Source organism: Staphylococcus sp. GDY8P85P, assembly GCF_017892405.1.
GTDB lineage: Bacteria > Bacillota > Bacilli > Staphylococcales > Staphylococcaceae > Staphylococcus > Staphylococcus borealis.
Window position 1 is genome coordinate 57672 of the sequence record NZ_JAESLA010000001.1, and the last position, 48233, is coordinate 105904.

The 48233-nt window shown below is 33.2% G+C and carries 56 protein-coding genes (1 of these 56 only partly in view); 51 read left to right on the forward strand and 5 right to left on the reverse strand.

Annotated elements, in window-relative coordinates; all coding sequences use genetic code 11:
* The 23 genes from rplX to rpsI all read left to right on the forward strand — a co-directional run.
* Window positions 1–118 carry the end of a 50S ribosomal protein L24 gene (rplX, locus tag KA828_RS00330; RefSeq protein WP_002448459.1) on the forward strand. 200 nt of this gene lie to the left of the window's left edge, so the window shows 118 of its 318 coding nt (coding positions 201–318); its start codon lies beyond the left edge, outside the window; it ends in the stop codon at window positions 116–118.
* Window positions 119–143: 25 nt separating this feature from the next.
* A complete protein-coding gene (gene rplE / locus KA828_RS00335; RefSeq protein WP_011275133.1) occupies window positions 144–683 on the forward strand; it encodes a 50S ribosomal protein L5 in 540 nt (179 codons plus the stop codon).
* A gap of 23 nt (window positions 684–706) precedes the next feature.
* The gene (locus tag KA828_RS00340; RefSeq protein WP_001140799.1) at window positions 707–892 is read left to right on the forward strand and encodes a type Z 30S ribosomal protein S14; all 186 of its coding nucleotides are present in this window, start codon (window positions 707–709) and stop codon (window positions 890–892) included.
* A gap of 31 nt (window positions 893–923) precedes the next feature.
* Window positions 924–1322 (forward strand): 30S ribosomal protein S8, encoded by a 399-nt coding sequence (gene rpsH / locus KA828_RS00345; RefSeq protein WP_011275134.1) that lies wholly within the window; start codon window positions 924–926, stop codon window positions 1320–1322.
* Window positions 1323–1346: 24 nt separating this feature from the next.
* A complete protein-coding gene (gene rplF, locus KA828_RS00350) occupies window positions 1347–1883 on the forward strand; it encodes a 50S ribosomal protein L6 (RefSeq protein WP_011275135.1) in 537 nt (178 codons plus the stop codon).
* 31 nt (window positions 1884–1914) lie between these two features.
* A complete protein-coding gene (gene rplR, locus KA828_RS00355) occupies window positions 1915–2277 on the forward strand; it encodes a 50S ribosomal protein L18 (protein WP_053028553.1) in 363 nt (120 codons plus the stop codon).
* 20 nt (window positions 2278–2297) lie between these two features.
* Window positions 2298–2798, forward strand: a complete 501-nt coding sequence (gene rpsE, locus KA828_RS00360; RefSeq protein ID WP_011275137.1) for a 30S ribosomal protein S5 — start codon at window positions 2298–2300, stop codon at window positions 2796–2798.
* Between the two features lie 16 nt (window positions 2799–2814).
* Window positions 2815–2994, forward strand: coding sequence for a 50S ribosomal protein L30 (rpmD, locus tag KA828_RS00365; RefSeq protein ID WP_011275138.1), 180 nt, complete (start codon window positions 2815–2817; stop codon window positions 2992–2994).
* 19 nt (window positions 2995–3013) lie between these two features.
* Window positions 3014–3454 (forward strand): 50S ribosomal protein L15, encoded by a 441-nt coding sequence (gene rplO, locus KA828_RS00370; RefSeq protein ID WP_053028552.1) that lies wholly within the window; start codon window positions 3014–3016, stop codon window positions 3452–3454.
* Window positions 3454–4746 carry a preprotein translocase subunit SecY gene (gene secY, locus KA828_RS00375; RefSeq protein ID WP_210125183.1) on the forward strand — a complete coding sequence of 431 codons (1293 nt, stop codon included), beginning with the start codon at window positions 3454–3456 and terminating at the stop codon, window positions 4744–4746. Before rplO ends, secY begins: the two co-directional genes overlap by 1 nt.
* 18 nt (window positions 4747–4764) lie before the next feature.
* Window positions 4765–5415: an adenylate kinase gene (locus KA828_RS00380; RefSeq protein WP_210125184.1), complete on the forward strand. Its 651-nt coding sequence runs from the start codon at window positions 4765–4767 to the stop codon at window positions 5413–5415.
* A 197-nt stretch (window positions 5416–5612) separates the two neighbouring features.
* On the forward strand, window positions 5613–5831 hold the full coding sequence (gene infA, locus KA828_RS00385) for a translation initiation factor IF-1 (RefSeq protein ID WP_001829792.1): 219 nt from the start codon (window positions 5613–5615) through the stop codon (window positions 5829–5831).
* 31 nt (window positions 5832–5862) lie between these two features.
* Window positions 5863–5976: a 50S ribosomal protein L36 gene (gene rpmJ, locus KA828_RS00390; RefSeq protein ID WP_001829709.1), complete on the forward strand. Its 114-nt coding sequence runs from the start codon at window positions 5863–5865 to the stop codon at window positions 5974–5976.
* A gap of 22 nt (window positions 5977–5998) precedes the next feature.
* A complete protein-coding gene (gene rpsM / locus KA828_RS00395) occupies window positions 5999–6364 on the forward strand; it encodes a 30S ribosomal protein S13 (RefSeq protein ID WP_011275142.1) in 366 nt (121 codons plus the stop codon).
* Window positions 6365–6387: 23 nt separating this feature from the next.
* Window positions 6388–6777, forward strand: a complete 390-nt coding sequence (gene rpsK, locus KA828_RS00400) for a 30S ribosomal protein S11 (RefSeq protein ID WP_000101625.1) — start codon at window positions 6388–6390, stop codon at window positions 6775–6777.
* Window positions 6778–6860: 83 nt separating this feature from the next.
* Window positions 6861–7805 carry a DNA-directed RNA polymerase subunit alpha gene (locus tag KA828_RS00405; protein WP_011275143.1) on the forward strand — a complete coding sequence of 315 codons (945 nt, stop codon included), beginning with the start codon at window positions 6861–6863 and terminating at the stop codon, window positions 7803–7805.
* Between the two features lie 21 nt (window positions 7806–7826).
* Window positions 7827–8198: a 50S ribosomal protein L17 gene (rplQ, locus tag KA828_RS00410; RefSeq protein WP_011275144.1), complete on the forward strand. Its 372-nt coding sequence runs from the start codon at window positions 7827–7829 to the stop codon at window positions 8196–8198.
* Between the two features lie 437 nt (window positions 8199–8635).
* Entirely contained in the window at window positions 8636–9448 is an 813-nt protein-coding gene (locus tag KA828_RS00415; protein ID WP_193839068.1) for an energy-coupling factor transporter ATPase, read from the forward strand.
* Window positions 9445–10308 (forward strand): energy-coupling factor transporter ATPase, encoded by an 864-nt coding sequence (locus KA828_RS00420; RefSeq protein ID WP_210125185.1) that lies wholly within the window; start codon window positions 9445–9447, stop codon window positions 10306–10308. Before KA828_RS00415 ends, KA828_RS00420 begins: the two co-directional genes overlap by 4 nt.
* Window positions 10298–11104 carry an energy-coupling factor transporter transmembrane component T family protein gene (locus KA828_RS00425; protein ID WP_075109214.1) on the forward strand — a complete coding sequence of 269 codons (807 nt, stop codon included), beginning with the start codon at window positions 10298–10300 and terminating at the stop codon, window positions 11102–11104. The genes KA828_RS00420 and KA828_RS00425 overlap by 11 nt, the downstream gene beginning before the upstream one ends.
* A gap of 4 nt (window positions 11105–11108) precedes the next feature.
* A complete protein-coding gene (truA, locus tag KA828_RS00430) occupies window positions 11109–11912 on the forward strand; it encodes a tRNA pseudouridine(38-40) synthase TruA (protein ID WP_075109215.1) in 804 nt (267 codons plus the stop codon).
* Window positions 11913–12163: 251 nt separating this feature from the next.
* Entirely contained in the window at window positions 12164–12601 is a 438-nt protein-coding gene (gene rplM, locus KA828_RS00435; RefSeq protein WP_011275149.1) for a 50S ribosomal protein L13, read from the forward strand.
* A gap of 19 nt (window positions 12602–12620) precedes the next feature.
* Window positions 12621–13013 carry a 30S ribosomal protein S9 gene (rpsI, locus tag KA828_RS00440; protein ID WP_011275150.1) on the forward strand — a complete coding sequence of 131 codons (393 nt, stop codon included), beginning with the start codon at window positions 12621–12623 and terminating at the stop codon, window positions 13011–13013.
* A 403-nt stretch (window positions 13014–13416) separates the two neighbouring features.
* Here rpsI and KA828_RS00445 read toward each other — a convergent pair whose 3' ends face one another.
* Window positions 13417–14148 (reverse strand): NAD-dependent protein deacylase, encoded by a 732-nt coding sequence (locus tag KA828_RS00445; RefSeq protein WP_075108926.1) that lies wholly within the window; start codon window positions 14146–14148, stop codon window positions 13417–13419.
* Window positions 14149–14416: 268 nt separating this feature from the next.
* Here KA828_RS00445 and KA828_RS00450 point away from each other — a divergent pair, with 268 nt between their 5' ends.
* The 9 genes from KA828_RS00450 (at window position 14417) to KA828_RS00490 (ending at window position 23063) form a co-directional block, all read left to right on the forward strand.
* On the forward strand, window positions 14417–15172 hold the full coding sequence (locus KA828_RS00450; RefSeq protein ID WP_193839071.1) for a DeoR/GlpR family DNA-binding transcription regulator: 756 nt from the start codon (window positions 14417–14419) through the stop codon (window positions 15170–15172).
* Window positions 15173–15543: 371 nt separating this feature from the next.
* A complete protein-coding gene (lacA, locus tag KA828_RS00455) occupies window positions 15544–15972 on the forward strand; it encodes a galactose-6-phosphate isomerase subunit LacA (RefSeq protein ID WP_210125186.1) in 429 nt (142 codons plus the stop codon).
* Window positions 15973–15988: 16 nt separating this feature from the next.
* Window positions 15989–16504 (forward strand): galactose-6-phosphate isomerase subunit LacB, encoded by a 516-nt coding sequence (gene lacB / locus KA828_RS00460; protein WP_053028542.1) that lies wholly within the window; start codon window positions 15989–15991, stop codon window positions 16502–16504.
* 12 nt (window positions 16505–16516) lie between these two features.
* Window positions 16517–17449 (forward strand): tagatose-6-phosphate kinase, encoded by a 933-nt coding sequence (locus tag KA828_RS00465; protein ID WP_210125187.1) that lies wholly within the window; start codon window positions 16517–16519, stop codon window positions 17447–17449.
* Between the two features lie 3 nt (window positions 17450–17452).
* The gene (gene lacD, locus KA828_RS00470) at window positions 17453–18430 is read left to right on the forward strand and encodes a tagatose-bisphosphate aldolase (protein ID WP_210125188.1); all 978 of its coding nucleotides are present in this window, start codon (window positions 17453–17455) and stop codon (window positions 18428–18430) included.
* Between the two features lie 24 nt (window positions 18431–18454).
* Window positions 18455–18769 (forward strand): PTS lactose/cellobiose transporter subunit IIA, encoded by a 315-nt coding sequence (locus tag KA828_RS00475; RefSeq protein ID WP_037536047.1) that lies wholly within the window; start codon window positions 18455–18457, stop codon window positions 18767–18769.
* Between the two features lie 5 nt (window positions 18770–18774).
* On the forward strand, window positions 18775–20526 hold the full coding sequence (locus KA828_RS00480) for a lactose-specific PTS transporter subunit EIIC (RefSeq protein ID WP_210125189.1): 1752 nt from the start codon (window positions 18775–18777) through the stop codon (window positions 20524–20526).
* A 15-nt stretch (window positions 20527–20541) separates the two neighbouring features.
* On the forward strand, window positions 20542–21954 hold the full coding sequence (gene lacG, locus KA828_RS00485) for a 6-phospho-beta-galactosidase (RefSeq protein WP_210125199.1): 1413 nt from the start codon (window positions 20542–20544) through the stop codon (window positions 21952–21954).
* A 257-nt stretch (window positions 21955–22211) separates the two neighbouring features.
* The gene (locus KA828_RS00490; protein WP_075108920.1) at window positions 22212–23063 is read left to right on the forward strand and encodes an alpha/beta hydrolase; all 852 of its coding nucleotides are present in this window, start codon (window positions 22212–22214) and stop codon (window positions 23061–23063) included.
* 47 nt (window positions 23064–23110) lie between these two features.
* Here the strand turns inward: KA828_RS00490 and KA828_RS00495 are convergent, their stop codons facing one another.
* The gene (locus KA828_RS00495; protein WP_210125190.1) at window positions 23111–24112 is read right to left on the reverse strand and encodes an LLM class flavin-dependent oxidoreductase; all 1002 of its coding nucleotides are present in this window, start codon (window positions 24110–24112) and stop codon (window positions 23111–23113) included.
* A 146-nt stretch (window positions 24113–24258) separates the two neighbouring features.
* On the opposite strand from KA828_RS00495, the gene KA828_RS00500 reads away from it, so the two are divergent.
* The 5 genes from KA828_RS00500 to KA828_RS00520 all read left to right on the forward strand — a co-directional run bounded on the left by KA828_RS00500 (window position 24259) and on the right by KA828_RS00520 (window position 28526).
* On the forward strand, window positions 24259–25272 hold the full coding sequence (locus KA828_RS00500; protein WP_210125191.1) for a zinc-binding alcohol dehydrogenase family protein: 1014 nt from the start codon (window positions 24259–24261) through the stop codon (window positions 25270–25272).
* 137 nt (window positions 25273–25409) lie between these two features.
* Complete coding sequence (locus KA828_RS00505) at window positions 25410–26960, forward strand: BCCT family transporter (RefSeq protein ID WP_075108917.1); 1551 nt, start codon at window positions 25410–25412, stop codon at window positions 26958–26960.
* A gap of 176 nt (window positions 26961–27136) precedes the next feature.
* On the forward strand, window positions 27137–27673 hold the full coding sequence (gene amaP / locus KA828_RS00510) for an alkaline shock response membrane anchor protein AmaP (protein WP_210125192.1): 537 nt from the start codon (window positions 27137–27139) through the stop codon (window positions 27671–27673).
* A gap of 12 nt (window positions 27674–27685) precedes the next feature.
* Window positions 27686–27925 carry a DUF2273 domain-containing protein gene (locus tag KA828_RS00515; protein ID WP_053028532.1) on the forward strand — a complete coding sequence of 80 codons (240 nt, stop codon included), beginning with the start codon at window positions 27686–27688 and terminating at the stop codon, window positions 27923–27925.
* A 67-nt stretch (window positions 27926–27992) separates the two neighbouring features.
* Window positions 27993–28526: an Asp23/Gls24 family envelope stress response protein gene (locus KA828_RS00520; protein WP_075108915.1), complete on the forward strand. Its 534-nt coding sequence runs from the start codon at window positions 27993–27995 to the stop codon at window positions 28524–28526.
* Between the two features lie 83 nt (window positions 28527–28609).
* Here KA828_RS00520 and KA828_RS00525 read toward each other — a convergent pair whose 3' ends face one another.
* The gene (locus tag KA828_RS00525) at window positions 28610–30559 is read right to left on the reverse strand and encodes an IucA/IucC family protein (protein ID WP_210125193.1); all 1950 of its coding nucleotides are present in this window, start codon (window positions 30557–30559) and stop codon (window positions 28610–28612) included.
* A 114-nt stretch (window positions 30560–30673) separates the two neighbouring features.
* Between KA828_RS00525 and KA828_RS00530 the strand changes: the two genes are divergently transcribed.
* The 7 genes from KA828_RS00530 to KA828_RS00560 all read left to right on the forward strand — a co-directional run bounded on the left by KA828_RS00530 (window position 30674) and on the right by KA828_RS00560 (window position 39510).
* The gene (locus KA828_RS00530) at window positions 30674–31843 is read left to right on the forward strand and encodes an MFS transporter (RefSeq protein WP_210125194.1); all 1170 of its coding nucleotides are present in this window, start codon (window positions 30674–30676) and stop codon (window positions 31841–31843) included.
* 3 nt (window positions 31844–31846) lie between these two features.
* Window positions 31847–33604 (forward strand): IucA/IucC family protein, encoded by a 1758-nt coding sequence (locus tag KA828_RS00535; RefSeq protein WP_210125195.1) that lies wholly within the window; start codon window positions 31847–31849, stop codon window positions 33602–33604.
* Between the two features lie 3 nt (window positions 33605–33607).
* A complete protein-coding gene (locus tag KA828_RS00540; protein ID WP_210125196.1) occupies window positions 33608–34669 on the forward strand; it encodes an alanine/ornithine racemase family PLP-dependent enzyme in 1062 nt (353 codons plus the stop codon).
* 249 nt (window positions 34670–34918) lie between these two features.
* A complete protein-coding gene (locus KA828_RS00545; RefSeq protein ID WP_075108910.1) occupies window positions 34919–35917 on the forward strand; it encodes an ABC transporter substrate-binding protein in 999 nt (332 codons plus the stop codon).
* Between the two features lie 12 nt (window positions 35918–35929).
* Entirely contained in the window at window positions 35930–36961 is a 1032-nt protein-coding gene (locus KA828_RS00550; protein WP_070855253.1) for a FecCD family ABC transporter permease, read from the forward strand.
* A complete protein-coding gene (locus KA828_RS00555) occupies window positions 36958–37923 on the forward strand; it encodes a FecCD family ABC transporter permease (RefSeq protein WP_193839081.1) in 966 nt (321 codons plus the stop codon). Before KA828_RS00550 ends, KA828_RS00555 begins: the two co-directional genes overlap by 4 nt.
* Before the next feature lie 213 nt (window positions 37924–38136).
* On the forward strand, window positions 38137–39510 hold the full coding sequence (locus KA828_RS00560; protein ID WP_156305040.1) for a YjiH family protein: 1374 nt from the start codon (window positions 38137–38139) through the stop codon (window positions 39508–39510).
* A 75-nt stretch (window positions 39511–39585) separates the two neighbouring features.
* Here KA828_RS00560 and KA828_RS00565 read toward each other — a convergent pair whose 3' ends face one another.
* Window positions 39586–39900 carry a heme oxygenase gene (locus tag KA828_RS00565; protein ID WP_193839082.1) on the reverse strand — a complete coding sequence of 105 codons (315 nt, stop codon included), beginning with the start codon at window positions 39898–39900 and terminating at the stop codon, window positions 39586–39588.
* 161 nt (window positions 39901–40061) lie between these two features.
* A complete protein-coding gene (locus KA828_RS00570) occupies window positions 40062–40322 on the reverse strand; it encodes a SunI/YnzG family protein (RefSeq protein ID WP_053028522.1) in 261 nt (86 codons plus the stop codon).
* A 174-nt stretch (window positions 40323–40496) separates the two neighbouring features.
* Here KA828_RS00570 and KA828_RS00575 point away from each other — a divergent pair, with 174 nt between their 5' ends.
* The 7 genes from KA828_RS00575 (at window position 40497) to KA828_RS00605 (ending at window position 47762) form a co-directional block, all read left to right on the forward strand.
* Complete coding sequence (locus tag KA828_RS00575) at window positions 40497–41015, forward strand: metal-dependent hydrolase (protein ID WP_075108907.1); 519 nt, start codon at window positions 40497–40499, stop codon at window positions 41013–41015.
* 55 nt (window positions 41016–41070) lie between these two features.
* Complete coding sequence (locus KA828_RS00580; protein ID WP_210125197.1) at window positions 41071–42258, forward strand: UTP--glucose-1-phosphate uridylyltransferase; 1188 nt, start codon at window positions 41071–41073, stop codon at window positions 42256–42258.
* 16 nt (window positions 42259–42274) lie between these two features.
* Window positions 42275–42958 (forward strand): PAQR family membrane homeostasis protein TrhA, encoded by a 684-nt coding sequence (gene trhA, locus KA828_RS00585; RefSeq protein ID WP_075108905.1) that lies wholly within the window; start codon window positions 42275–42277, stop codon window positions 42956–42958.
* Window positions 42959–43099: 141 nt separating this feature from the next.
* Window positions 43100–44428 carry a multidrug efflux MFS transporter SdrM gene (gene sdrM / locus KA828_RS00590; protein WP_193839085.1) on the forward strand — a complete coding sequence of 443 codons (1329 nt, stop codon included), beginning with the start codon at window positions 43100–43102 and terminating at the stop codon, window positions 44426–44428.
* A gap of 125 nt (window positions 44429–44553) precedes the next feature.
* A complete protein-coding gene (locus tag KA828_RS00595; RefSeq protein ID WP_053028517.1) occupies window positions 44554–45024 on the forward strand; it encodes a SepA family multidrug efflux transporter in 471 nt (156 codons plus the stop codon).
* A 72-nt stretch (window positions 45025–45096) separates the two neighbouring features.
* The gene (locus tag KA828_RS00600; protein WP_053028516.1) at window positions 45097–46548 is read left to right on the forward strand and encodes an MDR family MFS transporter; all 1452 of its coding nucleotides are present in this window, start codon (window positions 45097–45099) and stop codon (window positions 46546–46548) included.
* Window positions 46549–46694: 146 nt separating this feature from the next.
* Window positions 46695–47762 carry a P-loop NTPase gene (locus KA828_RS00605; protein ID WP_210125198.1) on the forward strand — a complete coding sequence of 356 codons (1068 nt, stop codon included), beginning with the start codon at window positions 46695–46697 and terminating at the stop codon, window positions 47760–47762.
* Window positions 47763–48233 lie beyond the last annotated feature (471 nt).

The window sequence follows — 48233 nt, forward strand, 5'->3', positions numbered from 1 at the left end:
CGTACAATTATTAGACCCTAAAACAAACGAACCTACACGTGTCGGTTACAAATTTGTTGATGGTAAAAAAGTTCGTATCGCTAAAAAATCTGGCGAAGAAATCAAATCTAATAATTAATAACTAGTTGAAAGGAGGATCCACTTTGAACCGTTTAAAAGAAAGATACAATACTGAAGTTACTGAAAACTTAGTTAAAAAATTCAACTATAGTTCTGTAATGGAAGTACCAAAAATCGAAAAAATCGTTGTAAATATGGGTGTAGGTGATGCAGTTCAAAACTCTAAAGTGTTAGATAACGCTGTAGAAGAATTAGAATTAATCACTGGTCAAAAACCATTAGTAACAAAAGCTAAAAAATCAGTTGCAACATTCCGTTTACGTGAAGGTATGCCAATCGGTGCGAAAGTTACACTTCGCGGAGAAAGAATGTATGAATTCTTAGATAAATTAATCGCAGTTTCATTACCTCGTGTACGTGACTTCCAAGGTGTTTCTAAAACAGCATTCGATGGTCGTGGTAACTACACATTAGGAATTAAAGAACAATTAATTTTCCCAGAAATCGACTATGATAAAGTAAGTAAAGTAAGAGGAATGGATATTGTTATCGTAACAACTGCTAACACTGACGAGGAAGCTCGTGAATTGTTAACAAACTTCGGTATGCCATTTCGTAAATAATCTCTAAAAAGGAGGCTAATTAAGTGGCTAAAACTTCTATGGTTGCTAAGCAACAGAAAAAACAAAAATATGCAGTACGTGAATATACTCGTTGTGAACGTTGTGGTCGTCCACATTCTGTATATCGTAAATTTAAATTATGCCGTATTTGTTTCCGTGAATTAGCTTACAAAGGGCAAATCCCTGGCGTACGTAAAGCTAGCTGGTAATATATAAGAGTCTGAAAGGAGGCAACAATCAATGACAATGACAGATCCAATCGCAGATATGCTTACTCGTGTAAGAAACGCAAACATGGTGCGTCACGAGAAATTAGAATTACCTGCGTCTAACATTAAAAAACAAATTGCTGAAATCTTAAAAAGTGAAGGTTTCATTAAAAACGTAGAATACGTTGAAGATGATAAACAAGGTGTTATTCGTTTATTCTTAAAATATGGTCAAAACAATGAACGTGTTATCACAGGATTAAAACGTATCTCTAAACCAGGTTTACGTGTTTATGCTAAAGCAAACGAAGTACCTAAAGTATTAAATGGTTTAGGTATTGCATTAGTTTCAACTTCTGAAGGTGTTATCACTGACAAAGAAGCAAGAAAACGTAACGTTGGCGGAGAAATTATCGCATACGTTTGGTAATAATAAATAAGGAGGTGCCATAACATGAGTCGTGTTGGTAAGAAAATTATTGACATCCCTAGCGACGTTACAGTAACTTTTGATGGTCATACTGCTACTGTAAAAGGTCCTAAAGGTGAATTAACTAGAACATTTAACGAAAGAATGACTTTCAAACAAGAAGAAAACACTATCGAAGTTGTAAGACCTACTGAGTCTAAAGAAGATAGAACAGTTCATGGTACAACTCGTGCTTTATTAAATAATATGGTACAAGGTGTTTCTCAAGGTTTCGAAAAAACACTTGAGCTTGTTGGTGTAGGTTACCGTGCTCAAATGCAAGGTAGTGACTTAGTATTAAACGTTGGTTACTCTCACCCTGTTGAAATTAAAGCTGAAGATGGCATTACTTTCGCAGTAGAGAAAAACACAACTGTTAGAGTATCTGGTGTATCTAAAGAACAAGTTGGTGCAATCGCATCTAACATCCGTTCAGTAAGACCTCCAGAACCTTACAAAGGAAAAGGTATCCGTTACCAAGGTGAATACGTTCGCCGTAAAGAAGGTAAAACAGGTAAATAATAGATAACTCTCTTAAGAAAGGAGTAATACAATGATCAGTAAAATTGATAAAAACAAAGTGCGTTTGAAAAGACATGCTCGTGTGCGTACTAAATTATCAGGTACAGCTGAAAAACCACGTTTAAATGTATATCGTTCAAACAAACACATTTATGCACAAATTATCGATGATGTTAAAGGCGTAACTTTAGCTCAAGCTTCATCAAAAGATAAAGATATCGCAAGCGAATCAGCTTCTAAAGTAGATTTATCTACAAAAGTAGGCGAAGCAATTGCTAAAAAAGCATCAGAAAAAGGCATTAAAGAAATCGTATTTGATCGTGGCGGTTATTTATACCATGGTCGTGTAAAAGCTTTAGCAGAAGCTGCTAGAGAAAGCGGATTAGAATTTTAATTTAAAGGAGGGACAAATACATGGCTCGTAGAGAAGAAGAAACGAAAGAATTTGAAGAACGCGTTGTAACAATCAATCGTGTTGCTAAAGTTGTTAAAGGTGGACGTCGTTTCCGTTTCACTGCATTAGTAGTAGTTGGAGACAAAAATGGTCGTGTAGGTTTCGGTACTGGTAAAGCTCAAGAGGTACCAGAAGCTATCAAAAAAGCTGTCGAAGCAGCTAAAAAAGATTTAGTAGTTGTTCCACGTGTTGAAGGAACTACTCCTCACACTATCACTGGTCGTTATGGTTCAGGTAGCGTATTCATGAAACCAGCTGCACCTGGTACAGGGGTAATCGCTGGTGGTCCAGTTCGTGCCGTATTAGAATTAGCAGGTATCACTGATATCTTAAGTAAATCATTAGGATCTAACACACCAATCAATATGGTTCGTGCTACAATCAATGGTTTACAAAACCTTAAAAATGCTGAAGATGTTGCTAAATTACGCGGCAAATCAGTAGAAGAATTATATAATTAAGGAGGGAAAATAGATAATGGCTAAATTACAAATTACCCTCACTCGTAGTGTTATTGGTCGTCCTGAAACACAACGTAAAACTGTTGAAGCTTTAGGTCTTAAAAAGACTAATAGTTCAGTAGTAGTTGAAGATAACCCTGCAATCCGTGGGCAAATCAACAAAGTTAGACACTTATTGACAGTAGAAGAAAAATAATTAAGGAGGTGCCTATATAATGAAATTACATGAGTTAAAAGCAGCTGAAGGTTCACGTCGTGTACGTAACCGTGTTGGCCGTGGTGCTGGTTCTGGTAATGGTAAAACTAGTGGTCGCGGACAAAAAGGTCAAAAAGCACGTTCAGGTGGTGGCGTAAGACCAGGATTTGAAGGTGGACAATTACCTTTATTCCGTCGTTTACCAAAACGTGGTTTCACTAACATTAATCGTAAAGAATATGCTATTGTTAACTTAGACCAACTTAATAAATTTGAAGATGGTACTGAAGTAACTCCAGCTTTATTAGTTGAAACTGGTGTAGTTAAGAATGAAAAATCTGGTATTAAAGTACTAGGTAACGGCTCACTTGATAAAAAATTGACAGTGAAAGCTCACAAATTCTCAGCTTCAGCAGCAGAAGCAATTGATGCAAAAGGTGGAGCACACGAGGTGATCTAATGTTTCAAACGCTTGTGAGCTTCTTTAAAACTAAAGAAGTTCGAAACAAGATTTTCTTTACCTTAGCAATGTTAATCATATTCAAAATAGGAACTTACATTCCGGCTCCAGGTGTTAACCCTGAGCCTTTTGAACAACAAGGTTCTGATCAAGGAGTCGCCGCTCTTCTTAATACGTTTGGTGGCGGAGCCTTAAAGAACTTTTCAATATTTGCTATGGGCATTATGCCCTACATCACTGCATCTATCGTAATGCAATTATTACAAATGGATATTGTTCCGAAATTCTCTGAATGGGCGAAACAAGGTGAAGTAGGTAAAAGAAAGCTTAGCAATGTAACACGTTATTTCGCTATCATTTTGGCTTTTATACAGTCAATTGGTATGGCATTCCAATTTAATAACTATTTAGGTGGTAAATTAATTATTCACCAATCTGTAATGAGTTATTTATTGATTGCCGTTGTTTTAACAGCAGGAACAGCATTTCTAATTTGGCTTGGTGACCAAATCACTCAATTTGGAGTGGGTAATGGTATTTCTATCATTATCTTTGCAGGTATCTTATCAACATTGCCGTCATCAATTATTCAATTTGTGCAACAAGCATTTGTTGGTAATGATGATACAACGTTGGCATGGTTGAAAGTGATTGGCTTAATTGTAGGATTAGTTTTACTTACAATTGGTGCGATTTATGTACTAGAAGCAAAACGTAAAATTCCTATCCAATACGCTAAAAAACAATCTGCACAAAGTTTAGGATCTCAAGCAACATATCTACCTTTAAAAGTTAACTCTGCAGGGGTAATTCCAGTAATCTTTGCGATGGCATTTTTCTTATTGCCAAGAACATTAACACTGTTCTTCCCTAAAGCTGATTGGGCGCAAACTATATCTGAATATGCTAACCCTTCAAACACTTACGGCATGATTGTTTATGTAATTCTAATTATTGCATTTACGTATTTCTATGCCTTTGTTCAAGTTAATCCTGAAAAAATGGCTGACAACTTGAAGAAACAAGGTAGTTACGTTCCAGGTATCAGACCTGGCGATCAAACTAAAAAATATATTACTAAAGTACTTTATCGCTTAACTTTTGTCGGCTCTATTTTCTTAGCAGTCATTGCGATATTACCAATTCTAGCAACTAAGTTTATGAGTTTACCTCAATCCATTCAAATTGGTGGTACAAGCTTATTAATCGTAATTGGTGTAGCAATTGAAACTATGAAATCACTTGAAGCTCAAGTGAGTCAAAAAGAATATAAAGGCTTTGGTGGTAGATAATTTGTAGGAGGGCAATTTATGAATATCATTTTAATGGGTTTACCTGGCGCAGGTAAAGGTACTCAAGCGAGTGAAATTGTTAAGAAATTCCCAATACCACATATATCTACTGGTGACATGTTCAGAAAAGCGATTAAAGATGAAACAGATTTAGGAAAAGAAGCTAAATCTTACATGGATCGTGGAGAATTAGTCCCTGATGAAGTTACTGTAGGTATCGTTAAAGAAAGAATATCTGAAGACGATGCAAAAAAAGGATTCTTATTAGATGGCTTCCCAAGAACAATCGATCAAGCTGAGGCATTAAATGAAATTATGTCTGAGCTTGGTAGAAACATTGATGCGGTTATAAACATCGAAGTTCCTGAGGAAGAATTGATGAATCGTCTTACAGGTCGTCGTATCTGTGAGAAATGTGGTACGACTTATCATCTTGTATTTAATCCTCCAAAGGTTGATTGTATTTGTGATATCGATGGTGGAAAACTTTATCAACGTGAAGATGATAATCCTGAAACAGTATCTAATCGTTTAAACGTTAATGTTAAGCAGTCTAAACCTATTTTAGAGTATTATAATGAAAAAGGTGTGCTTAAAAACATTGATGGCGCGAAAGATATTGACGATGTAACCAAAGATGTCATTGATATCTTAGATCAATTAAAATAGATCAACTTAATACGGTCTAGGTTTATGTGAATTTGATTAGGTTTCTCTGGCAAGAATTAATTTTCTGAGTGTCGAATGACGATAATAATTCCCGCATTTTGTTAAACTTATTATAACTAGTCACTATATTAGATTCGTATCGTTGAAGTTGTCTATTGACGATTACCTTACTATTGTAAAAAGGGGGAAGTTAATCAATGGCGAAACAAGATGTAATTGAATTAGAAGGTACAGTATTAGATACTTTACCAAATGCTATGTTTAAAGTAGAATTAGAAAATGGTCATGAAATTTTAGCGCACGTGAGTGGTAAAATTAGAATGAATTATATTCGTATTCTACCTGGCGACAAAGTAACTGTAGAAATGTCTCCGTATGATTTATCACGCGGTAGAATTACTTATCGTTATAAATAATCGTCACTCCATAATATAGGGAGGTATAAAAATGAAAGTAAGACCATCAGTTAAACCAATTTGCGAAAAATGTAAAGTCATTAAACGTAAAGGTAAAGTAATGGTAATTTGTGACAATCCTAAGCACAAACAAAGACAAGGTTAATAAAAGAGAGGTGTAAATATATATGGCACGTATTGCAGGAGTAGATATTCCACGTGAAAAACGTATCGTTATTTCATTAACATATGTATATGGTATTGGTACTTCAACAGCTAAAAAAATCGTTGAAGAAGCTAACGTATCAGCAGACACACGTGTAAAAGATTTAACAGATGACGAATTAGGTCGTATTCGTGAAGTTGTTGACAGTTATAAAGTTGAAGGTGACTTACGTCGTGAACAAAACTTAAACATTAAACGTTTAATGGAAATTTCATCATACCGTGGTATCCGTCACCGTCGTGGTTTACCAGTTCGCGGTCAAAAAACTAAAAACAACGCACGTACGCGTAAAGGCCCAGTTAAAACTGTAGCTAACAAGAAAAAATAATAGGTAAAGGAGGCAAAATATAAATGGCACGTAAACAAGTATCTCGTAAACGTAGAGTTAAAAAGAATATTGAAAATGGTGTGGCTCACATCCGTTCAACATTCAACAATACAATCGTAACTATCACTGATGAATTTGGTAATGCTTTATCTTGGTCATCAGCTGGTGCATTAGGTTTCAAAGGATCTAAAAAATCAACTCCATTCGCAGCGCAAATGGCTTCTGAAACTGCATCAAAATCAGCAATGGAACATGGTTTAAAAACTGTTGAAGTAACAGTAAAAGGACCTGGACCAGGTCGTGAATCAGCTATCCGTGCATTACAATCAGCTGGTCTAGAAGTAACTGCAATCAGAGACGTTACTCCAGTACCACATAACGGTTGTCGTCCACCAAAACGTCGTCGCGTCTAATTTTTAATAGATTGTTATTGTTACAGGTCACTGAGCGAAACAGTTTAAAATTAAGTCGACGTAATTAAGGAGGATTTTTGTAAATGATAGAAATTGAAAAACCTAGAATTGAGACAATTGAAATTAGTGAAGATGCTAAATTCGGTAAGTTCGTTGTTGAACCACTAGAACGTGGCTACGGTACTACACTAGGAAACTCCTTACGTCGTATCCTACTATCTTCATTACCAGGTGCAGCCGTTAAGTACATTGAAATTGAAGGTGTTTTACACGAGTTCTCAGCTATAGATAATGTTGTTGAAGATGTTTCTACTATCATTATGAACATCAAAAAATTAGCACTTAAAATCTATTCTGAAGAAGATAAAACATTAGAAATCGATGTTCGAGATGAAGGCGAAGTTACTGCAAGTGACATTACTCATGATAGTGATGTGGAAGTTCTAAATCCAGAACTTAAAATCGCAACAGTGTCTAAAGGTGGACATTTAAAAATTCGTCTTGTTGCTAACAAGGGTAGAGGTTACGCATTAGCAGAACAAAATAATACTAGTGATTTACCAATCGGTGTAATTCCTGTTGATTCACTATACTCACCAGTTGAACGTGTTAACTATACAGTTGAAAATACACGTGTCGGTCAAAGTAGTGATTTTGATAAATTAACTTTAGATGTTTGGACTAATGGTTCAATCACTCCACAAGAGTCAGTATCATTAGCTGCTAAGATTTTGACTGAACATTTAAATATTTTTGTAGGTCTTACAGATGAAGCACAAAATGCTGAAATCATGATTGAAAAAGAAGAAGATCAAAAAGAAAAAGTACTTGAAATGTCTATCGAAGAATTAGACTTATCAGTACGTTCATACAACTGTTTAAAACGTGCAGGAATCAATTCAGTTCAAGAGTTAGCTGATAAATCTGAAGCTGATATGATGAAAGTTCGTAATTTAGGTCGTAAATCTCTAGAAGAAGTTAAATATAAATTAGAAGATTTAGGATTAGGATTAAGAAAAGAAGATTAATAAGTTAAAGGAGGTCAACTCATGGGTTACAGAAAATTAGGTCGTACTTCTGATCAACGTAAAGCTATGTTACGTGACTTAGCTACTTCACTTATCGTTAGTGAACGTATTGAAACTACAGAAGCTCGTGCAAAAGAAGTTCGTAGTGTTGTTGAGAAATTAATCACTTTAGGTAAAAAAGGAGATTTAGCTTCTCGTCGTAATGCTGCTAAAACATTACGTAATGTTGAAATCTTAAACGAAGATGAAACGACACAAACTGCACTTCAAAAATTATTCGGTGAAATTGCTGAACGTTATACAGAACGTCAAGGTGGTTACACTCGTATTCTTAAAGTAGGTCCTCGTCGCGGAGACGGTGCTGAATCAGTTATCATCGAATTAGTAGATTAATTCAAGATATAAATACACTAACTACTTATATGTAAAGCAAATGAGTGCAACGATAATGTTTGCCACATACAAATATTGTCTAGCTCAGAGTGCCCCATCAATTAAATAAATTTCAAAGCGTGAACTCAACTAAAATATGATGGGGTGCGCGCTTTTTTATTTTAATAGCGCATATCAGCAACCAATTATATAAAATGTTCTCATATGATGAGATACGAACTTTTAATATTTGACTGCAAATTCAAGGTAGTTGACTAAATTGAGATGGCTCAATTAAATGCTAATGACTATAGTCAACCATAGAGAGGCGGGATATTGAATTCAATTAGAATTCTATCCGGTCCTCTTTTTATATTCAGAAATGAAACAAAGTTTCATATACATGATAATCATATTCATGTAAACTATAAGAGTACAAATTTTTAGGAGGGATTCTAGTGGAGGCAAATCATACAAATATTATTGAACTTAAGCATATCGATTTTCAATATCAAGGCGATGCAGCCTTCACACTGAACGATGTATCCTTTCAAATCCCTAAAAATAAATGGACTTCTATAGTTGGTCACAATGGCTCTGGAAAATCTACAATTGCTAAACTCATTGTTGGTATTGAAACGGCTACGAATGGTACGGTATATTTTAATCAATCACCGATTATTAACGAGGAGTTTAAAAATATACGTGAACACATAGGCATTGTCTTTCAAAACCCTGAGAACCAATTTGTTGGTTCAATTGTTAAATATGATGTTGCCTTCGGTTTGGAAAATCATTCTGTTCCCACAGAAAAAATGAAAGTCATCGTTGCTCGGGCGATTAGTGATGTTGGAATGACTGATTATGCTGACTATGAGCCACATTCACTATCAGGTGGTCAAAAACAACGCGTCGCTATTGCAGGCGTATTAGCATTAAGCCCAACCGTGATTATTTTAGATGAAGCGACGTCTATGTTGGATCCTCAAGCTAAAAAATCATTATTACGCTTGATTCAAGATGTCAAAGCAACGAAAGATGTGACAATTATATCTATTACACATGATTTAACTGAAGCACTTGAAGGAGATCATGTGATTGTGATGAATCACGGAACAGTTTATAAAGAAGGTAGCCCTAAGGCAATTTTCAAAGATATACATATGTTACAAGAACTTGGTCTAGATTTACCTTTTTCAATGAAAATGAATCAATTGCTAGGATTTGATGATCAGTTCATAACATATGAAGGGTTGGTAGAAAAGCTATGATAATTAAGTTTAATGATGTTGCTTATACCTATCAACGAGGTACACCTTATGAGTATAATGCATTAAAACATATTAATTTAACAATTGAACAAGGAAAGTACTACGCTATTGTAGGACAAACTGGAAGTGGAAAATCAACCTTAATTCAACATTTTAATGGGTTACTAAAACCAACAAACGGTTATATAGAGCATGATCAACTGACAATTACAGCAAAGACTAAAGATAAGTGGATTAGGCCTATACGACAAAAAGTTGGCCTAGTGTTTCAATTTCCTGAATCACAATTATTTGAAGACAATATTGAAAGAGAAATTGAGTTTGGACCTAAGAACTTTGGCATGAATGTTGAAGAAGTGAAGGAAAGAGCATTTGATTTATTATTAGAGTTAGGTTTTCCAAGAAATGTTATGTCACTGTCACCCTTTCAAATGTCGGGGGGACAGATGCGTAAAATTGCAATTGTTTCAATATTAGCTATGGACCCAGATGTGATTGTGTTAGATGAACCTACAGCTGGTTTAGATCCAAAAAGTCGTCAACAAGTGATGGCGTTATTTAAAGAAATACAAATAAAGCAAAATAAAACAATCATCCTTGTGTCTCATGATATGAATGAAGTTGCAAAATACGCTGAAGAGATTATCGTGATGAATGATGGCAATATTGTTGAACAAGTAACACCTAAGGAATTGTTCAGACAAGTGAATCGATTAGAAGAATGGCATATAGCATTACCAGATGTCGTCCAATTACAACGTGATATTGAAATAAAACACGGCATTGAATTTAAGACAATCGCATTATCAGAAGATGAATTTGTAACGATGTATCAGGAGTGGCAACAACATGAAGAATAAATTAATTATAGGTAGATACTTGCCTAATAACTCAGTTATTCACCATCTAGATCCACGGGCTAAGGTCTTATTTGTATTTTTGTTTATTATTCTAATCTTTTTTGCACATTCATTTGCAACGTTTGGTTGGATTATATTATTAATATTAGTATTTATGTTTTTAGCGAAGATTAAATTTTGGTTCCTAATTAAAGGTTTGACACCGATATTTATCTTTACGTTATTTACATTTGCAATGCATATCTTTTTCACACATGGTGGCACGCGACTAGTAGATTACGGAATCATAAAAATTGATAGTGCCGGCATACTAGAAGGTATATTTATATCATTACGTCTGATTACTATCGTGATGGTTGCAACGATAATGACTTTATCTACAAGTCCTATTGATTTGACAGATGCTTTTGAAAAATTATTAACACCATTAAAATGGTTTAAGATACCTGTACATCAACTAAGTATGATTATGTCAATCGCATTAAGATTCATTCCAACCTTAATGGATGAATTAGATAAAATTATATTAGCTCAAAAATCACGTGGTTCTGAGTTGAGTTCAGGTGGACTAATGACACGTATTAAAGCATTTATACCTTTAATGATTCCGTTATTTATTTCAGCTTTTCAAAGGGCTGAGGAGTTAGCAATTGCTATGGAAGTGCGTGGTTATGATGCAAATGTAAAGCGAACAAGTTATAGAAAATTACAATGGCGAATGGCTGATACGATGTGCTTAATCAGTTTCATTCCCATAGCTTGCGTATTATTCGTATTAAAATACATTGGAGTGTAATACAGTGCGTATACTCGTTAATATTTCTTATCAAGGAAGTCAATTTCTGGGCTTCCAAATTCAGCAACAAGGAAGAACGGTCCAACAACAATTTGAAAAAATATTAAAGCGTATGCATCGTCGCCATGTCCGAATTCATCCTTCTAGTCGCACTGACAGAGGTGTGCATGCATATGAACAGTTTTTTCACTTTGATACTGAATTAAACATTGAACCTAAGCAATGGAAGTATGCAATGAATCGTGCGTTACCAGACGATATATATGTGAATGATGTCCAACGCGTCGATGATCAATTTCATTGTCGTTACGACTGTGTTGGTAAACGATATCGTTACAAAGTCTATCAAGGATCTCATCGTAATCCTTTTGAAAGCGGCCTAAAGACATTTATCAAAGAAGATTTAGATTATTCTAAAATGAACGAAGCAGCGAAGCATTTTATTGGAACACACGATTTTACAGGATTTTGTTCTCAAAAGACTGAAGTTGAAAGTAAAGTGCGAACGTTGTATCAAAGTGAAATCATCATAACTGATGAGGGTTTTGATTATGTAGTGACTGGATCCGGCTTCTTATATAATATGGTTCGCGTGTTAGTAGCGTTTTTAATTGAAGTTGGAAAAGGTAAGCGTAACCCTAATGAAGTACCGACATTATTAAATGAAAAAAATAGAGATAAAGTACCATTTACTGCTCCGGCAGAAGGGCTTTATTTAGAGAAGATATATCTCTCAGAAAAAGGCTTAACAACAGACTTTGGAGATAATATTAAAATTCATCGTAAAAAATCACTACAAAATGATTAAATTGCATTGACAAACGGAGCTATAAAATATAACATAGTTAACGGTATTGTTTTATATCCACCCCATGATAAGCCCCGGAAACTTATTGTGTTACAAGATATATAAGCAAATTATACAGGAATAAAATAAATGAACATTTACGCTTTGAAATCGTAACAGAATGAATAGATTGCAGGCCTCGTTCGTAGGTTCGACTGCGATACGTACCTGTAATCTAAAACGAAGCATTTATTTTTAGGAGGACAATTATTATGCGTCAAACATTTATGGCAAATGAATCAAACATTGAGCGCAAATGGTATGTTATTGATGCTGAAGGCCAAACATTAGGTCGTTTATCATCTGAAGTAGCATCTATCTTACGCGGTAAAAATAAAGTAACTTACACACCACACGTTGACACAGGTGATTATGTCATCATCATCAACGCTGCTAAAATCGAATTAACTGGTAAAAAAGAATCAGATAAAATCTATTACCGTCACTCAAATCACCCAGGTGGTATCAAATCAGTTACTGCTGGTGAATTAAAACGTAATAACCCAGAACGTTTACTTGAAACATCAATCAAAGGTATGTTACCAAGTTCACGTTTAGGTGAAAAACAAGGTAAAAAATTATTTGTATATGGTGGCGCTGAACATCCACACGCTGCACAACAACCAGAAAACTACGAGTTACGTGGTTAATTAGAAGGAGGAAATGACATTGGCACAAGTTGAATATAGAGGCACAGGCCGTCGTAAAAACTCAGTAGCACGTGTACGTTTAGTACCAGGTGAAGGTAATATTACAGTTAACGAACGTGACGTGCGTGAGTACTTACCATTCGAATCATTAATCTTAGACTTAAACCAACCATTTGATGTTACAGAAACTAAAGGTAACTATGATGTATTAGTTAACGTACACGGTGGTGGTTTCACTGGACAAGCACAAGCTATCCGTCACGGAATCGCACGTGCATTATTAGAAGCAGATCCTGAATACAGAGGTTCATTAAAACGCGCAGGTCTATTAACTCGTGACCCACGTATGAAAGAACGTAAAAAACCAGGTCTTAAAAAAGCACGTCGTTCTCCACAATTCTCAAAACGTTAATTGCCAAAGCTGTTGCGAATTTATTCGCTTACAGATTTGGTACGCAAATTGCGTCAGCAAGTTGTGTTCCATTAGAACGATTAAAGCACTTCTCAATTTTGAGAAGTGCTTTTTTATATGCGTAAAAGGGAGCGGGACAGAATTCTTTTATTCGTCGTCCACTCCCAGCTTGCTTTGCTTGTAGAATTGCTTGATGAAATTCTTTTTGCTGGGGCCCCGAACCCCAACTTTCTTAGCTTGTAAAATCACTTTCGTGATTTTTTGTGTTGGGGCCCCGCCCGCAAGGATGACTAGAACTGATAAAAGCTTGAATTAAGCGCCTTCTCAGTTCAGTCAGCTACTGCGAATTTGCAAAAATAGCTTCATTATATTATTTATGTCCCAGCCTCTTTGAATTATCTTTTTACTTTTTAAATACTTCTTCGACGACTTCTGTCATATCATTATGAATGACTAAATCTGCTTTTCTATCATATGGTGTTTTATCTCGATTAATGATAACTAATTGATTACCAGTAAAGTTAGAAATAAAACCAGCAGCTGGTTGTACTACAAGTGATGAACCTAATACGATGACAGTGTCAGCCTTTTGGATTTTATCAAGCGCACGAAAAACAGTTGGTTGATCCAACATTTCACCATATAAGACAATGTCTGGTCGAATAACTTCACCACATGATTCACAATATCTTAATTCATGATCCATGACATAAGATTTTGTGTATTCCTCACCACACTTAATACAATAGAATCGATTGAGTGTGCCATGAATTTCATCGATATGTTGACTTCCTGCATCTTCATGTAAGCCATCAATGTTTTGAGTGATGACACCCAAAGATTTACCTTCTTTTTCTAACTCTGCAATCCATTCATGAACAATATTAGGTTTTTTATCAGCTACAAGTAAACGCTTATGATAAAAATCAATAAAGCTTTCTTTATTATCATTAAGATGGTCAATACTTAATAAATATTCTGGAGAGTAGCCATCTTTGGATATTTCATCAAATAATCCTCCCATAGAGCGGAAATCTGGAATTCCACTTGCAACAGAAACACCAGCGCCCGTAAAGAAGACAATATGATTTGATTTATCTACAATTTCTTTTAACTTTTCAATCTTATTACTCATTCAAAACACTCCATATACACAAATTGATTCTAACTTTTGATAGAATTATTTTTAATATTACTTATATACTTATTACAACATACTATCAGATATACTTTCTAGAAATTGCTTTCTAAATATAAGATTTAAATGTAAGCGCATTGATAAAAATGTTAGAGTTCACTAGATTTATAGTATAAAATTAATATGTGCGAATTAATTTTAATAAATTCAAGTATCCAATGTATATCATTTACTTGAAAATGTGATGTGGGAAGTGAAGAGTTGAATGAATAAATACGATCGTTTAGATGAAATAACTAAACTCGTAAATCAAAGAGGCACTGTTAGAACTAATGAGATTGTAGAAGAATTAAATGTATCGGATATGACAGTAAGACGTGATTTAGCTGAACTTGAAGAAAAAGGATTACTTACCAAAATTCATGGGGGCGCAAGAAGTAATGCGATGTTTCAATTTAAAGAGAAGTCACATCAAGAGAAACACACACACAATATAGAAGAAAAACGAAACGTTGCACGAAAAGCCGTTCATTTAATCGAAGAAAACGATACGATTTTTCTTGGACCTGGTACGACAATAGAATGTTTAGCCGAAATCATGGAGTTAAAATCGCTAACAGTTATCACAAATTGTTTTCCAGTGTTTAAAATATTGTTTGAAAAAAGATCAATTGATTTTAAAGTTTATTTACTTGGTGGGGAAATGAGGGCGTTAACCGAGTCATTTGTAGGTGAAATGGCCAATGCACTGCTTAAAACAAAACGTTTTAGCAAAATGTTTTTTAGTTGTAATGGCATTAAAGATGCAGATGTTCTTACATCAACAGTTGATGAAGCGTATACCCAACAACTAGCTTTAGAACGCTCCGTAGAAAAATATTTATTGATAGATTCGTCAAAGCTAGGAAAAGAGGACTTTACTCAATTATGCAAGTTAGACGATTTAACTGCAGTTATCATTGATAAAGGCGATGATGATAACATGGAAACGTTAAGATCTTATACTGAAGTAATTGAATAACTAAAACAGCAACCTAGGCTGGGACAAAAATAATATAATGAAGCTATTTTGCAAATTCGCAGTAGCTGACTAAACTGAGAAGGCGCTTAATTCAAGCTTTTCTCAGTTCTAGTCACCCTTGCGGGGGTGGGACAACGAATTTTAAAAGAATTCTGTCCCACTCCCGGTTTTTTTATATTTTAAAAAGATAAATAAACATAAAACAAAACAATTTTGTTTAAAACAACTAATTATCAAACAATATTCAAACATTTAATGTTGATTATTTGTTTGTTTATGTTTATAATTTAAACATAAAGAGTTGAAAGCGCTTTTTCACAATTTAAAGATAAACACATATATGTGAATCAATTTATTAAAGGAGAATGATTATGACAGTTATTATTGGTTCAGATGTAGACGGTAAACGACTCAAAGAAGTAGTCAAAGCATTTTTAAAAGAGAATAATCATGAAGTATTAGATGTAACAGAAGGTAAAGATGTTGACTTTGTTGATTCAACATTAGCCGTTGCGCAAGAAGTTCAAAAGAATGATGAGAATTTAGGCATTGCAATTGATGCTTATGGCGCAGGAAGTTTCATGGTCGCTACTAAAATCAAAGGAATGGTTGCAGCAGAAGTTTCAGATGAAAGATCTGCTTATATGACACGTGGTCATAATAATGCTCGCATGATTACAATGGGTTCTGAAATTGTTGGAGATATACTTGCTAAGCATGTTGCTAAAGAATTTGTAAATGGACACTATGACGGTGGTCGTCATCAAATACGTGTAGATATGTTAAATAAAATGTGCTAAATAGGAGGACTTTAAAATGAAAATAGCTATTGGTTGCGATCATATTGTAACAGACACAAAAATGGCAGTTTCAAAACATTTAAAAGAACAAGGACATGAAGTAATTGATGTAGGAACATATGATTTTACAAGAACACACTATCCAATTTTTGGTAAAAAAGTGGGTGAAGCTGTAACAAGCGGTGAAGCGGATTTAGGTGTATGTATTTGTGGAACAGGTGTTGGTATTAGTAATGCTGCTAACAAAGTACCAGGCGTACGTACTGCTTTAGTTCGCGATATGACAACAGCGCTTTATTCAAAAGAGGAATTAAATGCGAATGTTGTTAGTTTTGGTGGAAAAATCGTAGGTGAATTATTCATTTTTGATATTGTAGATGCTTTCATCAAAGCGGAATATAAACCAAGCGAAGAGAATAAAAAATTAATAGCTAAAATTGAGCATTTAGAAGCACATAATGATAAACAAGCTGATCCTCATTTCTTCGATGAATTTTTAGAAAAATGGGACAAAGGTGAATATCACGATTAAGGGTGACAATCTATGATTCTAACGTTAACACTAAATCCTTCGATAGATATTTCATATTCTCTAGACCATTTTAGTCTTGATACAGTGAATCGTGTTAATAACACGATAAAAACTGCGGGAGGCAAAGGTTTAAATGTAACTCGTGTTTTATCAGAATATGGTGAAGATGTGATAGCAAGTGGTTTCTTAGGTGGCAAGTTGGGCGAATTTATAGAGCAGCAATTGAACGCCAATCAAATTAATCATCACTTTTTTAAGATTAATGAAGAAACACGAAATTGTATTGCTATTCTTCATGAGGGACAACAGACTGAGATTCTTGAACAAGGACCTTCAATCACTGAGCTAGAAGCGTCAGAATTTAAAACGCATTTGGCCAAATTATTAACAAAAGCTAACGTCATTGCGATGTCTGGTAGCTTACCAAGAGGATTGAAGTCGGATTATTATGCCGATTTAATTCAGTTAGCCGAACAGCATCAGAAATTGACTATCTTAGATAGTTCAGGTCAATCTTTATTAGATGTTTTGCTAAGTGATTACAAACCAACTGTAATCAAACCTAACATCGATGAGTTGGCACAATTGTTACAAACGAAAGTAACCTCAGAAATTGAGTGTCTAAAAGATGCAGTTAATCAACCCATATTTGATGGTATAGCGTGGATTATCGTTTCGCTAGGAAGCGAAGGTGCCTTCGCCAAACATCATAACAACTACTATAAAGTAAATATTCCTCGCATAGATGTGGTGAATCCTGTTGGCTCAGGTGATTCAACTGTAGCAGGTATTGCATCAGGTTTAATCCATCAAGATGAGGATGACGTACTATTAAAAAAAGCCAATGCATTTGGAATATTAAATGCAATGGAAAGTCAAACTGGACATATTGATGTACATAAATTTGACGAAATATTCCAACAAATTGAAGTTATAGAGGTGTAATTAATGACTAAATCACAACAAAAATTAGCATCAATAGAGCAATTGAGTAATCAAGAAGGCGTTATCTCAGCTTTAGCGTTTGACCAACGTGGTGCTTTAAAAAGAATGATGGCTGAACATCAAGCAGAAGAACCAACTGTTGAACAAATTGAACAACTAAAAGTATTAGTATCTGAAGAATTAACACAATATGCTTCGTCAATTTTATTAGATCCTGAATATGGTCTTCCAGCATCTGAAGCGCGTAACAAAGACTGTGGATTATTATTAGCCTACGAAAAAACAGGTTATGACGTAAATGCTAAAGGACGTTTACCAGACTGCCTAGTTGAATGGTCAGCAAAACGTTTAAAAGAACAAGGCGCTAATGCGGTTAAATTTTTACTTTACTATGATGTTGATGATTCAGAAGATATTAATATTCAAAAGAAAGCATATATTGAAAGAATCGGATCTGAGTGTGTAGCAGAAGATATCCCATTCTTCCTAGAAGTACTTACTTATGATGATCATATTCCGGATAATAAAAGTGCTGAATTCGCGAAAGTAAAACCTCGTAAAGTAAATGAAGCTATGAAATTATTTTCCGAAGAACGATTTAATGTAGATGTACTTAAAGTTGAAGTACCGGTAAATATGAACTTTGTAGAAGGATTTGCAGAAGGTGAAGTTGTTTATAGCAAAGAAGAAGCGGCGCAACATTTCCGTGATCAAGAAGCTTCAACACATTTACCATATATCTATTTAAGTGCTGGTGTTTCTGCAGAATTATTCCAAGAAACATTGAAATTTGCACATGAAGCTGGTGCGAAATTTAATGGTGTACTTTGTGGACGTGCTACTTGGTCAGGCGCAGTAAAAGTATATATCGAAGAAGGCGAAGCAGCTGCGCGTAAATGGTTACGCACTACTGGATTCAAAAATATTGATGATCTTAATAAAGTATTAGAATCAACTGCAACATCATGGAAATCAAAATAAATCATTTAAAGGGGGCACATCATAATGAATAGAGAAGAAGTGCAATTACTAGGGTTTGAAATTGTAGCATATGCTGGAGATGCACGTTCAAAATTATTAGAGGCATTAACTGCAGCTAAAAATGGTGAATTAGATAAAGCAGAGCAATTAACTGAAGAAGCAAACGAATGTATTGCAAATGCACATAAAGCGCAAACAAGTTTGTTAGCTAAGGAAGCACAAGGCGAAGATATCGCATACAGCGTTACAATGATGCACGGTCAAGACCATTTAATGACAACACTACTATTAAAAGATTTAATGAAACATCTATTAGAATTATATAGAAGAGAGAGTTGAATGCTATGAACAAATTAATTGCCTGGATTGAGAAAGGAAAACCGTTCTTTGAAAAAATATCTCGTAATATTTATTTAAGAGCTATTCGTGATGGATTTATCGCAGCAATCCCAATTATCTTATTCTCTAGTATCTTTATTTTAGTTACCTATGTTCCTAACGTGTTTGGTTTCACTTGGAGTAAAACAATGGAAGGAATTCTAATGAAACCATACAACTATACGATGGGAATTGTTGGTTTTATAGTAGCAGGTACGACTGCTAAATCATTGACTGATTCGTTTAACCGGAAATTGGATAAAACAAATCAAATTAACTTTATCTCAACTATGATGGCAGCAATGTGTGGCTTTTTATTCCTAGCAGCTGATCCTGCAAAAGATGGTGGATTCTTAAGTGGATTTATGGGAACAAAAGGTTTATTAACAGCATTTCTATCAGCATTTATTACTGTGATTGTATATAACTTCTTTATCAAACGTGATATTACAATCAAAATGCCGAAAGAAGTTCCACCTAACATTTCGCAAGTGTTCAAAGATATATTTCCTTTATCAGCAGTAATCATTATTTTATATGCGTTAGATTTAATTGTGAGAGCTACTGTACATACGAATGTAGCCAATGGCGTATTAAAATTATTTGAACCATTGTTTACTGCAGCAGATGGTTGGGTTGGTGTAACTATTATCTTTGGTGCCTTTGCATTCTTCTGGTTCGTTGGTATTCACGGTCCGTCAATCGTAGAACCAGCTATAGCAGCTATCACGTATGCTAACTTAGAAGCGAACTTACATTTAATTCAAGCTGGAGAACATGCTAATAACGTTATTACACCAGGTACTCAAATGTTCGTCGTTACTATGGGGGGTACTGGTGCAACGTTAGTCGTGCCATTTATGTTTATGTGGCTAACTAAATCGAAACGTAATAAAGCGATTGGTAGAGCATCTGTAGTACCTACATTCTTTGGTGTCAATGAACCAATTTTATTTGGTGCACCATTAGTGTTAAACCCAGTGTTCTTTATTCCATTTATCTTTGCCCCAATTGCAAACGTATGGATCTTTAAGTTCTTCGTAGATGTATTAGGAATGAACAGTTTTAGTATCTTCTTACCATGGACTACACCAGGTCCATTAGGTATCGTGATGGGTACTGGTTTTGCATTTTGGTCATTTGTACTTGCTATCGTCTTAATTGTAGTAGATGTAATTATTTACTACCCATTTGTAAAAGTGTATGATGAACAAATTTTAGAAGAAGAATTAGGAAATAAAACTGCTAATAATGAGTTGCAAAACAAAGTAGCAGCAAACTTTGATACTAAAAAAGCAGATGCCATCCTAGCATCAGCTGGTGCGATTGATACAAGTCATACTCAAACAGGTCAAGATGAAGCATTCAATAAGAATGAAACGCAACAAAGTAACATCACAGAACAAACCAATGTACTTGTTCTATGTGCTGGTGGAGGAACTAGCGGTTTATTAGCTAACGCTTTAAATAAAGCAGCTGAAGACTATAATGTTCCTGTTAAAGCAGCAGCAGGCGGTTATGGTGCGCATATGGATATTATGAAAGATTATCAATTAATTATTTTAGCGCCTCAAGTTGCTTCAAACTATGAAGATATCAAACAAGATACAGATCGACTAGGTATTAAATTAGCAAAAACACAAGGTGTTGAATATATTAATTTAACTCGAGATGGCAAAGCAGCATTAGACTTCGTTCAACAACAATTTGAAAAATAAATAGGAGATGAAAGTATAATGAAAAAATTACCAGAAGATTTTATATTCGGTGGTGCGACAGCGGCTTATCAAGCAGAAGGCGCGACTCACACAGATGGAAAAGGTCGTGTAGCATGGGACACTTATCTTGAAGAAAACTATTGGTATACAGCTGAACCAGCAAGTGATTTTTACAATAAATATCCTATTGATTTAGAATTAAGTGAAAAATTTGGTGTGAATGGTATTCGTATTTCGATTGCATGGTCACGTATATTCCCTGACGGATATGGCGAAGTTAATCCTAAAGGTGTAGAATACTATCATAATTTATTTAAAGAATGTCATAAAAGACATGTAGAGCCATTTGTAACATTGCATCACTTTGATACACCTGAAACATTGCACAGTGACGGTGACTTCTTAAATCGTAAGACAATCGATTATTTTGTGGCATATGCAAAATTCTGTTTTGAAGAATTTCCAGAGGTTAATTATTGGACGACATTTAATGAAATTGGACCTATTGGTGATGGCCAATATTTAGTAGGTAAATTCCCACCAGGAATTAAGTATGACTTTGCTAAAGTGTTTCAATCACACCACAACATGATGGTCGCACATGCAAAAGCTGTGAAGTTATTTAAGGATAATGGCTATAGTGGTGAAATTGGAGTCGTACACGCATTGCCAACTAAATACCCTTATGATCCAACAAACCCAGAAGATGTTAGAGCAGCTGAATTAGAAGATATCATTCACAATAAATTTATCTTAGATGCAACTTATCTTGGTAAATATTCTCGTGAAACTATGGAAGGCGTTCAACACATTTTATCTGTTAATGGTGGTAAATTAGATATACCAGAAGAAGATTATAAAGTATTGGATGCGGCCAAAGATTTAAATGATTTCTTAGGTATCAATTACTACATGAGTGATTGGATGAGAGGTTATGAAGGGGAATCTGAAATTACGCATAATGCCACTGGTGATAAAGGTGGTTCTAAATATCAACTCAAAGGTGTAGGTCAACGTGAATTTGATGTTGACGTACCCCGTACTGATTGGGACTGGATGATTTATCCAAAAGGATTATATGATCAAGTCATGCGTGTAGTTAAAGATTATCCAAATTATCATAAAATCTACATTACTGAGAATGGACTTGGATACAAAGACCAATTTGATGAAGAACGTAAAACGGTAGATGATGACGCTCGTATAGATTATGTAAAAAAACATCTCGAGGTCATTTCTGATGCTATTCGTGATGGTGCCAATGTAAAAGGTTACTTCATATGGTCATTAATGGACGTCTTCTCATGGTCAAATGGTTATGAAAAACGATATGGTCTATTTTATGTCGATTTTGAAACTCAAGAACGTTATCCTAAGAAGAGTGCATATTGGTACAAAGACCTAGCGGAAAGTAAGGAAATTAAATAAGAGCAGGACAGAAATTAAAATAAATTCGTTGTTCCGCCTCAAAACTATTATATTCAATCAATTAGGGCAGAGAAAATGCTTATATCAAGCTGATCTCTGTCCTATTTCTTTATTAATAGTTTAATCCTATTACTACAATAAATTAGCAATTTATATTTAGTTCATTAACATGCGTATTTAAATTTACAAACAACTTAATTTTCATATGTATAACAATATCGTTTATACTTATAGAAAACCTATTGGAGTATGATATTATGAGCACTTTTAAAACCATTATTTTTAGTTTAATTATAAGCATATTGATATTTACGATAGTTGGTTGTCAAACAAATCGTAATCATTCATCTAAGTATCAGAATAATGATCAAAAGCAGGTTGCAACATTGTTTATGCATGGGTATGGAGGAACGAATCATTCCGAAAAATATATGGTCAATCAAGCAGTAACTAAAGGTGTGACTAAGGATGTTGTTACAGCACATGTTTCAACTAATGGAGAAGTTCAGTTTAGCGGCAATATTTCGAAGAGGTCAAACAATCCAATTATCAAAATATTATTTGAAGATAATAAAAATGGGGATGTAGCGCAAAATGCCAAAAATATTAAAAATGTACTCACTCAAATGAAAGACAAATTTCATATAGCGCATTACAATTTCGTAGCACATTCAATGGGGAATTTATCATTTGCTTACTTTATGAAATATTATGGAAATGACAATGAATTGCCTCAACTTCAAAAAGAAGTAAATATAGCTGGTACATATAATGGTGTTTTAAATTTAAATGAAAAAGTAAATGAAATATCTGTTGATAAAAATGGTAAACCTAGTAAAATGAACGCAAATTATAAAGAATTATTAGGTCTTAAAAATAGTTATAATCATAAAAATATAGAAGTGTTGAATATTTATGGTGACTTACAAGATGGTACACATTCAGATGGAAGTGTATCAAATAGTTCGTCACGCTCCTTAAAATATTTGTTAGGTGATAGTCCTAAAACGTATAGAGAATCTAAATATACAGGTAAAAAAGCGCAACACAGTGCGCTACATCATAATAGAGAAGTATCAGATGAAATCATAAAATTTTTGTGGGAATAAAGTGTCACAATAATAATTGTCAAATTGTAATGCCAGATATGATGATTTTATTGTGAGGTGTTAGCGATGAGTTGAATTAATTCTAGTCTAGCTTCTTCTCCAAACACATGAGGCATAACCATGATTTCATCTACATGATACGTTTCTATTAATTGAGTTAATTTTATGCGTACTTCATTAGGTAGGCCACTAATAACTCGACGCTTGTTTTGTTCAATTTTTTTTAATTCACTCGAAGTATAATGACGGTGTTGCGCAGTAATAATTGATGGGTAAGATTTTGGTTGATTGAGATAATTGATACGCAAAAGCCATAAATGTAGGGCATCTAATAAATCAGCAACTTTATTAGACGTTTGAGCTGTAACTACAAATGTAGACAGAATAACATAAGGCTTCTTTGATTCTGATATGTCATTCAATTGATTGTATCGATGTCGATAATAGCTGATAAGATGATTAAGTTTATCTTGTGGTTGTCCCATATATGCAATTACAAAAGGTAACCCTTTTTGCGCAGCTAATTCTGCACTGCGTTGGCTCATTCCTAAAATAAACATATCAGGTGAGTCATCAATTTGAGGTGTTGCATATATAGACATATATCGATGCGGTTCATCATATTGGTTACTAAAGTAGTGACGCAAATCATCTATTTGATTGTCTAGAGTGGGCTTTTTGCTTTTATACTCATTAAGCGCTTCATTTACTTGCTTAAAACTTGGTGAACGACCTAAACCCATATCGATTCTGTGAGGGTGACATGCTGCCATTATTTTAAATTGTTCAGCCACTTTATAGGCACTATAATGTGGTAACATTACGCCACCACTACCAATCTTTATCGTTTGCGTATGTTCTAGTAACATCATCATTACAATTTCTGGTGCACTAGATGCGACCGAAAAAACATTATGATGTTCAGCAACCCAAAATCGTGTATAACCTAATTTCTCAGCAGTTTGAGCTAACGTTATACTATGCTTAAATGCATCGTGGGCATTGCTATTTTCAAAAATTGGAACATAATCTAAAATGCTTAATTTCAATTTTAAATATGCCCCTTTCAACAGTAATAATAAGTTAGAGAAATTGTATTAGTATTGTAAAATGAAGCCATCTATATTGCTATCTATTTGTTTATAATATTATACTTAGTTAAAACATTAGCATAGTTAAAGGTGGCGTTAAATCAATGAAAGTAATTGGATTTGAACAACCATTTCATTTATCAGAAGGCAATTTATTTAAAACGTACGCGTTAGATATTCCAAAACCAAAGGCACATGAATTATTGGTTAAAATACAATCTATCAGTGTTAATCCAGTAGATACGAAACAACGTTTGACGGAGGTATCAAAAGTACCTCGTGTATTAGGTTTTGACGCAGTCGGTTATGTTGAATCTGTTGGAAGCGACGTTCGTATGTTTGAGGAAGGTGACATTGTATATTATTCTGGCTCACCCGATCAAAATGGATCAAACGCAACATATCAAATCATTGATGAAAGATTAGTTGCTAAGGCGCCTCAAAACATTAGCTTTGAGCAAGCTGCAAGTTTACCATTGACTGGTATAACTGCATCCGAGACATTGTTTGATGTATTTGGCATTTCACATAACCCTGAAGATAATAAAGGGAAATCATTATTAATCATAAATGGGGCAGGAGGTGTAGGTAGTATTGCGACGCAAATTGCTAAGACTTATGGTCTACACGTTATAACGACTGCATCACGTGACGAAACCATTCATTGGACTAAGGACATGGGTGCTGACATTGTCCTGAATCACAAAGAAGATTTAGTTAAGCAATTTAAAGCGCAAGGCATTGAATTAGTAGATTACGTCTTCTGTACATTTGATACAGATATGTATTATGACACAATGATTGAATTAGTGAAGCCAAGAGGTCATATTGCAACGATAGTAGCATTTCAAAATAAACAAGATTTAAATGCTTTGAAACCTAAAAGTTTAACTTTCTCACATGAATTTATGTTTGCAAGACCATTGAATCAAACGGATGATATGATTAGACATCATGAATACTTAGAAGATATTACTAAGAAAATTGAGCAACATGTATATAAACCAACTACAACGAGAGTAATAGAGGGCTTAACGGCTGAAAATCTGTATCAAGCACATCAAATATTAGAATCAAACTCAATGATTGGTAAATTAGTTATTCGTTTAACGCAATAGCTTTAATATAAAATAATTAAATAGTAATAGAAATATGAATAATTGGCGTTTATTCCTGTTGAAAAAGGCAATAGGTATAAACGTCATTTTATTTTGACCAAAATTGAATAAACAATATTTGTTGAAAGGAGTATATGATGCGAAAAAAGTCGATTAGTTTAGTGTTTTGGACAGCATTAGCTATTTGTACACTATTTGTTATATACGGTGCTGTTTTTCCTAAACAATTAGAGATAGGGACCCAAAACATTACTACATTTATAGCGAGGCATTTCTCATGGTACTATTTATTGCTAGTTTTACTTATATTCTTTGTCTGCGTCTATTTATTATTTTCAAGATATGCATCGATTACACTTGGTGAAGAAGGTGAAGATCCTGAATTTTCTCTTCCATCATGGTTTGCTATGTTATTTAGTGCTGGTATGGGCATTGGATTGGTATTTTGGACTACTGCTGAACCGATCAGTCATGCGTTTACGTTAACGCCTATACATAAAGCAGGTAGTCAGACGGCTATTAATGATGCCTTTCAATTTGCATTCTTCCATTGGGGTGTACATGCATGGGCTGTATATGGAATTGTGGCTTTAGTCTTTGCATACTTTAGTTTCCATAAAGGATATCCTGGCTTAGTAAGTGCAACATTAGTCCCTATATTTGGTGAAAAATCTATGAAGGGACCTTTAGGTGGCGCAATTGATGTGTTAGCTGTTATTGCAACAGTTACTGGCGTTGCAGCAACACTTGGATTTGGAGCGCTTCAAATCAATGAAGGCTTAAATTTCCTGTTTAATATCCCTAATAATTTTGGTACTCAGGTTATATTAATTATTATTGCGACAGCTTTGTTTACTTGGTCAGCGTGGTCTGGTATAGACAAAGGAATTAAAACACTTAGCAACGTTAATATGCTATTAGCATTTATTGTATTAATAGGATTATTTATAGTGGGGCCAACGCTTTATATCCTAAACACATTTACAAATGGATTAGGTAATTATATCTTTAATTTCTTTAATATGAGCTTACGTATTCCAATGAATGGTGGAGAAAAATTCCAATGGCTTCAAAACTGGACTATTTTCTATTGGGCCTGGTGGGTATCATGGGCACCCTTCGTCGGTATCTTTATAGCAAGAGTTTCAAGAGGACGTACGATTAAAGAATTTATTCTCGGTGTATTATTTGTTCCAGCACTTGTATGTTTCTTTTTCTTTGCAGTTTTCGGCGCATCAGCGGTGTATTTACAAGATAAAGGTATTGCTAATATTGCAAAAGAAGCAACAGAAACAGCAACCTTTGCTACTTTAGAACATTATCCACTAGGATTTATTTTAAGTATTGTCACTTTAGTCGTTATTATGATTTTCTTTGTGACATCAGCAGATTCAGCAACGTATGTATTAGGCATGTTAAGTTCAAAAGGTGATATTAATCCAGCTTCATTTGTCAAAGTAAGTTGGGGCATAATACTAGCATTATTTGCCATGATTATGATTTATACCGGTGGTACGCAAGCAATTCAAAACTTACTTATTATAGCTGCTTTACCATTTTCAGTTGTCATAATATTAATGATTTGGTCATTATTTAAATCGTTAAGTATAGATCATCCAAGAACGTCTAATAAATTTCCAAATATATTACAGTATAAAACGTCGAAGCAAAAAGATACAAAAAAATAAGAATGAAATATATGTTTTCACTGTGCTAAATTTGGGAATACTCTTTGTAGAAAGTAAAAAATTAATAAATATTTAAATAATTATATTAATAATTTTGAATTAATGTTTTGAATAATATTTATAGGGTATTAATTCGTATACAATAATTCAACAATAACTTAGGAGGTGCGTACGAGGTGAAAAGACTAAAAAACTTTATCCTCGGCCTATTAATAGTTGCTATTGTTGGATTCCTATTGTTTATGTACATAAAAGATAGTCGAATAACAAAATATCAAGACTACTTCCTACAATTCAATTGGTTCCAACCACTATTAATTGGTTTGGCTGCATTACTTATATTGATAGGCTTAATATTAGTATTCAGCATATTTAAACCAACGTATAGAAAACCAGGATTATACAAAGATTATGATGATGGTCATATTTATGTATCTCGTAAAGCAGTCGAAAAATCAGCTTACGATACAATAACTAAATACGATCAAGTAAGACAACCTAATGTCGTTGCGAAACTTTATAATAAGAAAAATAAATCTTACATCGATATTAAGGCTGACTTCTTAGTACCTAATGATGTACAAGTTAAGTCTTTAACTGAAAGTATTCGTTCAGACATTAAACATAATGTTGAACATTTTACTGAATTACCAGTTAGAAAACTTGAAGTGAATGTCAGCGATCAAAAAACAGCTGGCCAACGCGTTCTGTAAGGGAGGGATAACATGGCTGATAATAATAATCAAAATGGACAAGATGGAAGTCAACAAATCATTGACTTTATTAAATCTTACAAATGGCGAATCATTGGTTTCTTTGCATTTTTAATTATAGCAATCTTATTCCTAACTTTAGGATTTTGGAAAACGATTTTAGTTATCGTATTATGTTTAATCGGAATCGGTGTTGGGTATATTAAAGACCGTACACAGGATTTCATGAATTTCTTAAATAGATGGAGTTAACCAATTTATTTGAGAACACAGTATTAAAAAATTAAAAAATAATATATAGATAAAAGGAGAATGTAATATGTCAGTAGAAAACAATAATAATAAAGCTAAACAAGCGTATAACAATCAAACAGGAGTTAATGAAAAAGAAAGAGAAGAACAACAAAAACAAGCAGAACAATACAGACAACAAAATGAACAACAACAATTTGAAAACAAATTAACATTTTCAGATGAAGTTGTTGAAAAAATAGCAGGCATCGCAGCTCGTGAAGTTAAAGGTATCTTAGATATGAAAGGCGGTTTCGCTGATAGCTTCACAAATGCATTTTCAAGTGGTAACAACGTAACAACAGGTGTTTCTGTTGAAGTTGGCGAAAAACAAGCAGCAATTGACTTAAAAGTAATTTTAGAATATGGTGAATCTGCACCAAAAATCTTCCGTAAAGTTACTGACTTAGTTAAAGAACAAGTTAAATACATCACTGGCTTAGAAGTAGTAGAAGTGAACATGCAAGTAGATGATGTGATGACTAAAAAAGAATGGCAACAAAAAAACGAAAAAAATAATAACAACAACAATAACAATTCTGAAAGATCAGGATTACAATAAGTATAAATTTAACCCTTTAGGTTGTGTTTACAGCCTAAAGGGTTTTTTTGTATCAATTTTATTTGTTCAAATAATTTGTCATTTTATTTATGCAATGGATTACTTACTTTAATGTAAGTATAGTGATGTGCTTCATCCTCTAAGCGCATTGTAGTCACACATTTATAATCTATTACTTCATCAAATATGACTTTTTTAATTTGAGATATGCGATCTGTGTTAACATTTGTTAATTGATTTAGAATATGATGAATGATATTTCCAACACTATTCCATAATGTAGCTTCAAATTTGTCGTCATCGATAAACTTAGAAACGGTCAATATAAGTTCACCTATATGATTTTGAACAGTCGAGTAAAATACTTTATTAAATACTGTAGTTTTAGAATCGGTTAGTATTCTAGATTTTTCGTGAAAATGCTCAGTCACATAACCAGCTTCATTTAATTGTTGTTCATCGATTCGTAAACCTTCAAAGTCACGAATATATATCGTACGCAATCGACCATCAGTAGTAAATGTTGCAATTGAATTTTGTAAATGTGCTTCTAATGCAACACCATATTTCACATATAAAGGCATGACGATACCCAACAGTTGAGAAATATAGTCGGTTAACCATTCGTGTGCTGCAACGTCTAAACTATCCTTTACATAATTCGTTTTATAGCGCTGAATTAAACTTATTATCGGCGGTTCTTCATTATTTTTATAAGTAGCCACTAAACTCGATGGAATAATAGGCACACTATCATTGTCTATTAGATTATAAATATTATCTCTAAAAAGGGTCCCTAATTGTTCACTACGATCTGTTTGTATAGCCTCAGCGTCATTTGAATTATAAAAGTGAATGCCAGCAAATTCATTTAAAATACCAGTTCTATAGGATGTGAAATCTGCATCTTGTTCTAGAATGTCATTTAAAATACGAGTCACTAAAGGACCATTGTGTGTGGTCTGTTCAGATAAAGTTCTAATTTCACCAGTAATATGCACATTAGTAGATAATTTGATATGTGGCAAAGTTACAGGATATTTTGGCATTAATGTTCTGAATGATAATCCAGCATAATATGGCAGTTCTACGTTTAATGGAATCATTAAATGATGCTTTAATTCTTCTTCGTATTGATGTAGTAATATGTTTTGAAACTGCCATGGGTGGACAATCATCAAATCATAATCATCAAGTTTAATAAAACCAGTACATTCATTTTCAATGCGTTGATAGAGTTCTGGAAAGTGGGATTTTAGTTCATCATTATACGTAAGCGATAACGTTTCAGTTTTAGCGATACTTTGATGAATGAGTACACATTTTAAGTTAATTTCTTTATTATATTCAGAACTATATTTAATATTTTCATTAGCATTTAGCCCTTTACGTAATTTAGCACCTGGATGAAGCGGATGACCTTCAATAACAGCCTGCTCCGAACGTAAATAACTATCTTGTTCATTAAAAATAATGTCCAATAATGGTTCGTTTGCATGTTGCATCTCATAAGCTTGATAAGCAAGTGCTAACGCCATGTTTGCAACACTATTCTCCATATCATCCTTAAATTGTGAACTTGCTTCATTATCTAACGCTGGTTTTTCTTTTAAAATGCTAGCTAATATTTCATTTGGATGCAATATACGACAAAATTGGTTACTATGTTTAGCGCGATAATAAAATGGGCCTTCAACATCCACACGTCCAAAAGCATGCTTACCAGTAATACGTGCAAAGATATATTTATCCTCTTGTGGAAAATACACGCGCATCATTTGGTGTTGTCCATCGATGGGACAGTCTTTGATATCATTGGACCACATGACGACACTATTTGATTGAGCGTTAACTAAATTCTCTCTGTAGAGTGATGTAATTAAGCGTTGTGAGATTTTATCTCGAGCAATGAGTAACTCATTTTTAAAGTAGCTAACTAAGTGGGGTAACGCTTGTTCTAAATAGTTTAACGCGCCTAATTCTTCCTCAGTTAACTGTATGTTTTTATTATGTATTGAAATTAAATTATTCATATGGCACCTCAAATTCATTTTACAAAAATCTAAAACATTTGTATAATCCATAATATCGATAATGATATTCATTATCAATTATAAATATTATTATAAATAAGTAGGTGGAATACTGTGGCGAAATTTTTCTTCTCTAGTTCCTTTTTATTATTTCTAGGGAATTGGATAGGACAAATTGGCTTGAATTGGTATGTGCTTACTAGTTATCATAACGCAGTCTATTTAGGATTGGTTAATTTTTGCCGACTCGTACCGATTTTGTTATTAAGTGTCTGGGCTGGCGCTATTGCAGACAAGTTTGATAGAGGGAAATTACTTAAAATAACTATTTCATCCTCATTTATAGTGACAGGCATACTATGTGCTTGTACTTTTCTATTAGCTAAAGTACCAATTAGTATCATTCTGATTTATGCGACACTTAGAGGTATGATTAATGCGACAGAAACACCAATAAGACAGGCTGTATTACCTGATTTATCTAGTCGGTTAAATACGAGTCAAGCTGTTTCATATCATTCTTTCATCATCAACATTTGTCGTTCAATCGGTCCAGCGGTTGCAGGACTTATTTTATCTATTTACCATGCACCGGCTACTTTTCTTGCTCAAACGGCGTGTTACTGCATTGCGACACTTTTATGTTTACCATTAACGTTCAAAAATGAAAGTGAGATAAGTAAAGCGGGCAAGGCGTTTTCTTTTAATGTTGTTTGGGAATACTTTAAGAATAATATGCAAGCTTCAAGAATATTCATTACTTCATTAATCATAATGGCTACAGGTTTTTCATATACGACATTAGTCCCAGTATTAGTACATGATATATTTCCAGGTCGTTCAGAAATATTTGGCGTATCAATGACTTTTTGTGCCATAGGTGGTATGCTAGCTACGCTTTTACTACCTATAATTTTGAAAAAGTTAAATACCGTTCATATGTATTATTTAAGTTCTTGTCTATTTGGCATAGCACTATTAGGCGTCATCATACATCAGATTATAGTCATGTTCATTTGTATGGCACTTGTAGGTTTATTTAGTCAATTAGCGAGAACGTCAAATCGAATTTACTTTCAAGAGGATATAACACCTGAGCATCGTGGAAAAATATTAAGTATCGTAATGATGGACAGAGGAATGATACCATTAGGAAGTTTACTATTAACAACTTTATCAGAAATTATGGGTGCTATTAATACATTCATCGTAATGGGCGTATTTACTTTTATAATTGCATTCATAGCATATATGATGCAAAGACCAATTAAAGTGGAGGAGTAACATATGATTCAAAACGCATGGCAAAATGCGGACACCAACATTCAATATCGCATTTTAAATGCATTGATCAAAGAAAGCATTTGGCCTGAACAAACCATAATAACAACTCAAAATCATCAATTAACTATACAATATCATGGGTGTATACTATCTACTCATTTTAAACGTAAAAGTATGATGTCACGATATGACTTTGAAGGTCCAATTACATACCAATGTGGTAATGAAAATAAAACAATCACTGCGGTAGAGAAATTATTAAGTGCTTTAAAACATCACTTTGATATTGATATACAACAACAACTTATTAATGAAATTATACATAGTAGGGATAGCTTTGTTGAAATTTATAAGCAATTTGATCAACGGCAACATAACGTGCAATCAAGTATGCAGTTCTCTTGTATGCCGACCACATTAAATTTCTTTGCATGGTTACAGCATTTAAGCGATTCCAATGAGATTAATGATTTATTATATTCCGAAAGTTTAGTATTGGAAGGACATCCAACGCATCCACTTACTAAAACCAAACTGCCATTAACAATGGATGAAGTTAAAATGTATTCGCCTGAATTTGAAAAAGTCATTCCATTAAAAATAATGTTATTACAGAAAGACTGCGCTCAAGCGACAAGTATTGATGGTACTGAAGACTTTATATTAAGAGAAGTTATTCCAGAATATCAATTAAGGCTAAGAAAATATGCACAATCGATACAAATTTCATTAGAAGACTATTACGTCATATTGGTACATCCGTGGCAATACAACCATACCATTTATGACAAATTTTCAAATTGGATAGCGCACAAATTATTAGTCACGACACCATTCGAAGTCGATTCTAAAGCCACATTATCATTTAGAACGATGTCTTTAATTAATAAACCTTATCACGTAAAACTACCTGTAAATGTACAAGCGACAAGTGCTGTCAGAACCGTTTCAAGTGTAACAACAGTAGATGGTCCAAAATTGAGTAAATCTCTACACAATGTCTTAAACCAATATTCACAACTAAATGTTGCCATCGAGCCATATGGATTGTGTGCTAAAACAAATGACGATGACGCGAGACAATTGGCATGTATCATTAGAGAAAAACCTTACATAGCAAATAATGGTGTGACAATTGTTACTGGTGCATTGGTTAACCCAAATCCAATTGATCAACACATCACAGTTGATAGTTATATTGAGTGGGTTAATGGTGAGGTAAATAAAAGTGGCATCATAACGTTTATGGAAAATTATAGTCGACAACTTATTACACCCTTACTCAATTTAATACAAGACTATGGCATAGCATTAGAAGCACATATGCAAAATACGATAGTAAATTTGGGCCCGAATTTTCAAATGAATTTTATTGTAAGAGATTTAGGTGGCTCTCGAATAGACTTAAACACACTTACACATAAAATGAATAATACACAAATAACAAATCAAAGTTTATTAGCCCAAACAATTGAGGAAGTCATTGCTAAATTTCAGCATGCGGTTATTCAAAATCAGTTAGCTGAATTAATAAATCATTTTTCAAAAAAAGAAAATATAACAGAAGCGGAATTGTTTAATATAGTCCGAAAAGAAGTCGAAGTCGCTATTAATGATCATAAGCCACATGCCCAAGCATTAAGAGATGTGTTGTTTGGTCCAACGATTACTGTAAAAGCTTTATTGCGCATGCGCATGACCAATAGAGTGAAAAAGTATTTAAATATAGAACTTGAGAACCCAATTCGAAAAGAGGTGTAATAAGTGGCTCAAATCAATATAAATTTATCTAAAATTGAATATAATGCAGAAGCGTTAAGAACTTTATTAGAAGAGAATGATATACATTTAACTCCAGTCATCAAATGCATTGCCGGTGACAGTCGCATTATTGAAACATTAATTCAATCAGGAATTACGTATTTTGCAGAATCCAGACTTGAGAATATAAATGAAAACTTCAAGGATCAATGCAATTACCTACTTTTAAGACCAACATCTAAGAAAAACTATACGCAACTTGTCGAAACAATAAAAATAAGTATGCAAACAGAAATTGAAACGATTAGAGAAATCAATGACATCGCTAAAAGTTTAAATAAAAAACATCAAATTATGCTGATGATAGATTGGAAAGATAGACGTGAAGGCGTAATTACCTACGATGTACTAAACTATATAGAAGAAATTATAAAAATGACTCAAATTCAGTTAGTAGGTATCGCTTTTAATTTTATGTGTTTTAAATCATCCGCACCAACTGAGGACGATATATTTAAAATAAATCAATTCGTTGAAGCTATTGAAAATAATTTAGGATTTAGACTGAAAGTTATATCCGGCGGTAACTCAAGTATGATTCCTCAATTAATGTATAACGATTTGGGGAGAATTAACGAATTAAGGATAGGTGAAGCTCTGTTTAGAGGTGTTGATACGACAACTTATCAATCTATTCCGATGTTATTTCAAAATGCCATTACATTAGAAGCAGAAATATTGGAGATTAAACCACGGTTATCAGATAACAACCAATGCTATCTACAAGCTATAGTAGATATAGGCTATGTTGATACAAATATTGACAAAATTAAACCGATAAAAAATGATGTTGATATTGTCGGCGCATCAAGTGACCATCTTATGATTAACTTAAATAATCAAGATTATTATAAAATTGGTGATGTTATTGAATTCTCATTGGAATATGAGGCACTTTCTCAAGTCATGTACCATAATCGTATGACAAAGAACTATTTAAAGGATCATTATATTCATTCTTTGAATAATCAAATGAATCATTCTCCAATACTGACACATAAATAATTTAATTTATTATTTGAATTAAATTGATATCGAAACATTATGTAATAGATTAATTAGCCTTTAATTTAGAATTATATTTCTGATTAATGGCTTTTTAATTTATGCTTATATACCTATATTCTGTTGTTAATTAAAATTACAATAATTTTTTATAAAAAAATTAAAAAATATCATAAACGATATTGACATTGATAATCGTTATCAATAAACTATGTATTGTAAACCTATACATATTAAGGAGTGGAATTCATGAAAGGCTTTAAGTTTGCAGGGATAGTAGCATTACTATTTGCATTAGTATTAGTTACTGCATGTGGTAATGTTAGTAATAATGGGTCAGACGATTCAAATAGTAAATCGTCATCTAAAGACGCAATTAAAATTAAACATGAATTAGGTACTACAGAAGTTCCTAAAGATGCTAAGCGTGTAGTAGCTTTGGAATTTTCATTCGTAGATGCATTGGCAGCACTTAATGTTAAACCAGTGGGGGTTGCTGATGATAATAAACCAAATCGTATTATCAAGCCATTAAAAGATAAAATTGGTGATTACAAATCAGTTGGTACACGTAAACAACCTAATTTGGAAGAAATCAGTAAATTAAAACCAGATTTAATTATTGCGGATAGTAACCGACATAAAGGTATTTACAAAGAATTAAGTAAAATTGCGCCGACAATTGAGTTAAAAAGTTTTGATGGTGACTATAACGATAATATAGAAGCGTTTAAAACGGTCGCTAAAGCTTTAAATAAAGAAGATGAAGGTAAAAAACGTTTAGAAGAACATAAAGAAAAATTAGCTAAATACAAAGATGAGATTCAATTTGATAAAAATGAAAAAGTGTTACCAGCAGTAGCGTCTAAGTCTGGGTTATTAGCGCATCCAAGTGAATCTTATGTAGGTCAATTCCTAACTCAACTTGGCTTTAAAGAAGCATTAAATAAAGATGTTACTAAAGGTTTAAGTAAATATTTACAAGGACCTTATTTACAACTCAATGCTGAAACGTTAAAAGATGTTAATCCAGAACGTATGTTTATAATGACTGATGGTGCAAGTCCTAAAGAACCATCTTATCAAGAAATGAAAAAAGATCCAGTTTGGGATACACTAGATGCGGTTAAACATAATCGTGTAAGTATTGTTAGCCGAGATACTTGGGCTAGAGCTCGTGGTTTGATATCTTCTGAAGAAATGGCTAAAGAACTTGTTGAAATTTCTAAAAAAGACAAAGAAAAGTAAGGTGGCTAAGCGATGACTATTAGATCAACTGATAGTCAATCTGCTATAGATAAAGCAAATAAGAGACGCACTACACTCACATTTATTGTGAGTGGGTGCTTTCTTTTTATTTTTGCATATTTTAATTTAGCGATTGGCTCTTCTGAAATTCATGCAAAACATATTTTCGAATACTTTTTTACGTCTATGGATAATAAACAAACATTTCTTATTCATAATGTAAGAATGCCTAGAATGATTGGCGGTTTATTGATTGGTGGTGCATTGGCTTTAGCAGGTCTATTAATGCAGGCAATCACTAGAAATCCACTCGCATCGCCTCAAATATTCGGAGTTAATTCTGGCGCATCGTTTGTCATAGTACTAATTACCATATTAATACCTGCATTAGGAAATTATGCTACGTACTTAGCATTTATAGGTGCATTTATTGGAGGATTAACTGTCTATGTATTATCCGGATCTACGAAAAAAATAACACCAATTAAATTGGCCCTTGCAGGAATGGCAATTCATTTATTTTTCAGTAGTTTAACGCAAGGCATCATCATTTTAAATGAAGATTCTAATACTACCGTTATGTTCTGGTTAGTAGGTTCATTAAATGGATTGAAATGGACTGCAGTCTTGTCAGTTATGCCTTGGCTCATATTAGCGCTTATCATAACGATGTTACTAGGCCGTCAATTAACCATAATGGAATTAGGAGACGATATAGCAAAAGGATTAGGCCAGAAGACTCAGCTTATCAGAATTATAGTTGGCCTACTTGTCATCGTACTAGCAGGCGCGTCTGTTTCAATAGCAGGGCCTATTGGATTCATTGGCTTAATTGTCCCTCATATAGTTAAACGCTATATAAGCAAAGATTACTTCTTAATGGTGCCATTAACATTTCTGATTGGTGCAGATTTATTATTGCTATCAGATATGTTAAGTCGACTTATAACATTCCCTTATGAATCACCAGTTGGTATTGTTACATCATTTGTTGGAGCAATCTATTTCTTATTAATAACTTTAAAAGGGGTGAAACGAATATGACAAAACGACAATTATCTATTCGTTATGCCATTGTAATTACTTGTTTAATTGCAAGTGTCTTTGTAAGTTTATGTGTTGGTTCAACAATGTATAGCCCGTTAAAAGCATTTCACAGTGTTTTAAGTATGGATGATTTTATACTTAATGAATACCGTATTCCAAGAACATTATTGGGGTTAGTTGTAGGAAGTAGTCTGGCTATTTCTGGAGCTGTGATTCAAGGTGTAGTTAGAAATCCACTTGCATCTCCGGATGTAATCGGAATAACTAAAGGTGCAAGTTTAGCAGCAATTATTGTAATTATGTTATTTCCTTCTGCACCACTATTAGTATTACCAATTGGTTCATTTATAGGTGCATTATTAATCAGTTTAATTTTGTCATTTTTGATTTCTAAATATAATATTAAAGGATCAACATTAGCTTTGATAGGTTTAGCTATCGGTGCGATATGTACAGCTGTGGTTCAATTTTTACTTATTAGAAATCCTATGGATGCTAATAATGCTTTAGTTTGGTTAACAGGTAGTTTATACGGTCATACAATTGATAATTTTTATTCAATCCTACCTTGGTTTATTATTACTTTACCATTCGTATTAGGTTTGAGTTATCAATTAGATATTTTAAATTTAGGCGAACATATTGCTACAGCACTTGGTGCAAGGGTACAAAGACTTAAGATGATTTTACTTATTTTATCAGTAATGTTAGCGGGTGCTTCTATCTCAGTTGTTGGTGGAATTAGCTTCCTAGGTTTAATTGCACCCCATATTGCTCGATCAATTGTAGGACAGCGATATTTTCATGTAGTAATCATGTCTGGTTTGATAGGTGCGATTTTAATTTTATTCAGTGATGGACTGGCTAGAGGTATTCACCCACCATTAGATATACCTGTTGGTGTTATCATTGCCATCATTGGTGTTCCTTATTTCTTATTTTTATTAAGAAGAATATAATGAAGTTAAAGAGCTAATTTTCCTCTAATTAAACGTGGAAATTTAGCTCTTTTCATATTGCATCTCTATAAAAAATAAGATATAGTATTAAACATGTTATTCATAAAAATGCATATATTCTTATATTTATATATAATTATAAGTCAGCTAGTAATATAAATACATAATTAATGAATATAAAAACATCAATTATGAGAGAGAAAGAGGTTATAAATGGTGGAAGGATATACGAAGCAACAAATTGCTAAAGGTAGAGCGAAGTTTATAACAATGTCTATTATTGGAATTATACTTTTCTTAATTCCTATTCCGGTTACGCAAGATGGTGAAAAACAAACGACATTACCTGTAGCTTTTTTAGCTAATTGGTTAAAAGGCCTACTTGGAGATGCAATGCCCATCATCATCATTACTATTATTACATTATCTGCAATATTAACACTTTTATATTCCACTCTATTTAGAAGTAAGGTTAAGCCTGGTGGACTATTAGATAGTGCATTTAAAGTCGGCCCAGTTTGGATGACATTAAGATTATTGGCAGTTGTCTTTGTCTGGATGACTTATTTTAAGTTAGGATCAAAAGTGATTTATTCAGAAGATACAGGTGGATTAGTGTTTAACGACCTATTACCAACCTTAGTTGCAGTATTTTTATTCGCTGCACTATTTTTACCGTTCTTAATGGAATATGGGTTGTTGGAATTTTTAGGGCCTTTATTTAGACCAATTATGAGACCTTTATTTACATTACCTGGACGTTCGACAGTAGATAATCTTGCTTCATTTATAGGCGATGGAACTGTAGGTGTGCTTATTACAAGTCGACAATATGAAAGAGGTATTTACTCTAGAAGGGAATCAATAGTGATTTCGACTACATTTAGTGTAGTTTCTATCACTTTTGCAATTGTTATCGCAGAAACGGTTGGACTTCAACATAAGTTTTTTGCTTTTTACTTAACAGTAATCGTTTCATGTTTTGTAGCAGCTATGATTATGCCTCGTATTTGGCCATTGAACCAAATACCCGATGAATTTACGAAAGAAGTTTCTGAAAATACTAGATTAGAAAAATTACCTGAAGGTAAAACGGCGATAGGCTATGGTTTTGAAGAGGCGACAATTGTTGGTTTGAAAGCACCGGGATTTAAAGAATTTTGGAAATCAGGTTTAAAAACGGTCATAGATATGTGGTTTGTTATCCTTCCAGTTGTTATGAGTATAGGAACACTTGCAACGATGATTGCTAACTATACACCGGTATTCTCAATTATTGGACAACCATTTATTCCGATTCTTGAATTATTGCAAATACCAGAGGCAGCTAAAGCTTCTGAAACTTTATTAATTGGTTTTGCGGATATGTTCTTACCTTCCATACTCATCGCTGATGCACATAGTGAAATTACGAGATTTGTTATAGGTGCATTAAGTATTTCTCAATTAATATATTTATCAGAAGTTGGTGGTGTAATACTTGGTTCTAAAATACCAGTTAGCTTAGGTAAACTATTTATGATTTTCTTAATCAGAACTGCTATCACTTTACCGATTATTGCATTGATGGCCCACTTATTGTTATAACCACAATTTAGGCAATGAAGATTTATGTTGGAAATATTGATCTTATTCAACCAACATAACTTCATTGCCTTCTTTTTAATTTAAGGTAGCTAATACATTAGCTTTGACAATTTCACTATTTATAACTGGAGATGTTTCGGCCGATGTTTTACCTCTATTTTGATGTGCTTCTTTAAATGCATCACTTTTAGTCCATGCTTCGAAATCTTTTTCAGTTTCCCACCACGTATTGACATACATATCTTCACTGTCTTTGTCTCGTTCAACTTTCCAAACTTCAATTTTATGGAAACCTTGTAATGCTTCAATTTTTCCACCTTTAGTAAATCTTGGTGCCATTTTTTCTGCGAACCCTTTTTTTACAGTAATTCTATTTGTTACTACAAACATTTTTTAACCTCCTTATTCTTAAGCATAGTGTAATTAATAACTCGGAAAATAAAAAGTAATTAAGTATTAAATGTATAGGTATATAAAAACTGCCAACTACATTTAATGCGTTGGCAGTGAAATGTTACATATAACTTTGCGAAAGAAATTGTATTATATCATTACTTAGTTAATTCATTATAAACTTTTTGGTCATTGTGCGTATAAATAATGTATTCATGATCATCTGTATCAATAATCACTCTATTCGTTTTACCAAAAGTAGAACCAATACGTGAAATATTTTTAGAGTCTAAATCTGGAACGGCATGAATTTCTTGGTCTTGTGAGATATTTTTAATGTCACTAGTAGGGATTTTAATATCTGCTACTCTCCATTGAATTCTAACTTCATTATTATCTTTCTTTACAGTCATTGCCATTAAAGAACACATCCTTTATGTTATTTATGTCTATATCATATATCAGTATGTAATCGTTTTCAAGTATTAATGCTATACTTTTTTATTTTGTGATACACTATTTACTTTAACCGAAAATATGTTCGTATTTTGGCGTATTTTGTGTTAGAATGTTCTCTATAAAGGAGAAGGTATATGACAGGCAAAACTCACGTATCTGCTGGTTTGCTAGTGGGTGCATTAACAACCGAACACTTTCAAACTGATTTGTTCTCTACTGTTACTGTATTATGTTTATCAGTGGTTTCAAGTTTGCTTCCAGATATTTGTCATACTGGAAGTAAGATTGGTAGGAAATTAAAGTTGCTAAGCATAATCATTAGGCTTTTATTTGGTCATAGGACATTCACTCACTCATTATTATTTATTGGTATCATTGGATTCCTCCTTAATTTAATTCAAACTCCTATATACTATTTGGTTTCCATTATCGGTGGTATGGCGTCTCATGTTATACTAGATATGTTAACGCCAAGAGGAGTAAAGTTACTTTATCCGATTCCTCTAACTATTAAGTTCCCATTCACCTTTAAAACAGGCGGCTTAGTTGATGTATCACTGGCTACTGCATTAAGTATTGGCGCATTATACATATTATTCCAAACGTTTATTAATGATTTATTACAATATATAAGCCAGTCCATTTTAGGGTAATACTAAATTATTATGGGTATGAATACATATTGAATTCATCACAAGGAGAGTTAAAATGTTAGATCAAAATCAATTAAAGAAATATAATCAAGAGCATTTGAGTGAATATGAAAAGCTAATGAGTAGTAATGAAAAAGAAAAATTAGAAGCTAAAGTGAATGATTTAGATTTAGAAAGTATTCAGCAATTATTTAAAGATTTATATATAAATCGTCAATCGATTTCAGACGTATCAACAGTTTCAGAAGTGAAATATCAACGCAAGTCAGACTTGGCGGATCAAGAAGTAGCTAAATATGAACATAAGGGATTAGAAGCAATAAGAAACGGTGAATTTGCAGTACTTTTGATGGCTGGTGGCCAAGGTACTCGATTAGGTTATAAAGGACCTAAAGGTTCTTTTGAAATAAAAGGAATTAGCTTATTTGAACTACAAGCACAACAATTACTTAAACTTAAAAAAGAAACGGGTCATTTAATTAATTGGTATATCATGACTAGTGATATTAATCATGAAGAAACGTTAACGTATTTTGAACAACACGATTATTTTGGCTATAATCCTGATAATATACATTTCTTCAAACAAGATAATATGGTTGCGTTAAGTGAAGAAGGACGTCTTATTCTGAACGAACAAGGTTATATTATGGAGACGCCAAATGGTAATGGCGGTGTATTTAAATCATTAGATAAGAATGGCTTTTTAGATAAAATGGCAACTGATGGTGTGAAATATATTTTCTTAAATAATATTGACAATGTATTAGTTAAAGTTTTAGATCCATTATTTGCAGGATTTACAGTAGTACATGATTGTGATGTAACATCTAAATCAATTCAACCTAAAGATGGTGAAAGTGTTGGACGTTTAGTAAATCAAAATAGTAAAGATACAGTACTTGAATACTCTGAATTAGATGAAGAAGTAGCAAATACGTTTAATAATGCAAATATTGGTATTCATGCTTTTAAAGTTGGTTTTATTAAACAAGTGGTAAATAATGACTTACCAAATCACTTAGCAGTGAAAAATCTAAAGCAATTAGATGAAGATTTTGGTGTTGTTGAAAAACCAACTTTAAAATTTGAACTGTTCTATTTTGATATTTTTAGATATGCAACTAGTTTTAACACGTTACAAGTTAATAGAGAAGATGAATTCTCTCCACTTAAAAATAAAGAAGGTAAAGATAGTGTTGAAACTGCTACATCAGATTTAGAGCGTATGAATTTAATTTAAAGGGTGGTGGTGTTAGATGTCTAACTCATCTAAGAATACAAAAAGTGCTGTTGTTGAATCTTTTAAAGACATCATCCCGCTATCTTTTGGTGAAGAAATAGGTAATGCAGTATCACATGGTGTTGCTGCGTTGATTACGCTTTTTTTACTTCCTTATGCGGCAGTACATAGCTATATAGCCCATGGAACGTTGAGCTCAATCAGTGTTTCAATATTTGTAATTAGCATTTTTATGATGTTTATCTCATCTACAATATATCATTCAATGAAGAACAATACTGCACATAAATACATATTGAGAATCATTGATCATAGTATGATTTATGTTGCAATTTCTGGGACGTATACGCCCGTTCTATTAACTGTTGTAGGCGGATGGATAGGTTGGTTAGTGTTTATATTATTATGGGGTACCACAGTTTGGGGAATATTATATAAATCTATCTCTGAAAAAGTGAATCCAAAGTTAAGTTTAATTGTATATCTTGTGATGGGATGGGTTGGTATTATTTTTCTTCCTATTATCATTATGCGTACGTCATGGATGTTCATTTTATTTATAGTTTTAGGCGGTTTATCATATACGATTGGGGCTTGGTTTTATGCGCAAAAAAATCGTCCTTATTTCCATATGATTTGGCATATATTTATCGTTATCGCTTCAATGTTCCACTTTATTGCAATACTTTATTTTATATAGAGAAACTAAAAAATAAGGTTGATGATTTTATCGGTCATCAGTCTTATTTTTATTTTAAAGTGATTATTATATTGCGTCTGAATAAATCTAACGATTATTCTATTAAAGTATCTAAAAAGATAAAAAGGAGGAAAATTGTTCATGAATTTAAAGTCTATAGGTATTGTTGTTACATTAGTTTTAACTATGTTTATGGCTGCAATTGAAAGTTCAATTATTTCATTAGCCATGCCTACAATAAGAACAGATTTAAATGCTGGAGCATCAATATCATTAGTATTTACAGTTTATTTTATTGCGTTGGTAGTAGCTAACCCGATTGTTGGTGAATTATTAACACGTTTTAAAATTCTTTATATTGCAATGGTAGGTTTATTATTGTTTGGTATAGGTAGTTTAATGTCAGGAATGAGTAGCACATTTGTTATGCTCATCATTTCAAGAATCGTCCAAGGATTAGGAGCGGGGGTTATGATGTCGTTAACTCAAATTGTTCCTAAATTAGCTTTTGAAATACCATTTAGATACAAAATTATGGGTATAGTTGGAAGTGTATGGGGGATATCTAGCATTATCGGACCATTGCTAGGTGGAGCTATTTTAGAGTTTGCAACATGGCATTGGCTATTTTTCATAAATATCCCGATAGCGGTTATTGCAATTATTTTAGCATTTGTTACGTTTCATTTTCCTGAGGAAGCGGAAGTTAAAGCATCTAGCTTTGATGTCAGAGGACTTACATTATTTTATGTGTTCATAGCCCTATTTATGTTTGGTTTATTATATAAGTCATCAATAGTATTAAATATGATTGCTTTAGTGTTAGCATTTATATTCATATTTATTTTATTCAAATTTGAAAGCACAATCAAAAATCCATTCATACCAATTTCAGAGTTCAATCGTTCAGTCTCATTAGTATTTGTTACGGATCTCTTAATAGCGATGACTTTAATGGGATACAATTTATATATACCGATTTACTTACAAGATCATCTACATCTCTCTCCACTTCAAAGTGGACTGGTTATATTCCCATTGTCAGTAGCTTGGCTAGTTTTAAATTTTAATTTAGCGAAAGTTGAAGCTAATTTAACGCGTAAGGCATTATACATCACAGCATTCACTTTATTATTAATCAGTAGTATCATACTAATGTTTGGTTTGAAAATGCCATTATTAATTGCAGCAACTGTAATACTCGCTGGACTAAGCTTTGGTTTTGTTTACACTAAAGATAGTGTCATCGTTCAAGAAGAAACAAATCCGAGACATATGAAGAAAATGATGTCCTTTTATGCATTAACCAAAAATTTAGGTTCATCAATAGGTTCAACTGTAATGGGGTATTTGTACGCTATGTCAATAGGGTTTATAAATGGTCATTTTTATAATATTTTACTTGCAGCTGCATTAGTGAGTATCTTACTCATCATCATGTGGTCAACGCTTTATAAATCCAAGGCATAGCATATTAAAGTTTTAACATAAACTAAATGTGATGTATTATTAAGTTCTTTTAATATCGCGCTTTAAATTTTATATTGCGTTTTATAAATGATAAAATAGCCGTGTGAAACAAAGGAGGGCAAAAGATGAAGTTTTTTAAAAATAATTATAAAAATATTTTATCTACTTTATTTGTCCTCACTATCTTTATTATTTCAGGTGCTATTTTTTTAATGTTTTTAGGATTTGGTTTATTTGGTTTAAGTCGAATCCTAATTTTTTTTAACTTAGGAGACTTTACCTATAATAAAAATTTAGTAGATAATTTAGTTTATTATGGAAGTTATATCGTTTTTGGTTACTTCATTTTATTTGCCATTGAACATTTAATGGACTACTTTAGAAAGCAATTGCCTAACAATCCATATTTTAGTGGTAGTATGTTTCATTTGATTTCTTATGTCGTAACAACGATACTCTTCTATTTTATAATTCATATACACTACGTTTATATAAAAATTGACTTTTGGGTCATCGCAGTCATTATAGGGCTATTATATATATTTAAAATTATATTTTATCCAGATAGTGAGAATCTTAATAATAAGAAAGAGTAAGCATTTAGTTTGCTTGGCGTACTAAAGTTTGGTTGAATATAACAATGTCTTTGAATTAAAAGGAGTTTTTATATGGCGAATATAGAAGTATCCACAAAAAAACGGAACCTCATTGTTGCAGTAATGTTATTAAGTGCATTTATAGCTATTTTAAATCAAACTTTATTAAATACTGCTTTACCGCATATTATGAGGGAACTAAATACATCTGAAAATACTGCCCAATGGTTGGTAACTGGTTTTATGTTAGTTAATGGGACAATGATTCCGTTGACTGCATACTTAATGGATAGAATTAAAACTAAGCCATTATACTTAGTTTCTATGGGAATCTTCCTTATTGGATCTATTGTTGCTGCTATTGCACCTAACTTTGGTGTTTTAATGTTTGCCAGAGTGATACAAGCAATCGGTGCTGGAATTATTATGCCGCTCATGCAGTTTACGTTATTTACTTTATTTTCTAAAGAAAAGCGTGGTTTTGCAATGGGCTTAGCTGGCTTAGTTATCCAATTTGCACCAGCGATTGGCCCTACTTTTTCAGGCTTAATTATAGATAATACGAGTTGGAGAGTTCCATTCATTATCGTTGTAGGCATTGCACTTATAGGTTATATCTTTGGTGCTATTACATTATCTAGTTACAATGAAACTAAAAAAACAGCGTTAGATAAACGATCAGTTATTTATTCAACGTTAGGATTTGGATTGATGCTTTATGCATTTAGTAGTGCAGGCAATCTTGGATTCACTCATCCAATTGTTATCTTTTCATTTATAATTGGAATGTTAATTGTTGTTGCGTTTGTAAGAAGACAATTATATATAACTAATCCGTTGTTAAATCTCCGAGTTTTCAAAAGTAAAATTTTCACTTTCAGTACTATTACTTCAATGATTGTCATGATGTCAATGGTAGGTCCGGCACTTTTGATTCCATTGTTCGTGCAAAACGGTCTTGGTCTTAGTGCCTTCATGTCTGGATTGGTCATAATGCCAGGGGCTATTTTAAACGGTATAATGTCTGTTTACACCGGTAAAATTTACGATAAATATGGACCTAGACTTTTAATCCTAATTGGATTTATCGTGCTCATTATAACTACTGCCTTGTTGAGTTTCTTAAAATATGATTCATCTTATACCATGTTAGTTATCGTGTATGCAATAAGAATGTTTGCTGTTTCACTATTAATGATGCCAATTAATACAGCAGGTATTAACGCACTTAAAAATGAAGACATTTCGCATGGTACTGCCATTATGAACTTTGGCCGTGTTATGGCTGGCTCACTTGGAACGGCCTTAATGGTAACCATTATGAGTATTGGGGCTAAATTACTAAGTCAAAGTTCATCTATAAGTGCCAATCATGAAATCGCACAAAGACAAAGTGTTGCAGCAGGTGTTGATTTATCATTTGCAATAGTAACTGGATTAGTGATTGTTGGATTCATCTTCTCTCTATTTATTAAAGAAGAAAGACACTACATTAAAAAAACAACGAATACACGTGATATATAACGATTAGATAAAGATAGAAGTTGGTCTTCATATATTGAGCTAACTTCTTTTTTTATACATTTAAAAAATATATACTGATTTAGAAAGTCAATACATATTAATATTTGTTATTATAGAGATATAAAGAATGCTAAGGGGGATTTACATTGTTAACGGTAGATCAAGTGAAAGAAATAGTCGGAGCATTAAAAGATCCGATAATAAATGTACCACTTAAAGAAACAGATGGCATCATCGAAGTAACTACAAAAGAAGAAATAGAACACGTTAGTGTTAAAGTGGCAATGGCACAACTAGGTGGACAACCACAATTAGATTTACAAATGGCAATAGTAAAAGCGCTAAAAGAAAATGGGGCTAACACTGTTGGGATACGATTTGAAGAGTTACCTGCCGAAACGGTAGAACAATATACAGGTAAAAAAGAAGAACAACCAAAAACTATAGAGGGATTATTATCTAAAGATAATCCAGTAGAATTTATAGCGATTGCTTCAGGTAAAGGTGGCGTAGGTAAATCGACAGTTGCAGTAAACCTAGCAGTTGCTTTAGCACGAGAAGGCAAACGTGTTGGCTTAGTAGACGCTGATATCTATGGATTTAGTGTACCTGATATGATGGGTATTGATGAGAAACCGGGAGTCCAAGGTAAAGAAATAATTCCTGTTGAACGTCATGGCGTAAAAGTGATATCAATGGCATTTTTCGTAGAAGAGAATGCGCCAGTTATATGGCGTGGACCGATGCTAGGCAAAATGTTAACTAATTTCTTTGTAGAAGTGAAATGGGGAGAACTTGACTATTTACTATTAGACTTGCCACCAGGTACAGGTGATGTAGCTTTAGATGTTCATTCAATGTTACCAAGTAGTAAAGAAATCATTGTAACTACGCCTCATCCGACAGCAGCATTTGTAGCTGCAAGAGCGGGAGCGATGGCTAAACATACTGAACACTCTATCTTAGGTGTCATTGAAAATATGAGTTATTTCGAAAGTAAAGAAACTGGTAATAAAGAATATGTCTTTGGTAAAGGTGGCGGACGTAAATTAGCAGATGAATTAAATACGCAGCTACTAGGTGAATTACCATTAGAACAACCTACATGGAATCCTAAAGATTTCTCACCATCAATTTATCAAGCTGATGATCGATTAGGTAAAGTTTATACGTCTATTGCTCAAAAAGTGATAGCATCTACAATTAAAAAATAAAATCCTATTTAGTGTAAAATTAACGCATGGAAATTCAGATTTTCATGCGTTTTTCTATTGCAAAATATTTTGAATCTGATAGAATAATTTCTTGTGAGCAACAATGAAACTTGAACATAACAAAGACAAAAATTAGTTCAAAAAAGTGTTGACTTAACTATTTAAACTTGATATTATATAAAAGTCGTCGAAAACGGAATGTTAATTCCTTACAAAGTTTGTTAAAATGGTGTAAAACTTACCATTGCAAAATGAAAAAAGATGACTTAAAATAATAAAAGTAATCAACAAAAGTTGTTGACTTTCTAAAAAGAATGTTATACAATTAAGAAGTTAGTTTAAAAATGAACATTGAAAACTGAATGACAATATGTCAACGTTAATTCCAAAAATAGTAACTTAAATGTTACAAACACTATTTAGTATTATGAGCTAATCAAACATCATAATTTTTTATGGAGAGTTTGATCC

Coding starts and splice junctions, on each gene's coding strand:
- rpsM (WP_011275142.1), top strand. CDS start 5,999: ATGGCACGTATTGCAGGAGTAGATATTCCACGTGAAAAACGTATCGTT.
- KA828_RS00595 (WP_053028517.1), top strand. CDS start 44,554: ATGAAGTTTTTTAAAAATAATTATAAAAATATTTTATCTACTTTATTT.
- rpsK (WP_000101625.1), top strand. CDS start 6,388: ATGGCACGTAAACAAGTATCTCGTAAACGTAGAGTTAAAAAGAATATT.
- KA828_RS00555 (WP_193839081.1), top strand. CDS start 36,958: ATGACAAAACGACAATTATCTATTCGTTATGCCATTGTAATTACTTGT.
- rpmD (WP_011275138.1), top strand. CDS start 2,815: ATGGCTAAATTACAAATTACCCTCACTCGTAGTGTTATTGGTCGTCCT.
- KA828_RS00500 (WP_210125191.1), top strand. CDS start 24,259: ATGAAAGTAATTGGATTTGAACAACCATTTCATTTATCAGAAGGCAAT.
- sdrM (WP_193839085.1), top strand. CDS start 43,100: ATGAATTTAAAGTCTATAGGTATTGTTGTTACATTAGTTTTAACTATG.
- rplF (WP_011275135.1), top strand. CDS start 1,347: ATGAGTCGTGTTGGTAAGAAAATTATTGACATCCCTAGCGACGTTACA.
- rpsH (WP_011275134.1), top strand. CDS start 924: ATGACAATGACAGATCCAATCGCAGATATGCTTACTCGTGTAAGAAAC.
- KA828_RS00465 (WP_210125187.1), top strand. CDS start 16,517: ATGATTCTAACGTTAACACTAAATCCTTCGATAGATATTTCATATTCT.
- KA828_RS00580 (WP_210125197.1), top strand. CDS start 41,071: ATGTTAGATCAAAATCAATTAAAGAAATATAATCAAGAGCATTTGAGT.
- KA828_RS00515 (WP_053028532.1), top strand. CDS start 27,686: ATGGCTGATAATAATAATCAAAATGGACAAGATGGAAGTCAACAAATC.
- KA828_RS00420 (WP_210125185.1), top strand. CDS start 9,445: ATGATAATTAAGTTTAATGATGTTGCTTATACCTATCAACGAGGTACA.
- secY (WP_210125183.1), top strand. CDS start 3,454: ATGTTTCAAACGCTTGTGAGCTTCTTTAAAACTAAAGAAGTTCGAAAC.
- KA828_RS00570 (WP_053028522.1), bottom strand. CDS start 40,322: ATGGCAATGACTGTAAAGAAAGATAATAATGAAGTTAGAATTCAATGG.
- KA828_RS00525 (WP_210125193.1), bottom strand. CDS start 30,559: ATGAATAATTTAATTTCAATACATAATAAAAACATACAGTTAACTGAG.
- rplR (WP_053028553.1), top strand. CDS start 1,915: ATGATCAGTAAAATTGATAAAAACAAAGTGCGTTTGAAAAGACATGCT.
- trhA (WP_075108905.1), top strand. CDS start 42,275: ATGTCTAACTCATCTAAGAATACAAAAAGTGCTGTTGTTGAATCTTTT.
- rplO (WP_053028552.1), top strand. CDS start 3,014: ATGAAATTACATGAGTTAAAAGCAGCTGAAGGTTCACGTCGTGTACGT.
- KA828_RS00575 (WP_075108907.1), top strand. CDS start 40,497: ATGACAGGCAAAACTCACGTATCTGCTGGTTTGCTAGTGGGTGCATTA.
- lacA (WP_210125186.1), top strand. CDS start 15,544: ATGACAGTTATTATTGGTTCAGATGTAGACGGTAAACGACTCAAAGAA.
- KA828_RS00505 (WP_075108917.1), top strand. CDS start 25,410: ATGCGAAAAAAGTCGATTAGTTTAGTGTTTTGGACAGCATTAGCTATT.
- KA828_RS00545 (WP_075108910.1), top strand. CDS start 34,919: ATGAAAGGCTTTAAGTTTGCAGGGATAGTAGCATTACTATTTGCATTA.
- KA828_RS00475 (WP_037536047.1), top strand. CDS start 18,455: ATGAATAGAGAAGAAGTGCAATTACTAGGGTTTGAAATTGTAGCATAT.
- KA828_RS00380 (WP_210125184.1), top strand. CDS start 4,765: ATGAATATCATTTTAATGGGTTTACCTGGCGCAGGTAAAGGTACTCAA.
- rpmJ (WP_001829709.1), top strand. CDS start 5,863: ATGAAAGTAAGACCATCAGTTAAACCAATTTGCGAAAAATGTAAAGTC.
- KA828_RS00445 (WP_075108926.1), bottom strand. CDS start 14,148: ATGAGTAATAAGATTGAAAAGTTAAAAGAAATTGTAGATAAATCAAAT.
- KA828_RS00600 (WP_053028516.1), top strand. CDS start 45,097: ATGGCGAATATAGAAGTATCCACAAAAAAACGGAACCTCATTGTTGCA.
- KA828_RS00565 (WP_193839082.1), bottom strand. CDS start 39,900: ATGTTTGTAGTAACAAATAGAATTACTGTAAAAAAAGGGTTCGCAGAA.
- rpsE (WP_011275137.1), top strand. CDS start 2,298: ATGGCTCGTAGAGAAGAAGAAACGAAAGAATTTGAAGAACGCGTTGTA.
- lacD (WP_210125188.1), top strand. CDS start 17,453: ATGACTAAATCACAACAAAAATTAGCATCAATAGAGCAATTGAGTAAT.
- lacB (WP_053028542.1), top strand. CDS start 15,989: ATGAAAATAGCTATTGGTTGCGATCATATTGTAACAGACACAAAAATG.
- KA828_RS00425 (WP_075109214.1), top strand. CDS start 10,298: ATGAAGAATAAATTAATTATAGGTAGATACTTGCCTAATAACTCAGTT.
- KA828_RS00480 (WP_210125189.1), top strand. CDS start 18,775: ATGAACAAATTAATTGCCTGGATTGAGAAAGGAAAACCGTTCTTTGAA.
- KA828_RS00520 (WP_075108915.1), top strand. CDS start 27,993: ATGTCAGTAGAAAACAATAATAATAAAGCTAAACAAGCGTATAACAAT.
- KA828_RS00490 (WP_075108920.1), top strand. CDS start 22,212: ATGAGCACTTTTAAAACCATTATTTTTAGTTTAATTATAAGCATATTG.
- KA828_RS00535 (WP_210125195.1), top strand. CDS start 31,847: ATGATTCAAAACGCATGGCAAAATGCGGACACCAACATTCAATATCGC.
- rplQ (WP_011275144.1), top strand. CDS start 7,827: ATGGGTTACAGAAAATTAGGTCGTACTTCTGATCAACGTAAAGCTATG.
- KA828_RS00405 (WP_011275143.1), top strand. CDS start 6,861: ATGATAGAAATTGAAAAACCTAGAATTGAGACAATTGAAATTAGTGAA.
- KA828_RS00550 (WP_070855253.1), top strand. CDS start 35,930: ATGACTATTAGATCAACTGATAGTCAATCTGCTATAGATAAAGCAAAT.
- KA828_RS00560 (WP_156305040.1), top strand. CDS start 38,137: ATGGTGGAAGGATATACGAAGCAACAAATTGCTAAAGGTAGAGCGAAG.
- KA828_RS00450 (WP_193839071.1), top strand. CDS start 14,417: ATGAATAAATACGATCGTTTAGATGAAATAACTAAACTCGTAAATCAA.
- infA (WP_001829792.1), top strand. CDS start 5,613: ATGGCGAAACAAGATGTAATTGAATTAGAAGGTACAGTATTAGATACT.
- rplM (WP_011275149.1), top strand. CDS start 12,164: ATGCGTCAAACATTTATGGCAAATGAATCAAACATTGAGCGCAAATGG.